Origin of the sequence: Microbacterium sp. NPDC056736, assembly GCF_042790415.1 — a bacterium.
GTDB lineage: Bacteria > Actinomycetota > Actinomycetes > Actinomycetales > Microbacteriaceae > Microbacterium.
Genome location: NZ_JBHTZE010000002.1, coordinates 1 through 57236, shown reverse-complemented (window position 1 = coordinate 57236; position 57236 = coordinate 1). Strand labels below are relative to the sequence as shown.

Sequence of the window (57236 nt, the reverse complement as noted above, 5' to 3'; positions counted from 1 at the left end):
AAGCGTGGCGCCCGAGTAATTCGTGCTATACGCGTCCGTCTGAGCACGACCCTGCGCTAACCCCGACCACGTAACGAGAGCGAAGGTGACACCAGTGATCGCTTCAACAAGCGGATAGCGGGCCGAAATGGCCGCATTGCAGGTGGCGCATCTGCCTCGTAGCGCGATCCACCCGATGACTGGAACGTTGTGCCAGGGCTTGATGGGCGTCTCGCAGCGGGGGCAACGGCTTTCGCGCATCAGCGAAATTCCGGCTGGCACTCGGTAAGCCACGACATTCAAGAAGGACCCAATGACGAGGCCGACGATCCCCGCCAGAAGGACGAGGAAGATTTCGAACTGCGTCATCGGTTAGGGCACCGTCGCCGAAGGGGTCGGACTGGCAGAAGGTGTTGAGAAGGCTTGTTCAACCTGAGTGACTCGGTCCCCCAACCGCTGAGTGAGGACTGTTTCGAGCACAGCGTCTTCGCCTTCCCCCCGCACTTTGCACCCCAGTTTTTCGAATGCGGGCGCCCATTGCATCAGCGCACACGTATACGATGCCGACCCGATGAAGGTCACTCCGCTCGTGTTGTTCGAGTACAGCTGACCGCGAAAACTGGACTTGACGGTGCCGTTGAGCCCGCATGGCGTGTACACCATCAGTCTCGGCTGAATAGTTACCCCGTTGTCGATGCTGAGGGTATCGGGCTGATTGCCATTCCCACACGTTGGGTCGGTTTCCCCCCCAACGAGGTCTCGGCTTGGGTCCTCGTGAACGAAGACCATCTGGCGGTCGCCGGCGATAGAGCCTTTGATGTTGATGTCGAGAATCTTGGCCGGCGCGATCAGGAAAGCAACGTCCTTGGCCAGCGTCGTGGTCCCCGAAGGGAACGTCACGGCGGAGTGCGACGGCGTACAAGTCCGATAATCGAGGACGAGGGGGGCGCTCGTCCCCGTCGTCAGGAGGTCACGGAACTGCGCCGCAGTGAGGCTGCACGCGTTTATGGGTGTACTCCCCCACCCCGACGCGGAATCGAGGTCCATCCAAGCTGTCACCGAGCGAATGAATTCCAGACTGGGGTTGAATGCCGGCGGAGCCGTCGTCGGAGTCTTCGTGGCCGTAGCATCAACCACCCACTTAGCACCAACGTTGATCGCGCCACCGGCGATCATGTTGCCCCAGACGTGGCCGTCCGTCGAACCCGTGTCGGTGAGATCGATCGTGCCCGTCGCCTCGATCATCCCGCTGTCGGGATCCGCCGATGTGCCGATCATCGAGCCATTGGACGTGAACTTTACGTTGGCCGTGACCGTCGTGCCCGTGAGGTCCACACCACCCGCCTTCACGTTTCCATCGACCGTAACGCGCTGCGACGATGCGTCCACATCGCCGTACGACCACACGTCGCCGTGCACAGTGCAGTCCCGACTGAACGTGGCGGTCCCTCGCGTCACGTAGAGGTCGCCGACCAGGGTTCCGTCCGCGGCGCACGTGTAGGGTCCCGAGCGTACGACAATGTCGCCGGCGTAGGTTCCCCGGAGACTTACACCGTTCGCAAAGTATGCGAGGACCCCGCCGGCCTGCTGCTCCCATGTCACGATCCACGGGTACACGGCGTCGACGGTGGTCTGTGATCCATTCGGTCCTGTTCCCGTCGACGTGATCACGACAAATGCGGTCTCCTCGCCCGGGCAACCGGTCGCAACTCCGGAGTCGGTGCTCCTAGACGGTTGCCCGTACAGTACTACGTCAGCTTTCGAGATCACGCCGATGGTGGCAGAGTACTCGAGATCGCCATTGGAAGTAAGCGGGAAGAGCGCTGCGTCGCACGTCCCCGCGAGATGGGCGAGGGCCGCGTCGCGACCCGACTCGGCAGCAACGAAAGCTTGCGTGCGTGACTTGTTCGCGGTGTTCGCGCTCATCGTGAAGATGACGGATGCCGCCACAGTTAGGGCGATGACGACGCCGACGAGCATTACCACGAGGACCGTGATGAGGGCCATGCCCTCATCGTCGTCTCGCGTGCGACGCTTGGTTACCAGCATGGTGAGGAGACTCCTGTCGCATTGCGGGCGGAGGCGGTTCCAACGAATCGCACTGGCGCGGTGGCTGTGGCGATCTCAAAGGCGTAGTCCACAGTCTTACCCGTTTCCGTTTCCTCGAGGATCACCTCCCCAGGAATCGACGCGATATCAATATCCCAGCTGGGCCACTCGGCAGGTAGCGCTCCCGCGCTCATTGCCATCTTCGCTTCACCGGCAAGATCGAACCCCTGACAAGTCTGCCCCGCTCCAAGTGAAGTGTGGACCGTTAGCGTCGTACCGACCACCCGCAATGCGAGCGCATTCCGGACCGCTCGTTCAATGGTCGAGGAGACCAGTTGGCCTCTGTTGGTCGCCTGTGAGGCAGTCAAGACGTCTTCCTGCGTGCGCCACGAATTGAGCAACATGGTTGCGACTGCTATCAGAAGTAGCGAAACAACGACGACGTAGATGATGAGCTCGATCATCGTGACGCCAGCGTCCGAGTCCTCCCGGACAATGTCGGGGCTCATGGGATGTACACCCTTGCATCGACCTGGGCGAGTTCCACTCCGGAGGCATCCGTAGCGATGAGCGTCAGCGGCACGGCCACGCCTTTTGCACAGTCAGAGGGTGCGTAGACGCTGCTGATGTCGATATCGGCGCCCTTCCCGTCCGTAATCGAATCTGCCGCGGTCACTTCGGTGAGTTTTAGACACGTTGGCGTCGCACGTGCGTCCTCGATCAAGGAGTAGAGGTGCCGTGTCGCGGTCGCTGTCGCGGACTGACGGCCTGATGCCAGCAAGCCCTGCCACAAGGACGGCAACAATGCCACGGCGATCACCGCGAGCACCATCATCGCGATGACAACCTCGACGAGGCTCAGTCCACGATCATCGCCACAGCGATCGTTCATGCCGAGCGCACCTCCCCAGGTGGCATTCCCCAAGTCCCCATCATGCCACTAGGGCCGGGGATCCGTCCCCGGCCCTAGTGATAGCCCGAAGACTTACGGGCAGGTGTGAGTCGGGGCGGGCGCAACCGCGGTTTCGTCGATGGCCACGCCGGGACCAGCCGCCCAGGAGCTTCGAGTCCCTCCGGCCACCGTGGCGGTCACGCAGATGGTGTCAATGTCAGGCTTAGCGAACTTGGTCACCGTCACCTGGGTGACGTCGCCCTGCTCGAGATTGTCGATATCTGTGCCCGCCTGGTAGGCGGCATCGTCCGGATCCTGGGTGAGCGCGACGGCCGCCTGCGTGGCGCCGTTCGCCGCCGCGGACTGAGCCTGGCTGTCCCTGGCCTGCGCCTGGATGTTCAGGAAGATCGGCACCGCGACTGCGGCCAGGATGCCGATGATCACGACAACAATGATGAGCTCGATGAGCGAGAAGCCGCCCTCGTCGCCGCCTTCTTCACGACGCTGCTTCACAGCGTCCATGTAGTTCTTGATAGTTGCACGCATAGCGCGGTACTCCCCATTCATAGTTACAAGGTCGACTTCGACCGGCCGGCACGCCGAGCACCGGCCTTGATCATTTCCCCAAAACGAAAATCCCAGCTAGTCGAAGCTGGATGGGGAAACACACACATGCGTGAATCCCCTCCCCACGACTGAGCATGGTGGGTGCGCGCTTGTGCTGTCAACGCGCTGAAGGGCAAGGTTCGCTGAAGAATGGCTTAAGAGCGGGCGGGGCGCACTCAGGCGGTGATGGCGACGGTCACCAGGAACAGCACCACGCCCAGCCCAGCAGTGAGCACCACCGCGACCGCAAGCGCGACGATCGAAGTCGTCTTCTTGGTGGGGCGTTGCGCGGCGATGACCAGACCGCCGATCGCGAGGAAGATCGCCGTGAGGGCTAGCCCGAGGTTCACCAGGCTGACGGTCCCCGCGAGCATGGGATTGACGGGGAGGAACCAGCCGACCACCGCGGCCCCTCCGAGCAGGCTCAGCGCACTGAGCACGAAGGACGCGGTCGCGGCACCGTTCCTCGACGACTTCTCCGGCAACGAGTGCGTCAACTCGCCCACGTACGAGCTCGACACCGGGTGGTAGACGAGGGGGCGCGGCATCCGATCGTCGTCCGCCGCGACCCTTGGGCGCGCCACGATCTGATCGGGAAACTGCTCGGCCGGCCGATCGCTGTCGGGCGCGGACGCCCCGGCGACGGAGTCCGCGGTGGCGGCCTCGGTGCTGGGTTCCGGGGTGAACGTAGCGGCGTCGCGGACGAGCGAAGGCTCGATCGTCGGGCGTGGACCGGTACGGGTGCGCCGGAGAAGAGGCGGCTCCGACGAGGTCTCCGGCTCGACCGCTTCGGAAGCGGGCCGGGGTTGGTCGGGTGCGACGGTGTGTTCCGACGGTTCATCGCTCACCGTCGCGGCGGCTCCCCCAGCCGCGCTTCCTGCGAACGTCGGCGCCGCCGTACTCGACGGCGACGTCGCCGGGGCGTTCGGCAGGTCGGCCGCACTGTCGACATGCGCGGCGCGGCGCATCGCTTCGGGGGCTGCCGTAGTGTCGATGGGGCCCGACATCGTCGAGACCGGGGGCGGCCACGCGTGCACCACAGCCGCGGGAGCCGGCGCTGCCTGTTCGGGCGTCGAGACGGCTGCCTTCGCGGCTCCCGCCGTCGACGTAGCGAAGAACGCCGCGATGTCGTTGTCCCGGTCGGTCGCCTCGTCGTGCGACCGGCGCCGATGACGGCGTTGCGCTCGGCCCGTCGCCCACGACGCGCCGACGGGAGGCTCGGACGCGCCCGCGCCCGAGATCGCCGGCAGATCGGATGGCGGCGGGGCCGCGGCATCCGTCGTCGTGAATCGATAGTGCTGCGTCCAGGCAGCACCGTCCCACCACCTCAGGCGGGTGGCACCCGGTGATTCGGCGTACCAGCCCGGCGGCGGTCCCCCAGTAGACCGATCGGACATCATGCTCCCCAGCAGAATGATTCTCGCTCGAGGCCAACTTAGCGGGTCGCGGCGGTCATCCGCAGACATCCGTCATCCGCTGCAGGGACATGGGAGGTCCCGATGATCGGAGCACTCGCGCGCGCCGAAGGCGCTCGATGAGCGGCGATGCGCGCGCAGACGGCGAGGGGAAGCCGTCGGGGCTCGCCCGGCTTCCCGACAGCGCCGACGCGCGCCTGCTCGCCGCGGGCACTCCGACGTGCGCCCTCCCCTCCGGGCGGTGTCGGTCGTGCCCGAAGAGCTCGCGGCGTTGCACGAGAAGATCCGCGTGTACCGCAACACCACCGTGGCGCACTCGCGGTCCGAGCTGGTGCGTCCGGCGCCGATCGCGTATCTCGATCAGGCCGGTCGCATCCGCCGCGTGGGCGATGCGGTCATCAGCCAGCACCTGCCGGGGCAGATCGCGAGGCAGTTCGCCGGTCTGATCGGCGTGGTGCAGAACACGGTCGAGGAGTGGGCCGACGACATCCGCGCGCGCCCGGAAGAGAGGTACGCAGAAGCCGAACCGCACGTCATCGCGAGCTGGCCGACGCCCGCGTTCGAGGCGCAGCCCGCCCGCGACTTCTCGGCAGACTCCAGACGGCGGCCGGGGTCGGTCTTCACCCACTACCTGAGCGTCGAGCCCGTGGAGGAGTGAAGCGGATGCCTCCGCCCCGGGCTTACCCCATCGGCGGGGTGTCGCGCGCCTACGATCGACGCATGACGCAATCGCATCTCATCCTCGTGGCGAACGCCGGTGACGGCAGCATCAGCACGTTCCAGCTGACGGACGGCGCTCTCGAGCGGATCGCCGTGACGGAAGGACTGGACGGATGCTCCACCTTCGCCGTCGACGCCGCCCGCGACCTCGTCTATGCCGGGGTGAAGGGTGCGCCCGCCGCGATCGTGACGTTGCGCCTGGACCGCAGCTCAGGGCGCCTGTCGGAGGTGTCGCGTCGCGACCTGCCCGACGGCGGCATGAACTACCTCGCTCTCACCCGCGACGGCGGGGGGCTCCTCGGCGCGTCATATGGCGGAGGATATGGAATCAGCGCCGCAATCACCGACGGAGTGGTCGGCGAGCCGGTGTCGCGGGTGGAGTTCCCGAACCTGCACTCGGTGCTGCCCAGCGCAGACGGCCGCTTCGCGTACTTCGTGTCGCTCGGCGCCGACCTCGTCGCGCAGTACGCCCTCGACGATGACCTGCGCCTCGTCGCGTTGACGCCCGAGACCGTCGCGGCGCCGAAGGGCAGCGGCCCGCGGCACCTCGTGCTGAACGACGCGCAGGACGCCGTATACGTGCTGACGGAGTTCTCGGCCGAGGTGCTGCACTTCGCCCGCGACACCTCGAACGGAACGCTCGAGCCGGTGGGTGCAGCATCCGCTTTCGATCCGTCCAAGGGCCTCGAGCACAGCCGGTTCGGTGCCGACCCGAGGGCCGAGCACCTCATCTGGGGCGCCGACCTGCACTTCGGTGCGCAGGGCCGGTGGCTGTGGGCCTCGGAGCGCACCGAGAGCACGCTCGGTGCGGTATCCGTCGCGGACGACGGGTCGCTGTCTGCCCCCACCGGGTTCACGGTCACCGAGGAGCAGCCCCGTGGCTTCGCGCTCAGTCCGGACGGCGCGTATCTCGTCGCGGCGGGCGAGCGCTCGACGTCCGTGGCGCTCTACGCGGTCGACGCGGACCGGCTCGAGCTGCGGCAGCGTGCCGAGACCGGCGGCGGGGCGAACTGGGTGCGCTTCGTCTGAACCGGCGTGATTCGGTCGGCGGCACAGCTGAGCAAAGTAGGCGTTTCTCGAATATAGGTGCGAATGTCGGAGGTTGCTTCTACGATTCAGTTATGGAGATTTCATCGGATGCCGCGGCGCCGCTGCCGGCCTGGATCGATGACGACCCCTGGTTCCAGCTCGGCCCATGGGAGGCGCCCGAGTTCGAAGACTTCGTTCCCGACGTCGACCTCGACGCGCTGCAGGCGAGCGGTGAGATGCACTCGGTCGGGCTCAAGGCCATCGAGTACGCGACGGTGCGCAGCCGCATCCTTCTCGCCGAGCAGTACGCGGGCATCGCGTCCGTGCTTCGGGACGCCGCGGACTGCCCAGACCCGTGGACCGGCCCCGATCCGACCCTCGACCCCGCATGGCGTGATCCGCAGGGCCGCTCGGTCGGTGCCGTGCGCGCGGAGCGCCGCGACATCGCGGTGCGCTCGGCCGCGACAGACGTGGCGGTGCGGCTCGGGCTGTCCGAGGCGATCGTGCGCACGCGCGCCTTCCACGTCGACACGCTTCGCGAACGATGCCCCCTCGTGTGGGCGGCCTTCGCGTCCGGGGACGTCTCTGAGCAGAACGCGAACACCGCGGCGCAGCACGCCGCTTCGCTCCCCCGTTCTGCGTCCGAGGCGTGGGCGCAGTTCGACGCGCAGGTGATCGAGGGAGCACGGCGGATGCCGCCCGGCAAGTTCCGTCTTCGCGCCCGCGTCGTCCGGGAGCGAGTGCACCCTGAGTCCATCGACGATCGGCACCGTCGGGCCGCCGAAGACCGCCGGATCTGGACCACCGCCGAGCCCGACGGCATGGCCACACTGAGCATCTTCGGTCCCGCCGCCGAGGTGCAGGCCGCCCAGCGCCGGGCGGACGCCCATGCGCGACACCTGCGCGACCAGCCGGGTGAAGAGCGCACCCTCGCGCAGATCCGCAGCGACGTGCTTCTCGACCTCCTCGCGCACGGCGAGACTCCGCAGACCGGACCCGCGCCCGCGCGCGCCGCGGTCGCCATCACCGTCCCGGTGATGACGCTCCTCGGCCACGACGACGAGCCGGCGACGCTCGACGGCTACGGCCCGATCGACGCCGACACCGCCCGTCGCCTCGCCGGCGAGGCCACCAGCTGGGTGCGCATCCTCACGCACCCCATCACCGGCACGGTGCTCGACGTCGATCGCCGCACCTATCGGGTTCCCACAGCGCTTCGCCGCTGGCTCGGCGTGCGCGACCCGGTCTGCATCGGCCCCGGCTGCACCCGCCCCGCCCGCGACTGCGACATCGACCACCGCCTCGACTGGCAGCACGGCGGCACCACGACCGACACGAATCTCGCTCCGCTCTGTGAACGGCATCACGTGCTCAAGACGAAGAGCGCATGGAAGCTCTATCGGGACGAGATCACCGGCGTCACCTGGTGGGTCACACCGACCGCCCGCATCGTCGACCCCGAGCCGCCACCGTGGTGATCCGGCCCGTCAGCCGTCCAGCACTTCGAGCCGCACCGTCACCGGACCCCCGTCGGCGAGCCCCTCGGCATCGCGCACGGCCTTCTTCAGCGGCAGCACGTACGACCCCGACCCGGAGTCCGGGAAGATCGACGTCGCCCACTCCGTGCCGCCCACCCGCGCCCGCACGCGCACCGACCCGAAACCGCGAGACGGCCGCGGAATCTCGCGGATGTCCGCGCTCAGCTCGGGCGGCACCGACGTGAAGAACCACGACGCATCGTCACGGGCATCCCAGCGCCACACCTCGCCGTCGAACTCGATGATCACGAGCTGAAGACTAGCGAGCGGGTCGGACGTCCGGTCAGAGGTGCTCCCCCGGCGGACCGCCGTGCCGGTCGACGAGCCGCTGCAGGCAGCTCGACCAGCCGTCCACGTGCTGCGTCCGCTCGTCGGCGGTCGCGAACCCGGAATGCCGCACGATCACACGGGTCGTGGCATCCGCCGCCTCTTCCAGCTCGATCCCGACGTCGGTGGTGTGCTCCTCCCCCGCCCACCGCCACGCCAGCCGCAGGCGGTGCGGCGCCTCGAAGCCCAGCACCGTCGCCTCGACCGCGATGCCGGCCACCTCGGAGCGCACCTGCCATGGCCCCAGCTCGTGCACCTCGACGAGCGCGGTCGTCTCGAACCGCGGCGGCCAGAACCAGCTGACGAGCAGGTCGGCGAGCGTGAACTCCGCCCAGACCACGTCGACGGATGCCGCGACCAGCGCCTCTTCGGTGAGCTCATGCATCTCAACACCGTACGCCCGAGCAGCCGCAGCCGACCGCTTCCGTCGCGCACGTCGGAGGGCGGGTCTACGCTCCCGCCATGAGCGCACTCCGCTTCGTCCCCGCGAACGAGGCGTCGTGGGACGACCTTCAGGCGATCCTCACCGGCGCCGCCGGACGCTGCCAATGCCAGCGGCAGCGACTCGGCGACCACGACTGGTGGTACATGCCCGAGAGCGAGCGGGCCGCGATCCTCGAGGCCGAGACGCACTGCGGCGATCCGCGCGCCACCGAGACCATCGGCATCGTCGGTTACGACGACGCCGAGCCCGTCGCGTGGGCGGCGGTCGACCGCCGCGGGGTGTACGGACGGGTGCGCGGATCACCCGTCCCCTGGCAGGGACGCACCGAAGACCCCGACGACGACTCCGTCTGGGCGATCCCGTGCCTGGTGGTCCGCAAGGGCCATCGCGGCCAGGGCCTCACCTACCCGCTCGTCGCGGCCGCCGCCGAGCACGCACGCGCTCGCGGAGCCGCGGCCGTCGAGGGCTATCCGCTTCTCGCACAGGGCAAGAAGGTCATCTGGGACGAGATGAGCGTCGGCGCCGTCGGGCCGTTCCTCGCGGCCGGATTCCGCGAGATCACGCACCCCACCAAGCGCCGTCTCGTGATGCGACGCGACTTCTGAGCGAGCAAGCGCTGTCCGAAAACAATCCTTGAGAACGCTCCCACGATTGGTTACAGTCCGGTAAGCAACATCGCTTCCCACCCTCGACGGAGAGGTTCCCCATGCCCGCACCTGTTCCCCGCCTCGGTGTCGCTCCGGCGCGCTCCGGGCGCCCTGCCCGCACGGCGCGCCTCCTGGCCGTCGCCACCGGCGCGGCCCTCGTCGCCGGCGCGCTGTTCGCCGCCCCCGCCACCGCCGCGCCACCGCGGACGGTCGACCCGTTCGACCCCGACTTCGGGCCGAACGTCACGATCTACAGCCCCGACACCCCCGTCTCGCAGATCCAGACCGAGCTCGATGCGCTGCACGCGCAGCAGGTCGACGCCGAGATGGGTTCGGAGCGCCGGTCGGTGTTCTTCCTGCCCGGCCAGTACGGCTCGGCCGCCGAGCCGCTGCAGGCGAAGGTCGGCTACTACACCGAGATCGCGGGCCTCGGCGCCTCACCCGAGGACGTCACCATCCACGGCGCCGTCGAGGTGTACAACCGGTGCCTCGAGAACGGCGGCACGAGCAACTGCCTCGCCCTCGTGAACTTCTGGCGCACCATCTCGAACCTGTCGATCGACATCGACAAGACCGGGCAGGACGGATGCCGCGCGAGCGCGGAGTTCTGGGCGGTGTCGCAGGCGGTCTCGATGCGACGGCTCGACATCTCGGGCGCGAACCTCTCGCTCATGGACTACTGCACCGCCGGCCCCCAGTACGCCAGCGGCGGCTTCATCGCCGACTCGCGGCTGCCGTTCGTGATCAACGGGTCGCAGCAGCAGTGGCTGATCCGCAACAGCGAGGTCGCCGGCTGGTCGAACGGCGTGTGGAACCAGGTCTTCTCGGGCGTCGTCGGCGCCCCCGACGACGCGACCTTCCCGGACCCGCCGTACACGACCCTCGACGAGACGCCGCTCAGCCGCGAGAAGCCGTACCTCTACGTCGACGACGACGGCCGCTACAACGTGCGGGTGCCGGCTGCCGCCGAGGACACGCGCGGGATCACCTGGGCCGACGGCGAGACCGCGGGGCGCAGCATCCCGATCACGGACTTCTTCATCGCGACGCCCGCGGACTCGGTCAAGGACATCAACAACGCGCTCGCCCGCGGACAGCACCTGATCCTCACGCCCGGCGTCTACGACATCGACCGCACGATCGAGGTCAAGCGCGCGGGCACCGTCGTGCTCGGCCTCGGGCACGCGACCCTCACCGCCGTGGGCGGCGCGGTCCCGATGCAGGTCAAGGATGCCGACGGCATCGTGATCGCCGGCGTCACGATCGACGCGGGCACCGAGCTCTCGCCCGCGCTGCTGCGCGTCGGCGAGCCCGACAGCGACAAGGTGCTCGACGCGGCGAACCCGATCACCCTCAGCGACGTGTACTTCCGCGTCGGCGGACCGCACATCGGCAAGGTCACGACCGCGCTCGAGGTCCACTCCGACGACGTGCTCATCGACCACACCTGGGTGTGGCGCGGCGATCACGGCATCGAGGGCTTCACCGAAGGCGTGAACGGCGACACCGACCGGTGGAACACCAACACCGGCACGAACGGCGTCATCGTCGAGGGCGACCGCGTGACGGCGACCGGCCTCTTCGTGGAGCACTTCCAGCAGTTCAACACGCAGTGGAACGGCGAGGACGGCCACGTGGTCCTGTACCAGAACGAGCTGCCGTACGACCCGCCCACCCAGGCGGACTGGACGCAGCCCGACGGCACGCTCGGCTACCCCGGCTACAAGGTCGCCGACGACGTCACGACCCACCGCCTCGACGGCGCCGGCGTGTACGTGTTCAACCAGAACAACCCGTCGATCCTCACCGAGAACGGGTTCGAAGCGCCCGAGACGCCGGGCGTGCAACTGCACCACATCATGACGGTGAACCTCTCTGCCGGCACGATCCAGCACGTCGTGAACGGCATCGGCGGTCAGGCCGACACGACCAAGATCGGCGTGCCGCAGTACGTCGTGGACTACCCCGCGCCGTAAGGCCGGATGACGGATGCCTCGGCCCGGCGGATCACGCCGGGCCGAGGCATCCGCGTGTCGCGCGTGCTCACCAGAGCGGGTGGATGGACGCCCGCAGATCCCGGTCGTAGACGTCGCGGACGACCCGGTCGAACGCGGCGACGTCGAAGCCCTCGTCGAGGAGCGCACCGGCGGCGGCGTTCGCCTCGGCCTGCTCCACGTTGCGCGCGCCGGGGATGACGCTCGTCACGCCGTCCTGGGCGGCGATCCACGCGAGCGTCGCCGCGGGAAGCGACACGCCGTCCGGAAGAGCGGCGGCCAGCTCGTCGGCGGCCGCGACGCCGGTCTCGAAGTCGACGCCCGAGAACGTCTCGCCGCGATCGAACGCCTCGCCGTGCCGGTTGTAGGTGCGGTGATCGTCGGCGGCGAACGTCGTCTGGGCGGTGTACTTGCCCGACAGCAGGCCCGACGCGAGGGGCACGCGCGCGAAGATCGCGACGCCGGCTGCCTGCGCCGCGGGCAGCACCTCATCGAGCGGCTTCAGCCGGAACGGGTTGAAGATGATCTGCACGTTCGTCACGTTCGGGCGGGCGATCGCGGCGAGCGCCTGCGCGCACGTCTCGACCGACACGCCGTACGCCGCGATCGCGCCGTCCGCGACGAGCGCGTCGAGGGCGTCGTACGTCGTGTCGCTCTCGATCACCGCGGTGGGCGGGCAGTGCAGCTGCACCAGGTCGAGCGTGTCGACGCCGAGGTTGCGGCGCGACCGGTCGGTCCACGCGCGGAAGTTCTCGGGCGTGTAGTTCTCGGGCTCCTGCGCCGCCCGCCTGCCCATCTTGGTCGCGACGGTGATGCCGTGGTCGCCCCGCCCGGCGAGGAAGCGCCCGATGATCGACTCGCTCCGCCCGTCGCCGTAGACGTCGGCGGTGTCGAAGAGCGTGACGCCGTGATCCGCGGATGCCACGAGCACGGCCGTCGCGTCCTCCTCGCTGACATCGCCCCAGTCGGCGCCGAGCTGCCAGGTGCCGAGACCGATCGCCGACACCGAGCGTCCGGTGCGGGCGAGTGCGCGCTGCTGCATGGGGATCCTCCGCGATCGAGATGAGCGGGTTCCAGCATCCCACCTCCTGCACCCTGTGGCGCGGAGACTAGGTTGGGGCCAGCGACCGATGGGAGGGACGTCGTCATGGACGAACGCGCCGAACCGCTGAGGCGGGCCGTGTCGTACACCGCGCGACTTGCTCAGCAGCCGCGCCTGCTGCTGGCGATCAAGACATCGCTCGCGGCGGTGATCGCGTGGTACCTCGCCCCGCTGATCCCGTTCGCCGAGGACCAGTACACCTACTACGCGCCACTGGGGGCGCTCGTCACCATGCACCCGACGATCGCCCGGTCGGCTGCGGTCGGCATGCAGGTGCTCCTCGGCCTGACGGTCGGCATCGGTCTCGGCATGTGCGGAGTCGCGGGGCTGCGGCTGGGGCTGCCGGGCGGCCTGGTGCTCGGCGTCGTCATCGGCGTCGGCGTGCTGCTGGGCGGTCTCCGGCTCCTGGGCGCCGGCGGAGACTGGGCGGCGCTCGCGGCGCTCTTCGTGCTGCTGACCGGCGGCTCCGACCCCGAGGGCTTCTCCATCTCGTACCTCGGCACGGTGGCGTTCGGTGTCATCGTCGGCATCGCGGTCAACCTCATCGTGGTGCCGCCGCTGTACCTCCGGCAGGCGGGCGAGCGGCTGTCCGCGTTCCGCGACACGGTCACCGGCCTGCTCACGGATGCCGCCGATGCCGTCGCCGAGGACCGCATCGAGCCCGACCGCTTCACGTCCGCGCTCGAGTCGCTCGACGAGGCGCGCGCGGCCGTCACGGTGGAGGTCGACGAGGCCGACGAGAGCGCCCGCGCCAACCCGCGCCGCCGAGGCCACGGCGACGAACGGGAGCAGAACGCGCTGCGCATGGCGGCGCTCGACCGGACGGCGTTCCTCACCCGCGACCTCATCGACCTGCTGCTGGAGCTGCAGGCCTCCGACGACGCCGCCGTCACCGACGAGGTGCGCGCCGAGCTCGCCCAGGCCATCCGCTCCGCCGCCGCGCTCACCGCCACGCCCCTGGGCGACGAGGCCGCGCCCCGCCGTTTCCGCGAGGCGAACGAAGCGCTCACCGCCTACCAGCGGGCGCTCGGCACCCCGCACCCGTCGCACCGCACCGGCATCGCCACCGGCGCCGCCGTCGAGTTGTGCGTCCGGCGCATCATCGACGTCTCGCGCCCCTTCGTCTGAGTCACGCGCCCCCGTGCTCGTGCGCGTGCCGCGTCGGCGGGGCGCGGCATCCGTCCGGCGGTTAGCCTGAGCGGATGGCGGAACGCAGCGACCAGGACGGCACGCCGGCGGACCTCGAGCAGATCCGGACGCTCGGCATCATCGGCGCGGGGCGGGTCGGCCGGGTGCTCGCGCGGCTCGCCCGCGAGGCCGGATACCGCGTCCTCGTCGCCGGCTCGGGAGACCCCGGCCGCATCGCCGTGCCGATCGAGGCCGTGGCTCCGGGGGCGACCGCGGCCGAGGCATCCGTCGTCGCCCGCGACGCCGACGCCGTCGTGCTCGCGCTGCCGCTCCCCCGCTACCGGGAGCTTCCCGTCGAGGAGCTGCGCGGCAGGCTCGTGATCGACGCCATGAACTACTGGTGGGAGGTCGACGGGCTGCGCTCGGACCTCGCCGACCTGCGCACGACGACGAGCGAGACGGTGCAGCGGTTCCTCCCGCAGTCGCGCGTCGTGAAGGCCTTCAACCACATGGGCTACCGCGACCTCGACGAAGAGGCCAGGCCCGCGGGCGCCCCCGGGCGCAAGGCGATCGCCGTGGCGGGTGACGACGCCGCCGCCGTGGGCGCGGTGATGCGGATCGTCGACGCCCTCGGATTCGACCCGGTGCTCGCCGGTCCGCTGCGCGAGGGCATCAAGCTCGAGCCCGGGGCGGAGGCGTTCGGCGCCGACGTCGACGCCGCCGAGCTGCAGGCGATGCTCGACCGGTTCGAGACGTCGCAGCGCGGCATCGTGGTCGCCCGGGCGCGCCGCGATGCGGGGACGGATGCCGCGCCCTGACCGGCGCGGCTCGGGTGAGGTCTCACCTCAGTCTGGCGCAGCCGGCGAGGTCAGCCGGCTGCGCCAGGCCGTTTCAGACGCCGGTGCGGCGCGGCTCCAGGAAGAAGTCGTACGACACCGATCCGTCAGGCCGGGTGTCCGCGTGGTGGACGAATTCGAGCCCGCGCTCGTCGAACGCCCTGAGCCACTCCTCCCAGCTCACCGGCCGCAGCTCTACGAGCTCCGGCCCGAAATCGAAGTCGAACCGCAGGTCGCCGATGGCGTCGCCGGTGTCACCTACCGTCGCCGGCGTCGCATGACGGTCCTCCGCCCACCGGCGGATCTCGTCGTGATCGGTCGTGGCGGTCGTCACCTCACTGCGCGACGTGTCGTACTCGCCCTCGCCCACGGCGTCGATGCTGCGTTCGGCGTCACGCATGCCGGGGTCGACGGCACCCATGTCGTCTGCATTCCTGTTCATGGCAGACCTCCTCTGCATCGACTCCAGCCTGAGCGGATCGCAGGCGCGCGGCGAGGGGGTTGTCAGCACCGGACGAGCACGCTAGCCGAGCGCCGGTTGCCGGCCCATCCACAAGATCGGAGGTCTTCGCCGACACGCCGCGTGGGGGCATCCGTTCCGCGCGTGTCGGCGAGAACCTCCGACGCTGTGCGCGCCCGCGCTCCGCCGCCCCCGCGGCACGCAAGATAGGGCATTTGCCCGATGCGGCACCAGGTCCTTCGCGGTTGGGTGCACACAGTACGAGCATTCTGCGTGCAGAGGAGAGCTGCGATGAAGCTGCGAACCACCCGCCTGATCGTCGCGATCACCGTCGCCGCGCTCTTCGCCCCTCTCGCGGCCTCGCCGGCCGCGGCCGACACGACAGAGCCAGACGACCCGATCACGTCGTTCACCGTCCCGATCGTCGCGGAAGGGTCGCTGGAGCTCGTCATCAGCTCGAACGGCTCGCTCACGACCATCGGCGACCAGTCGACCGTGCGGTCGCAGTGCATCGACAGCGGCTCGGGCTCCATCTGCATCGGCACGCAGGGCACCGGCGACCCGTTCGCGGGCGACCTGAACGTCGGCGGCTCGGTATCGGGCTACACCCTCGGCGACGAAGGCGGCGCGGCGGAGGCGCTCGGATGGATCATCGGTGAGGGCGTCGACGTCATCACCGCCATGTACGACATCCCGGCCGACGGCCGCGTGCAGCGCCTGGCCGGCGACCAGCTCCGCGCCTACGTCATGATGCGGATCCTCGACATCCTCGATCGCTCGCTCTACGGCGTCGAGCTCACGGCCAACGAGCAGACGACCCTCGACTACGTCAACCGCCAGCTGCTCGGCACCGACCGCAAGATCGCCCAGTACGCCGTCGAGGAGCACGCGGCGTTCAAGGCCTTGGAGTGCGGGTACACGCCGCCGGCGGCGCCCGCGTTCATCACGAATCCCGTGCCGCTGCCCAAGGAGGTCGTCGACTGGTGTGCGCGCAGGCACACGGTGCTCGAGAGCGCCTTCGTGTTCGCCCCGCCGCAGCCGTCGGCCGATGCCTTCCAGGCGTGGGGGATGTACCGCAACGCCGCGGAGCTCGGGCTGGACCGGCTTTCGACGTCGGGCTACGCCGACGAGATCGCCGACGTGCAGCGGGCGTATGGCGCACTGGCGGGCGCCGCGATCGCGGGAGGGGCCGCTGCCGCGGCCGCCGCCGCTGCGGGCAGCGCGGCCTTGGCGGCCGGCACCGCCGGAGCCGGGACCGCTCTGGGGACCGTGTTCGCAGGCGTGTTCCCGCACGCCGCATGGGGAGGCGCGCTCGTCCCCGCCACGGCGGCCGGCGCGGCGGCGACCGTCGTGGGGATCGTCATCCTCGCGATCGTCGTCACCGTGGTGGCGTCGATCCAGCTCGCCGAGCACGAGCAGGTCGGCATCAAGCTCGCCGAGCGCCTGAAGAACGCCAAGGACGCCACGGACCCCTTCTTCCTCGACGATCTGCGCGACGACTACGCCGGACTCGAGCTGCGCGAGGGCATGACAGCCGAGAACCAGCCGGCGTACCGCGACGACCCAGCGGTGGCGAGGATCCTCGATCTCATCCTCGTCAAGACGTCGAACACGATCGACGGCGCCTTCATCCCCGACGTCGATGCGCTGTGGACCCCCAACGAGACGACCGAGCAGGACTACCGCTTCCTCGTCATGGACGGCACCACCACCCCGCGCGTCGAAGACTCCATCACGGTGCCGATGGGCGACAGCGACACCACCGTCCGCTTCAGCCGCGACTGGATGATCGTCGACGAGGGCGACGGTGAGAAGCCGGCCCTGGAGTTCCGGTACACCGACAACGCCGGGCGCGAGACGACGGCCAGCCGTGTGCCGCCCGCCGAAGGAGCGGCAGCCCCCGACGGTGGCTTCAGCGTGTCCCGCCTGGACGGCGACGGCATGCTCGTGGCCCAGCGGGCATCGACGATCCACTACATCGACCGCGAGGGCCGCTCGGTCTCGGTCGCGCTCGTCGCACCGGACGTGCCGAGCGTCGGCGGCGTCCGGCCGAGCGCGGTCGGGCCGCTCACGCCGGGCCGGACCGTGATCCTGCGCCCGAACCCCGTCGCGGCCGACGGCACGTTCGACGGTCTCCACGAGACCGGGTACAGCTACACGTGGACCGTCAAGCGGGTCGATCCGATCACCGGCGCGTGGATCGACGTCGTCCCCGAGGTCACCAGCTACGACACCAGGTTCAAGCCGACGGAGGTGGGCGACTACCGTGCCGCCGTCCGCGCGCACGACACCGATCCGGCGGACGGCACCGTGCCCGACGCGTGGGGCTCGGTCGACTTCCGCATCGTCCCGCCGCAGACCGAGATCGCGGAGCTCACGTTCCACGACGACGGCACATCCGGCGTCCGTGTCTCGGCGCAGCTCGGGGCGGCGGTGCCATCGAACGACTTCACCATCGACGTCACGTGGCCCGGCTCGGTCACCGGTGAACCGGGCGAGCACTCGCGCGTGGACCTCACCTGCCACACGATCGACCCGATGAGCTGCTCCAGCGTGAGGACGGACCTCTTCCCCGAGCTGAAGGCCGCGCTCTCGCACACGCTCGCCGGCGATGCGGACCTCACCCAGGGCGTCGAGGTGACGATCACCGACCGGTTCGGCACCGCCACCACGCAGTCCTTCGCGATCGACGACCCGGCGCGTCCGGTGCTCACGGCGCCCCGCACCGCTCCCGGTCCGGACCAGCCCGGCTTGGTCGTGTTCGACCCCGTCCACTCGTCCGTCGAGGTCCCCGTGCAGGTCACGGCGAACCCGAACTACGAGCTCGCGCGGATCGTTCCCGGCACCGGCGGGACGCCCACGTCGTTCGGGGTCGTCGATCCCGCCGACGACACGCCGAAGTCGATCGTGCAGTTCCTCGACGGCGCCGTGACCCTGTCGACGGGCTACGACACCGCGAACGGCGAATGGGTGCTCGACCTCCGGGTGACCGCCGGACTCGACGATCTGGGGACGACCACCATCCCCGTCGTCGTGCAGCAGGTCACCGGCGCCCGCACCATGATGCCGCTCACGATCGACCTCGTCCCGGCGTCCGGCGACCGCTTCCGCGCCGCCGTCGCGAACGAGATCGACCCGCTCGCCATGTCGGTCGACACCGTTCCCGAGCTCGTGCCGTACGTCATGGGCGGACGTGAGGAGTGGGGCGACTACACGGGCGACCTGTGCGTCAGCCTGCTGTACACGGAGATACCGGCGAGCCCCGTCGAGCGCTGCGGAACCGTCGCGAGCCTGCTGGACGCCGACGGACGCCTTTCGGCGATCTCGTTCCCCGAGTTCGACCCCGACGGGCTCGAGACCGGCCGGTACGAGGTGACGGCGCGGATCCCCGGCGACGAGCACTCCGACGACACCCCGTTCACCGTGTCGTTCCGCCTCCTCAGCGGTCCCCCGACGATCGACTCGTTCGCCTGGGACAAGGCGAAGAACGCCGTCCGGTTCAGCACCACCCCGTTCGGTCCCGATGCGCCGATCACCGGCTACGCCTGCCGCCTCGACGGCGAGCCCGTCGACTGCGCCGACGCCGCCTCGGGATCCTGGACGGCTCCCCCGCTGGCGCAGGGCACGCACACGTTCGACCTGATGGTGACGGATGCCGCCGGCAACTACACCGCGGACTCCTTCGAGTTCACCCTCAAGAAGGACACGAAGGTGAAGACCCCGAAGCCCCCGAAGCCCTGACGACGACTGCCGCGGGGGGCTACCGCGCGGTCACCAGCCCGTGGCGATGCGCGTACGCGGTCGCCTCGGCACGGCCGCGGACATCGAGCTTCCGGTAGATCGCGACCGAGTGATGCATGACCGTCTTGACCGACAGGAGCAGCTCGTCGGCGATCTCGCGATTGGTGAGCCCGTTCGCGAGGAGCGCGAGCACCTCGAGCTCGCGCGGCGTGAGGCTGCCGGACGACGCCTGCGGGGACGCCGGCGACGGCACATCGCGCTGGAGCCACGCGAGCGCGAGCGCTGCGCCCCCGGCCGCGGACTCGACGCTGCCGGCTGCCACCAGCGCCGCGTAACGCTCGCCGCCGAGGTGCGCCCGCAGGTGCGGGGCCAGCGCCTCGTACGCCTCGCGTCGCCGCGGCGGCAGGAGCCGGACGATGCGCTCCTCGTCGGCGGCCACCGCCCCCAGCAGGCGCGCCGCGAAGGCCGCATCGCCCGACCGCGCGGCGATGAGCGCCGCGTGCACCACCGAGAGGCCGGCCGCGCTCGTCCAGCCGCGCCGTGCGGTGTCCTCGAGCCGGAGGCGGCACCAGTGAGCAGCCTCCGGGATCCTGCCGGCATCCAGCTCGCGCCCGGCGAGCGCCGCCAGGATCATCGACTCGATGTAGGCATCGCCCGACGTGCGTCCGAGCTCGAGGGCGGACTCCAGCGACGGCACGGCGAGCGGATGGTCGGCGGGCTCGGGGCGTGCGGTCCGAAGCAGCACCGTCGCGGCGGCGACGGCCTTGGCGTCGGCGACGCGGGTCGCGCGCCGCAGGGCCGTCAGGGCGAGGTCGATCGCGTCGTCGAGGCGCCCGCTCGTCTGCATCAGCACGGCCGACCACACCTCGAAGCGCGCGAGCCATGCGGCGTGGCCGATCGACGCCGCGAGGGCGCGGCCCTGCTGGATCGACGAGACGAAGCGGGCGACGTCGCCGGTGGCCGGGTGGATGGCCACCGCGACGGAGTGGCAGAGGAGGACGAGCAGGGAATCGCCCAGCTCGTCCGCGAGGTCGCGCGAGCGCTGCCACCGCGCGCCGATCTCGGCCGCGCTCCCCTGCGCGTCCGGCGTCTCGGCCATCAGCGCCGACGACCACAGCCACACCCGCGCGGCGAGCGCCGGCTCGAGCCCGTCGACGGCGCCGGTCGCGATGACCCGCCCGAGCACGGCCTCCACAGCGGCCCGCTCCGGGAGTCCCTCGAGCACGCCGGCGGCGTCCACAGCGAGGCGCGCCGCCGTCACGGGGTCGGCGGCCAGGTCGTCGAGCACCGAGACGACGTCCCGCCGAAGCACGCGGATCCGCTCGATGTCGATCGACGGCCGGCAGTCCGCGGCCGCCCGGGCTGCGGCATCCGCGGTCCTGCAGACATAGGCGCGACGCAGGTCGCCCGCCCGTCCGCTGTCGGCCCATTCCGCCCCACGCACGTACGTGCGCACGATGGGGAGCAGGTCGAACGCCGGCTCCTGCTCTCCGACGGCGATCGGCTCGACCAGACGGCTGTCCACGAGCGCACCGAGATCGTCGAGCACCTCACCGAGCGGGCGGCCGTCGAGCGACACGAGGGCGTCGACAGGGAACGTGCCCTCGAACCCGGCGGCGCACACCAGCAGCGCGCGCTGACCGCCCGTCAGCGCGGCGGTCGTGGAGTCCAGCGCGTCGCGGAGGCTGAGCCGTCGCCCCGTCCCGTCCCCCAGACCCGACGTGAGCAGGTCGGGATCGCTCCCGTCCGCGGCGAGGCGTGCCGCGAGCTCGGCGGGCGGAAGCAGTCGCACGCGAGCCGCCGCGAGCTCGATCGCCAGCGGCAGACCGCCGACCAGGCGGCAGACCCGGGCGACATCGTCTGCGGTGCCGGGATCGAGGTGGAAGTGCGCGTCGACCTCCTGCGCGCGCTGGACGAACAGTCGCACGCTCGGCGACTCCGCGACCGTCTCGAGATCGGCGCCCGGCAGCGGGACGGGGAGCGGCTGGAGCCTCACGTGGCGCTCTTCGGGCAGCCCGAGCGGAGCACGGGAAGCGACGACAACGGCGAGCGTCGGGCACCGGTCGAGGAGCCTCGGAAGCCCCGCACGGAGCGACTCGGCGTCGGCGTGGTCGATGGCGAGGGCGATCGGCCTCCGGGCGACGACCTCGGTGATCCGCGCCTCGGCGTCCTCGCCGCCGTCCAGGCCGATGCCCAGCCGCCGCGCCACCGTCACCCAGATCGGCGCCTCGCGTTCGGCGTCGGCGAGGTCGACCGACCACGCGGCGGCCGAGGTCGCCGCGGCGTCCAAGACCGCACTCGTGCCCGACCCGGCCGGTCCGTGGATCGTGACGATCCGCGCCCCCGGGTCGGCGAGATGACCTCTGACCAGCGCGAGGTCCCGCTCGCGCCCGATGAGCGTCACGCCGGCGCCCCTTCCCCAGAACCCTGCGATCTCGGAGCCTCGTCGCCCCGTGACCACAGCATATTGGCACGCGCCGGCACCCGCGCCAGTGCACAGGATCGGAGGTCGTGCGCGACACGCCGGGGCGCGGCATCCGTTCCCCGGCGTGTCAGCCAGAACCGCCGATTCCGTGCGCGGCGCACGACCCCGACACCGGGGCGCCGCACGGTTCAGGCGGCCGCGGCCTCCGGATTCTGCGCCCATAGGTCGGGGCCGAACACCTCGTAGTGGATCCGCTCGCCGGGGATCCCGCGCCCGACGAGGGTGGCGCGCGCAGCGCGCATGAAGGGCAGCGGTCCGCACATGAAGACCGTCGCGCCCTCCGGCAGCTCGACGTCGCTGAGGTCCATGTACCCCGGACGCGCCGGGTGGAGCGTGGGTGCGCGCTCGGCATCGGTCTCGTACCAGTTCTGCGCCTTCGCGTCCTCCATCGCCACGACCTGGCGCCGCAGCGACGAGTACAGGGCGTGGGTGTCGTGGGCGCGGTCGGCGTGGAAGAGCCGCACCGTGCGGTGAGGCTGGCGCCGCGACAGGTCCTCGAGAATCGCGGCGATCGGAGTGATGCCGATGCCCGCCGAGACGAGCACGAGCGGCCGCTCGGACTCGTCGAGCACCACATCCCCCGCCGGCTGCGAGACGTCCAGCACGGTGCCCGGCTGCGCGTTCTCGTGCAGCCACGTCGACACCTGACCGTCGGGCGCGCCGTCCACCCCGCGGACGCGCTTGATCGTCACGCGCAGCGAGTCGCCGCGAGGGCCGGAAGAGATCGTGTACTGGCGGGGCTGGCGCGACCCGTCGGGGAGGTCGACGGCGATCGCGACATACTGCCCGGTGCGATGCGACGGCACCTCGCCGTCGACCGGCGCGAGCAGGAGCGAGAACACCTCGTCGGACTCCTCGAACCGCTCGACCACCCGGTGCGGCCGCCACGGCTGCTCCGGGTCGGTGCCGCCGAGGGCGTACAGCTTGGCCTCCTCGGCGATGAGCGAGCACCCGAAGAGCCAGTACACCTCGTCCCACGCGGCACGCACCTCGGGGGTGACGGCGTCGCCGAGCACGGTTCCGACCGCGTCGAGCAGGTGGTGTCCGACGATCGTGTACTGGCGGGCCTGGATGCCGAGCGACACGTGCTTGTGGGCGATCCGGCGCATCACCGGCGTGAAGTCGGGGGCATCGGGGTCGATGAGGTGCACGGCGAACGCCACGACGGACGCGGCGAGCGCCTTCGGCTGCTCCCCCACCGCCTGATTGGCGCGGTTGAACACCCGCAGCAGCTCGGGGTGGGCGGCGAACATCGCCGGGTAGAAGACCTTGGTGATCTCCTCGGCGTGCGCGGCGACGACACCCGCGGTGGCTCGGACGACGGCTTCTGACTCCGGTGAGAGCTTCATGCGTTCCCTTTCTCGCTCCGGTCGCAACGCCTTCGAGCCTCGTCTGCCCGCCGCGGGAGCGCTGGGCGTTCCACCGGTTTTATCCGGCGCTCTCCCCAGCACCGTGGGAGGCTGCCCGGCTACGGTCGAGGGATGCCACGCCGCGCACACGACTTCCGTGGGCTGACCCAGCCGCGCCGCCTCCAGCTGCTGCGCGCCGTCCAGCGGGTGCCCGGACGCCGCGCCGGCGAGCTGGCGTCGGAGTGCGGCATCCCGCTCAACACCGTCCGCGACCACCTGCGGGTGCTCGAGGACGAGGGCCTGATCCGCAGCGAGGCCCTGCAGGTCGGCGTGCGCGGTCGCCCGCCCGTCGTGTTCCATCCGGTACGCGAATCGGCCCCGAGCGCCGCGGCGAGCGCACGTGTCGTGGGGGCCGAGAAGCGGGGACGGATGCTGCGCGCCGTGACCGGCGCCGAGCCTCCGGTGCTCGACGCCGACGCCGCCCGCCAGCTCGACGTGCTGTACGAGCACCTCGACGACGCCGGTCTCGACCCGGCCGTCGACGAGCGGACCCTGTCGTTCGACCTCGCGCCCTGCCGCTACCACGACATGATCGACGAGGACCGCGCGCTCGTCTGCGGCGTGCACGCCCGGCTGGTGCAGGACGTGCTGCTGCACACCGACGGACCGCTCGCGATGGAGCGTCTCGAGCCCTTCGTCACGGCGCACCGGTGCCGCCTGCTCCTCACGCACGCCGAGGGCGCCGTCGGCTCGGCGTGAACGCGGATTCGCGACCCGGTCGCCCGCTCGATAGCGTCGGGAGCGCGCGTCGGTGCGCGAAGGGGTGGGATCGACGATGGAGCACTTCGACACGATCGTGGTCGGCGCAGGCGCCGCCGGACTGACCGCGGCACGGCTGCTCGCGAGGGCCGGGCGCCGCGTCGTCGTGCTCGAGGCCCGCGACCGGGTGGGCGGGCGCATCTCGACCGATCGCCGGTACGGGCTCACGACCGACATGGGCGCGTCGTGGATCCACGGGATCACCGGCTCCCCCGTCGCCGCGGCGGCGGAGGCCTTCGGCATGCCCATGGTCGAGTTCACCGTCGGCGGGTATCAGCCAGACAGTCGCCCGATCGCCTACTACGGGCCCGACGGCGTGCGATTGACGGATGCCGCGACCCGGGCGTACATCGCCGACATCCACACCGTCGACCGGGCGCTGATCGATGTGGTCGCGGCATCCGCTCCCGATGCGTCGTATCGCGACGTCACCGAGGCCGCGCTCGACGCGCAGGGCTGGGACGCCGAGCGCACGCAGCGCGTCCGCGAATACCTCGAGCACCGCACCGAGGAGCAGTACGGCGCATGGATCGAGGACCTCGCCGCGCACGGCCTCGACGACGATGTCATCGACGGCGACGAGGTGGTCTTCCCCGACGGCTACGACCGGCTGCCGCGGCGGCTGGCCGAGGGCCTCGACATCCGGCTCATCCACGTGGTGTCGCGGGTGCAGTGGTCAGCGGAGGGCGTCCTCGTCACGACCGACCACGGGCTGTTCGCGGCGGACAGCGCGATCGTGACCGTGCCGGTCGGCGTGCTGCAGTCCGGCGACCTCGAGATCGAGCCCGCCCTCCCCGAGCCGGTCGCGGGAGCTCTCGGAAGACTGCGGATGAACGCGTTCGAGAAGGTGTTCCTGCGCTTCCCGACGAAGTTCTGGGACGACGGCGTGTACGCGATCCGGCAGCAGGGGGACGAGGGCCGCTGGTGGCACTCGTGGTACGACCTGACCGCGCTGCACGGCACCCCGACGCTGCTCACGTTCGCCGCCGGTCCCGCGGCGGTGGAGACGCGGGACTGGACCGAGGAGGAGATCGTCGACTCGATCCTCGCTCAGCTGCGACGGCTCTACGGCGAGCGCGTCGACGAGCCCACCGTCGTTCACGTGACCGACTGGCAGGACGACCCCTGGTCCTACGGCTCCTACGCCTACATGACCGTCGGCTCGACGACCTCGGACCACGACGACCTCGCCACACCGATCGGCGGCGTGCTGCACCTCGCCGGCGAGGCGACGTGGACCGACGACCCCGCGACGGTCTCGGCCGCCATGCTCTCGGGGCACCGTGCGGCGCAGCAGGTGCTCGGACGGGATGTCGCGATCGAGGATGCCTGGGCGCACTGACGCCCGACACGGCGGCGTTTATGGATCTGAACGCGCCGTTGCCTCTGCGTTCAGGTATTTGAACGCTCCGGGCGTAGTCACACCCATACACGGCTCATATGTTCGGGGAGTACCCGAAATCGCGCTCCCGCCGGCGCTCCATCCGAAGGACACGCCATGGATTCGTCACGCCTGCTCGCGGCCCGCAACGACGCGTCAGCATCGCCGCCGCGGAAGCGCCGGACCCTCTGGGCGGTGATCGCGGCCGTGCTGGCCCTCGTGATCGCCGGGCTCGGCGCGCCGGCCGCGTTCGCAGCGAGCGTGACCACCGCGGTCTTCGCCGGTCAGACCGGCGTCTTCGCGGTCGTAGGCGGAACGCTGTACGCCAAGAGCAGTGCGACACTGTCCCTGGCTGTGAGCACGTCATCCGACACCAGGTGTGTCGATGTCACCGGCGCACTCACCGCGGGCGATCGCTCGCCGAGCGACAAGTCGCAGTGGATGTTCTCGTCCTTGGCCGCGGGAGCAATCGAGGGCGTGCGCACGGTCACGGTGGCCGCCTCCCCGGGGGTCAACCCGCAGAACCAATGCACCGGCCAGACGCGGACGCTCGACGCCTCCTACGTGGTGGACAACACCGGGCCGACGCTCACGGCAACGGTTTCGCCTGCGCCGAACGCTGCCGGCTGGAACAACGCGAACGCGACGGTCACCTGGGCGGCCTCTGACGGCCTGAACGGGTCAGGCGTCGCAACCGGCCCGTCTCCCGCTTCGGCAACCGTTTCAGGCAACGGGATCTCGACCCCCACCTCGACCGCGACCGACCGCCTCGGCAACGTCGGGAACGGCGCGGTCACGGTCCGCGTGGACAAGACGGCCCCCACCATCACCGCATCGCAGGTGGAGAACGTCGACGGCACGACGACCATCACCTTCATCTGCTCCGACACGACGTCGGGCGTCGCCTCCTGCCTGGCCGAGGGCTTGACCACCAACTCGCGGACCGTCGGGCCGAACACCACCGTCACAGGCACCGCGACCGACGCCGCCGGCAACACGGCGACGGCCTCCGCGACGTCACCTGCCGGTGACGTCACCGGGCCGGTGCTCACCGGTCTGGCGACCACGCAGCCCAACAGCGCCGGCTGGTACAACGGCGACGTCGTCATCGACTGGACCGCGAGCGACCCGGAGTCGGGCATCCCGAACCAGCCCTCCGACACGACGATCACCGGCGAGGGCACGGCTCTGACGAGCACGCAGTCCGTCACCAACGGCGCCGGACTGTCGACGACCGCTACGAGCCCGGCGGTGAACATCGACCGGACCGCGCCGACCACAGGCATCTCCGGCGCTTCGAACAGCTGGGTCAACGGGGCCGTCACGGTCGTCCTCTCGCCCGGCGACAACCTCTCGGGCGTCGCCCGGACCGAGTACACCGTCGACGGCGGCGCCGTGCAGCAGGGCACGACGTTCTCGCTCAGCACCGAGGGCGCGCACACGATCACCTACCGCAGCGTGGACGCCGCGGGCAATGAGGAGGACTTCCACACCGCGACGGTCAACATCGACAAGACGGCGCCCACTATCGGCCACGTCTTCGACCCCGACACCTATACCGGCGCCGGCTGGATCAACACCGCCGTCACTGTTTCGTTCACGTGCGAGGACCAGGGCGGTTCGGGCCTTGCCGACTGCACCGCCGATGTGATCGTCGCGGATGAGGGCGAGCAGAACGTGATGGGCACCGCGACCGACAATGCGGGCAACGCCGCGAATGACACCGCCACGGTCCGCGTCGACAAGACCGCCCCCACCATCGCCGCGACCGTCGGAGGAACGAAGAACGACGCCGGCTGGTACAACGAGGACGTCACCGTCAGCTTCTCGGCGGAAGACGCCCTGTCGGGGATCGCGAGCCTCTCGCCGGCCGCTGTGCTGAGCGACGGTGCGGGTCAGACCGCGTCGGGGACGGCGACGGATGCCGCGGGCAACAGCGCCTCGACCACCGTGACCGGCATCAACGTCGATACGACGCCTCCCGTGCTCACCGCCGAGTACTCCACGGCATGGAGCGCCGGCGACGTCACCGTGGCGTGGACGTGCACCGACGAAGGCGGATCGGGCGTCGCGGACGCGCCGGGCACGAGGGTGGTCGATGGCGAGGGTGCTAACCTGTCCGACACCGCGAGCTGCATCGATGTCGCGGGCAACACCGCCACTGAGACCGCGTCCGGCATCCGGATCGACCGCACCGCCCCGGTCACGACCGCTTCCCTCGCCGATGCGGGTGACGACGGCTGGCACAGTGCGGCGGTGGAGGTGACCCTCACCGGCAACGACAACCTCTCGGGCGTGGCATCCAGCTTCTACACCGTCGACGGCGGCGCAGCGCAGGAGTACTCCGGCGCGTTCTCGATCACAGCGGACGGCGTGCACACCATCACCTACTGGAGCAAGGACACCGCCGGCAACGTCGAGCAGGCCGGCCCGTCGATCGAGGTGAAGGTCGACACCACCGCGCCGACGACGACGGTGATCAACCCGATCTCGCCGGCGACCGGCTGGTTCGTGACGAGCGGCATCCCGTTCGCCTTCGACGCCTCCGACACGCACTCCGGAGTGGCGGCGACGTACTACACGATCGACGGCGGTGACCCGCAGCTCTACGGCGAGGAATTCACCGAGAACCTGTCGACGGGCACGCACGAGGTGACGTACTGGAGCGTCGACATCGCCGGCAACATCGAGGCGGTGCAGAGCCTCACGGTCAACGTGGACACGGTGCTCCCGACCATCACCGGTCAGGCGATCCCTGCGGCCAACGCCTTCGGCTGGAACAACGACGACGTGACGGTGGAGTTCACCTGCTCCGACGCCGAGTCCGGCATCGCGGGCTGCTCCGACGACGTGCTCCTCACGAACCAGGGAGCCGGCCAGACCGCTCATGGAGAGGCACTGGACAAGGCCGGGAACCTGAACGGCACCACCGTCGGGCCGGTGAACATCGACAAGGCGAAGCCGACGCTGACGGGCGTGCTGCCGACGGCGAACGGCGCTGGGTGGTACCGGGACGACGTGACGGTGCAGTGGCAGGGCGACGACGCACTCTCGGGAATCGACCCGGCATCGCAGCCCGACGACAGCATCATCACCGGCGAAGGCGACGACCTCGGAGCGGGGCCGGTCACCATCGACGACAAGGCAGGCAACACGAGCGATCCCGCCTCGGTCACCGGTGTGAAGATCGACCGCACCGCGCCCGAGATCAAGGGCACGCCTTCCTCCGCGCCCAACGACGCCGGCTGGTACAACTCCGCGGTGACCGTCGACTTCACCTGCACCGACAACCTGTCGGGCGTGGCGCAGTGCCCCACGAGCAAGGTCCTCTCGGGCGACGGCGCGAACAAGAGCGCCATCAGCGGCAGCGCCGGGGACGAGGCGGGCAACGAGGCTGCAGGCATCACCGTCGAAGGCATCAACATCGACGGCACCGCCCCGACGACCCTCAGTGACAACACGTGCACGAAGGTCAACGGCTGGTGCACGGGCGCCACCGCAGGTGTCGTCCTGACCGCCACCGACCAGGCCGGTCTCTCCGGGGTCAAGGAGATCTGGTACGCGGTGAACGGAGGTGCGCCGCAGCGCGCGGCGGGTGCGAGCGCGACGGCCACGGTCCCCCTGACGGGAACCGGCAGCGGGACCGTCAGCTACTACGCGGTCGACCACGCCGGAAACGCCGAGTCGCCCAACACCGTGTCGCTCAAGTGGGACAACATCGCCCCGACCGTGAAGCACACCCTCTCGCCGGCGCCGAACGCCGACGAGTGGAACAAGGCTGACGTGACCGTCTCCTTCACCGCGAAGGACGAAGACGCGGGCTCGGGGGTGAGCGTCGTCAGCGAACCCGTCCTCGTATCCGAGGAGACCGCCGGCCAGGTCGTCACCGGAACCGCCACCGATACCGCCGGCAACGTCGGCACCGACAGCGTGACGGTGAAGCTCGACAAGACAGCGCCGACGATCACCACCGCGATCACGGCAGGACAGCTCGGCGCCAACGGCTGGTACACCGGCCCGGTCACCGTGACCTTCACCTGCGCCGATGCACTGTCAGGTGTGGCGACCTGCCCTGATCCCCAGGTCCTCACCTCCAACGGCCTGAACACGGCGGCAGGAGCAGTGACGGACAAGGCCGGAAACACGGCCTCGGCCCTGCTGGGAGGCATCCGGATCGATCAGGAGAAGCCGACGCTCACAGCAGCAGGCGTGAACGTGGCCGGCGGGATCTACGTGCTCGGATCCGCGCCCGCGGCCACCTGCACGGCTACCGACAACGTCTCCGGCCTCGCGTCGTGCGTGGTCTCGGTCACCGGCGGCACCGCGAACGGCGTGGGCACGTTCTCCTACACCGCGACCGCCACCGACAACGCAGGCAACCAGACGATCCTCACTGGCACGTACACGGTGACCTACCGGTTCGACGGGTTCCTGCAGCCGATCAACGACACGGCCCACCAGGTCGGCGTTTCGACGAGCATCTTCAAGGCCGGCAGCACCGTGCCCGTGAAGCTCCAGCTCAAGGACGCCGCCGGCAAGGTCGTGCAGTCGGCGGCCGCACCGGTCTGGCTGACGCCGGTCAAGGGCAGTGCGACGTCGGCACCCGTGGACGAGACGAGCTACCCGGCGACGGCGGACAGCGGCACCGCGTACCGCTACGACGCCACCGCGCAGCAGTACATCTACAACTGGAAGACGGGCAACGGAGGCGGCAACTACTGGCGCATCGGTCTGAAGCTCGACGACGGGCAGACGTACTACGTCAACATCGGTTTGCGCTGACGCGCGGACCGAAGACCGGACCTCCTCCTCGTGGGAACGGAGGAGGTCTGCGGGGCTCCTCGCTTGGGGACGAGGAGCCCCGCCCTCGTGGCTCACGGCGACCCGACAAGGAGCACTCATGACTCCGGACGAGATGGACGTCGACCGGGCCGCCTCGGTCGGGGAACGCACCTGCCCGGCGTGGTGCCGCACCCGTCACGGCGCCGCCGCGGGCGAGGACGACTGGCTCCACGTCAGCGAGCCGCTCGTCCTGGCCGACGACGTGATCGCCCGGCTGTGCATGTCGGTCGACCCGCGAACCGACGAGGCCGACGGACCGTACGTGATCGTCGGCACGCGCGAGTACTCGCTCGCAGAGGCCGCCGAGCTCGGGGCATCCCTCATCCAGCTCGCGGAAGTCGGCGCTATCCCTCGTTCAGCAGCCTGAACGCACTGGCGCGATCCTTCACCTGCAGCTTGCGCAGCACCGTCGAGACGTGGACGCGGATCGTCGTCGGCGACAGGTACAGCTGCTTGCCGGCCTCCTCGGTCGACAGCCCCTGCGCGAGCAGCTCCATGACCTCCCTCTCGCGTGGACTCAGCTTCGAAACCGCCGACGAACGCGCGAACGGGCGTCGTGTGGGCCGACGGAACTCGTTCAGGATGCGCGTCACCAGAGCGGCCGGCATGGCCGCCTCGCCCGCGAGCACACCGCGAAGGGCGTCGGGAAGCGACGCGGGGTCGGCACTCTTGAGCAGATAGCCGGATGCCCCGGCCCGGAGCGAGTCGAAGAGGTCATCGTCGTCGGCGGACTGGGTCAGCATGACGATCGCGGCATCCGGGAGCTGACGGCTGATCTGCTGGGCGGCGGTGATCCCGTTGCCGGGCATGTGGATGTCGAGCAGCACCACGTCGGGCCGGTGTGCGAGGGCGAGTTCGACCGCCTCCTCGGCGCTGGCGCCCTCTGCGGCGACGACGCAGCCGCCGGCCTCGAGCGCGGCGCGCACCTGGGCGCGGACGCGCGCGTGATCGTCGGCCAGCACCACCTCGATCGGACGTTCCCCTACCATGCGACCGTCACCACGCTCCCCTTGCCCCGATGCGATTCCATGCTCAGCACGCCGGGCAGCCCCTGGGCCCGGTCGCGCATGCTGATGAGGCCGTAGCCCGAGCCGGCCGCGATCGTCGCGTCGACGTCGAACCCGGTCCCGTCGTCCTCGACCGTCAGCCGCCGCGCGCCGCCGTCGCGACTCAGCCTCACCCAGATCCGCTCGGCCTTGCCGTGGCGGACGGCGTTCGACACCGCCTCGCGAGCGATCCGCATGAGCGCATGACGCTGGTCGGAATCGGCCGTGATGGAGTCGTCGACATCGACCTCGAGGTTGACCCGATAGCGCTCGGAGAGCTCGCGCACCGCGCGGTGGAGCGTGAAGCCGAAGGGCTCCTCCTCGACGGTGCGGCCCAGCGCGTTGACCGCCGAGCGCGCCTCGTCGAGCCCTCTGTCGCACGCTGCGATGATGCGGAGCGCGTTCGGCGAGCCCGTCGGCAGCGCATGGCTCTCGGCGCGGATGTAGCCGAGCTCCTGTACGACGCCGTCGTGCAGCTCGCGTGCGAGGCGACGACGATCGTCGAGCACGGCGGCCCGCGCCTGAGCGGTCCAGTAGGACTTCATCTCGCGCATCGCGCCGATGAGCAGCAGCAGGTAGCACCCTGTGCGCAGGAAGTCGCCCGTGTAGAGCCAGTCGGTGTAGAGCGAAGGGAACAGCGCGTAGTTGAGTCGCGCGAACCCGCCGAGGGCGCAGGCCGGACCGAGCCACCGGAGCAGCTCGTCGTCCCGCTCGGTCGCCTGAACGGTGAAGGACGCGGACGCGATGAAGAAGGATGCCGCCGCGACGCCCTGGCCCGCGATCAGAAGCGGGTGCGCTCCGGCGAACGGCGGGTCGGTGGACGTCGGGATGTACGCGGGGTCGAGCGCGAGCGGCAGCTCCAGCCGCACCGACCACAGGGCGAGCGCGCACAGCACGACCGCGAAGGCGACCGCGCCGAACACAGTCGTCGCCGGTCGGTGGGGCACCAGCTGTCGGGCAGACCTGTCACGGACGAGCGCCGCCGCGACGATCAGCAGCCCGCCGAGCACGCGGACGCCGATCGGCAGCCACACCTCGAACCGGCCGGTGGGCTCGGTGAGGAGCGCGCCCGCCACCGCGGTCAGCCCGAGGCCGGCCACCGCGAGGAGAACGAGCCCCACGCACAGGAGCAGATCCTGCAGCCGCCCCGCGCGGCTGTACCTCCCGTAGACCAGGTACGCCACGAGGAGGGCGACGCAGGCGTCGACGGTGTCGAGCACCAGATGCAGCGACGGATTCCTGTAGCCGAATGAGACGATCGGGCTCCACAGCACGAGCGCAGTGACGGCGATGCCGACCGCGCACCCTGCGGCCGTCAGACTCCTGTCAGTCACGTGGCAGTCGCCTTTTCAGGCGACGCCGAACAGCGGTGATCCGCTTCCCCCATGAAGACACCCCGGATGATTCCCCGAGCGGCCACCCCCCTGGAGCCGCTCCCGTTCCGCGATTGTATCCCCACGCAAGTGTCGTGGGAATCGTCGGATCCGAGAACGAAAGGGACCCGCTGATGCCGATCCCTTTTTCCTGTCGGGATGACAGGATTCGGACCTGCGACCCCGCATGACCACTGCCCTGACATCCCGACCGACGGACTCGTCGGATGCACCACCGATCGAGAAGCGCTGGATGAGTGTGGTCGTTCTCCAGGGCGAAGCGGCCACCACCGTGCTCAACATGATCGACAAGGACGGGCCGGCGCCGGCGATCCACCATCTGTCCCAGTGCGACTTCAGCGACGATACGCTTTGCAGGGCCTACGCAGCGACCTCAAGGTCGAGCCGGGCGCCCCTGAACCTGCGACGCAGCATGCGATCATGCGTAACCAGCACGATTGCGCCGTCATAGGAGTCGAGCGCGGACTCCAGTTCGTCGACCAGTTCCGGGTCAAGGTGGTTCGTCGGCTCGTCGAGCAGCAGCAGGTCATGCGATCCGCTCAAGAGCAGCGCAAGCTCGAGTCGCCTCCGTTGGCCGTACGACAGCGCGGCGACCGGTAGCGCCAAGTCCTCCGGACGGAAGAGTCCGAGGCGCAGCATTCGCTCTTGTGCGGTGTCGACGTCTTCACGGATGCCGCGAGCGAACGCTTCGCGCACGCTTCGCGGGCTCGCCACGATCGTTGAGTGCTGGCGGAAGTACCCCACCCGGCCGCCCACCCGCACCGCGCCTCGAGTCGGAGCCAGCTCGCCGGAGATCACCCGCAGCAGGGTGGTCTTGCCCACGCCGTTCGGCCCGGTGACCAGCACGCGATCGCCCGCACCCAGCCGCAGGGCGCCCACGGCGGTTGCAGCCACACGAACATCCTCGAGCTCGAGGATCGGCATGGATGTTGGATCCAGCACCGCCGACGCGTTGCGCGGGACATCCGGTACGGCTTCCATTGCCTTCCGCGACAACCGCGGCGCGAAGACGAGCGGTTCCGGCGGGGCTAGGACCGGCTGCTCGGCAAGGCGGACGAGCCGTTCTTTGGCATTGCGGATACGGCCCATTGCGCCGTGATCGCGCCCGCGGGCCCGGAATGCTCCCGCGCCCATGCCGGCCTTGTCGAGCTTGCGTGGGATCGCGTCGAGACGCCCGGCGTTCGCCGCCACCAGCGCGCCGTGCCGTGCGACCTCCTCCTTCCACGTCTCGTGCGCGAGGCGGTGACGTTCGCGCGCCGTTGCCCGTGCGACGAGGTAGCCGCGATACCCGTCGCCAGAGCGAGCGACTGTGCCGTCGCGGACCGTCAGGATCACATCGGTGTACTCCTCGAGGAACGCGCGGTCGTGCGTGACCGCGATGACCGTGCCCCGATGTGCACGCAGGGTGGCGAGCAGCCAGTCCCAGGCATCGTCGTCGAGGTCGTTCGTCGGCTCGTCGAGCAGCAGCAGTTCTGCGTTGCCCGCGATCGTCGCCGCGAGCGCAACGCGTGATCGTTCGCCTCCCGACAGCGACGCCCACGGACGGTCGTGTTCGATGCCGGCCACGCCGAGCGCGTGCAGCGCGAGATCCAACCGCGCGGACGCCGCGTACCCGTCCCGTGCCTCGTACCGGTCGACGAGCGCGGCGTACCGCGTGAGAGCGACTTCGAGCGCGGCATCGGTGGTCGCGATCAGCGCTGCCGCCGCGGTCTCGATGGCCCGCTCGAGCGCTCGTAGCTCTCGCCAGCAGGTATCGATCGCGTCGCGCGCGGTCGCGTGCTCGGGCAGATCGAGCGACTGAGGGAGCACACTCATGCCGCCGGGCGCGGCGATGGTCAGTTCACCGGAATCCGGCTGCAGCTCACCTGCGATCAGTCGGAGCAGCGTGGACTTGCCGGCACCGTTGTCGCCGATGATGCCGACACGCTCGCCGGAGCGGATGGACATGTCGATGCGATCGAGTACGACCCGGTCGGCGAAACGCTTCGTCACGGAGTGCAGGGACAACTGAGATGGGAACATGTAGGTCTCGATTTCCCGACCCACGCTGCTTCATGAGTCCACTCGCCTCGAAAGGTCGGTGGCGGACACGGCGAATGGCTCACGCGAATGCGCACGCGGGTCGTGATCAGGTGGTGGATCGCGCACAGCACATGCGCTCGGACTTCCGTGGAGCAGAGCTCGACACAGAACCACCTAGGAGAAGATCAGCGTACCCACCCGCGAGAAGCTATCAGCCGGGCCGCAGCTGGTCAACACCGTTCCGCGGATCGCCGCTGTGTGAGCGGCGACCGTGCAGCGTTCAGCCTTGTTCTTGATCTCCACCGAGGCCGGAACTTTTCCGCTGGAGTCCGATCGCCGAGCGTGAGTCGGGGGCGGCGGTTGAGTTCATCTTCGACTCGGGCGAGGTCACGCGGCGTGTGAATGGCGAGGTGCGTAGGACATCGCCCCACCGTTCGGAAGCAACCGGAAGGAAGTCGAGCCACTCGAGCGGCTGCGTCGAGATACGGCGCTGAAGCGGTCAAAAAGATGGCATTGCGATGACGTGGTCAAGTTTCACCAACTAGAAAGTCCCGGGAACCCTTAGGTTCCCGGGACTTTTCGGTCGGGATGACAGGATTTGAACCTGCGACCCCTTGACCCCCAGTCAAGTGCGCTACCAAGCTGCGCCACATCCCGATGCCCCCGCTCTCGCGCGGACAACTCCCCCATCCTACCCGCTCCGCGGAGGCGTCGCGAACCGGCGTGCGCCCGGGCGTGGCATCCGTCGTCCGCTTGCCGGTGTCGGCGGGCGGCGTTAGTTTCGCGGCATGGCGAACATCACGATCGAGCCGGCCACCGCGGACCGCTTCGACGACGCGCAGCACGCCCTCACCGGCGGAGGCGACGGCCGCAGCTGCCAGTGCCAGTGGTGGACCATCACCAACGCGGAGTTCCAGAGAACCCCGATCGAGCAGCGCCAGGCGATGCTCCGCGACGAGATGCAGGTCGCGCCCCCTCCCGCGCTGATCGCATACGTCGACGGCGAGGCGGCGGGCTGGGTGCGGGTAGGGCCGCGGACGCGGCAGATCCGTCTCGGACGCACTCGGAACTTCACCGCGCACTCCGAGGAGCCGTGGGACGACGACTCGGTGTGGGCCGTGAGCTGCTTCGTCGTCCGCAAGGAGTTCCGCCGGCAGGGACTGAACGCGCGGCTGCTCGACGCGGCGGTCGATTTCGCCCGGGCGGGCGGCGCGCGCGTCATCGAGGCGTACCCCATGGATCCCGATGCCGGTAAGAAGATCCCCGTCAACGACCTCTACCACGGCGTCCTGTCGACGTTCGAGCAGGCCGGCTTCCGCGAGATCGCACGCCCCAAGCCGTATCTGGCGCTCGTCGCGCTCGATCTCGCCGCCTGACGATCACGGGGCGAGAAAGCGGCAGCACCCTTTGGCAAGCGTGCGACGATGGACGGCGTCCCTGCGTATCGAGGAGGATCATGCACCGGCTCTGGGTCTGCTTCGCGCCCTACGTCGTGGTGTCGATCGTCCACGTGATCGCGCTCGCGGCCGGCGTTGACGGCGTCGCGGCGCCGACGAAGCTCGCGCTCATGCCGCTGCTCGCCCTCGCTGTCGTGTGGGGAGCGCGCGGCCGCGGCTGGACGAGCTCTCACAGCCTTCTCATCGCAGCGCTCGCGCTGTCGTGGCTCGGCGACGGAGCCGGCACGTTCGTGCCGTTCCTGCCGACGGTGCCGATGATGCTGCTCTTCTTCGGCCTGGCCCACCTCTGCTACATCTGGCTGTTCTGGCGCCGGATGGCGGTGCGCCGCGTCCCGCTGTGGGCCGCTGTCTACGGCGCGTGGTGGGTCCTGCTCCTCGCCGTCCTGTGGCCGCACCTCGGCGGCCTGGCCGTGGCCGTCGCCGCCTACGGACTGGTGCTCGGAGGGACCGCGGTCGCGGCATCCCGCTGTCATCCGCTCATCGTGTGGGGCAGCGTCTTCTTCCTGACGTCGGACTCCGTGCTGGCCTTCCGCCTGTTCCTCCCCGATGCCATGCCCGACTGGACCAGCCCGCTCGTCATGCTGACGTACTGCCTCGGTCAGGGCCTCATCGCGGCGGGCGTACTGGTCGGCGTCTCGGCACGGCGCGATGCCGCGACGACCGCGGCGGTGGCGACGTGACGGATGCCTCCGCCTCGGCCAAAACGGTCCGCGTCGATGCCTGGCTGTGGGCGGTGCGCATCTACAAGACGCGCTCGGCCGCGACGACGGCATGCCGCGCCGGGCATGTCCGGGTCAACGGCGAGCGCGCGAAGGCGGCACAGCCCGTGCGGCCGGGCGACGAGCTGCGGGTGCGGGTGAGCGGCTTCGACCGCATCCTGGTCGTGAAGCAGCCGATCTCCAAGCGGGTCGGCGCTGCGCCCGCGGCCGAGGCCATGGACGACCGCACGCCGCCACGCGACCCCACCCCCGTCATCGCGCAGCGGGATCGCGGCGCGGGGCGCCCGACCAAGCGCGAGCGTCGGGAGATCGATCGCCTGCGGGGGCGAGAGTGACCCGTTCGAGGGCGTCCGTAACGGTGATCGCCGGCACGCGGTGCCCCACCTCGCTTCGCGTTGCCGCGCGGCGCTGCGCGACGCACAGCACCAGCATGATGGCGCACGACACGACGTAGAACGTGTGCAGCGCCCAGATCGGACCGACCGGCAGCGTGAACACGTAGAGCGAGTAGACCGCATTGGCCGCATTGATCATCCCGAGGCTCACGAGGCTGTACGACGAGACGTCGCGGGTGCGCAGCGCCTTGGTGAGCATGGGCAGGTTGCTGATCGCGAAGACGACGGTCGCCACCGTGCCTGCGATCAGCGGGATGTCCATATCGCCACGGTAGGTGCAGGGTGCCGCGCACCGCGTCGGGCGAAGAGCCCATCTTGGGCGGGCGCCGCGAATGGGTCATTGTGTGTAGGCCCGGCTGCCCGGCGGGCGATTGGTCAGACCAGCCCGTTCTCGTACGCGTACGCGGTCGCCGCAGCCCGGCTCGAGATGCCGAGCTTGCCGAAGATGTTGGCCACGTGCCGGGCGACCGTCTTCTCGCTCAGCGACAGCCTCGCGCCGATCCCGCGGTTCGTGAGACCCGTCGACACGAGCCGCAGCACCTCGAGCTCGCGCGGGGTGAGGGCGCCGACGCGCCGATCGCCCGTCAGCGCGGCGAGGTCGGCGAGGGCGGGCTCCGCGCCGAGGTCGAGGAACACCGCGCGCGCGGCCTCGACGTCCGCCCTCGCGTCCTCGGCGTGGCCGAGCGAGCGGAGGGCGAGCCCCGCCAGCACCCGGCTGCGGGCGGCCTCGTACCGCGCCCCCACCGCATCCCACGCGTGCGCGGCGACTCGCGCCGCCTCGAGCGCGTCCGCCGCGCGTCCCTCCGCGAGCAGCACCCTTGCGTCCGCCGTGGCGACGGCGGCGTCGCGCATCGGGCTGGTCGTGTCGAGGCTCGCGCCGCGAAACTCCTCCAGCGCGCGACGCGCGGCCACGGGATCGCCCGCCGCGACCTCAATCTCGATGAGCGCGGGCAGCAGGAACCGACGGGTGACCGGGTCGGCGCCGGCCGCGCTCCGGCGGATCTCCTCCTGCGCCCGCGCCGTGCGCCCCAGCGCGAGGTGGAGAAGCGAGAGGCCGGGCTGCGCCTCCCACCCGGACTCGGCCGCGCGGCGGTACGACTCCTCGGCGGAGTGGAACGCTCCGCGCAGCCGTGCGAGCTCTCCCAGCTGGTAGGGCGCGCCCCAGATCGCCCGGTAGTCCCCCGCCCGGAAGCGCGACAGGGCGAGATCGACGGCCGTCGACGCCTCGGCCCACGCGCCCCGGACGAGCAGGAGCGCCGCCTCCAGCGCGTGGCACTGTCCGCTGAAGGCGATCAGCTGCGGCTGCTCGCCGCACCACCGCTTGAGCACGGCCGTCCACGCGTCCGCACGCTCCAGGTCGAAGGCCAGCAGGGCGTCCGAGATCGAGGCGCAGGCGATCACGCCGCTCGGCAGGGGCGGGACGTCGCCGGCCGCGACGGCGGCCATCGCCTGGTCGAGGCAGGCGAAGCCGTCGGCCGGAGACCCGTCCTCGATCAGCGATTTGCCGAGGCCGAGTCTCGTGATCGCGGCGACCTCGCGATCGCCCTCCCGCTCGGCGACGTCGAGGATCTCCTCGAACGAATGGATCGCCTCGGCGGCGTTCCCGCTGCCGAGCTGCCCGACGGCCGGCGCCAGCCGGACGAAGCCCGCCAGCGCGCCGGGCTCGGCCATCGCGTGCACGATCCGCATCGCCCGCGCGGCCCACAGCACGCTGTTGGTGAAGTCGCCCTGCTCGATGAAGTTCAGCGCCAGCCAGCCTGCCGAGCGCGCCGCGCCCGCGGTGTCCTGCACGCCGAGGTGCGCCGAGTAGGCCCGCGACAGCGCGTCGAGGGAGGCGCGCGGCTCACCGCGGAGCAGGGCGGCCGTCGCGAGGACCTCCAGATCGGATGCCGCGAGCCCGGCGCGCGCATCGACGCGGGCGAGCAGCTCGAGCGCGTCCGCCCAGCGCCGGTCCGCCGCGGCCGTTCGGCCGGCGTCCAGGTCGCTGGAGATGATCATGTCGCTCCCCCGTCGGTCCCGTGCCGGCCTCGGGTCGGCGCCGGCTCCCCTCGGATCCTGCGCGAAACGTACCGCCGCCGAGACGGCCCCACAAGGCGCGCCGCGTCGGCAGGCCTTCCGCCCGGCAGGGCCAGTGAACCCACGGCCCCGTCAGGCGTCGAGCAGCTCCAGCACCCAGCGGGCGCCGCGGACGGCGGCTCCGGCATCCGTCACCCGCTCCGCCAGGCCGCGATCGCTCGTGACGACGGTCACCGTGCGCCCCGCGGCGACGGCGCGCTCGGCGGCGGCGAGGATCGCGTCGTCGCCGGATGCCTCGGCTCGGACGACCTCGACACCCGCAGCGCCGGCGGCACTGCGAGCCTGACCCTCGACGACGGCCGTCCACTCCGGATACCAGGTGTGCTCGGGGAGGTCGAGGGCGGATGCCGCGACGCCCCGCGCCGCCAGCTCGGCGAGACGCGCGAGCAAGCGACCGGCGGCGCCGGATCGGTCGCGCCACCACCCATCGGGCACCGACCCCATGACGTTCGCGATGTCGACGACCACCGCTGGGCGCACGTCGAGCAGCTGCCGCAGCCGCCCCCAGGATTCGGCGAACCCGGGGTGCAGCGGGTACCGGGTGACCTCGTCGACCGGGACCCACGCGAGCTCGCGGCTCTCGGGGTCGCTGATGACGGGCTCGAAGGGCACGACGACATCCCCGACGACCGTCGTATAGGTCCAGTAGCCGAGATCGAGCACGCTCAGCACGCGCGGCCGCACCGCGGCATCCGGCACGCCCGCCTCTTCGGCCGACTCGCGCAGGGCGCCGTCGCAGGCGGTCTCGCCCTCGTGCCGCGCCCCGCCGGGCAGCGCCCAGGTGTCGCCGAAGTGGCTCCACGAGACGCGATGCTGCAGCAGCACGCCGCGTCCGGGATCGACGGCGAGGAGCCCGGCGGCCCCGAACCGGCCCCAGTACCGCTCCCCCGTCGGCGCGACCACCCAGGCGTCACCGGCGTCGCGAGGCCCGTGCGGACGCCGCGGCTCACCGGGGGCGGGCGGCTCGATCGTCACCCTGCCAGCCTGTCACACCACCGGGCCACAGGGTCTCGGGCGGCCCGCCCGCCGTCCCGCGACGGCTCGCCACAATGGACCCCGTGGACTACGACCTCGACGACGACCCCGCCCGGATCCAGCGCGACGTGGTGTGGGACTTCCTGTCCACCCGGGCGTACTGGGGGCGCTGGCGCACACGGGACCAGCTCGAGACGCAGATCGACGGCGCCTGGCGGGTCGTGGGCGCCTACCGGCGCGACACCGGGGAGCAGGTCGCATTCGCCCGCGCGGTGTCCGACGGCATCGGATTCGCCTATCTCGCCGACGTCTTCGTGCTCGACGATCACCGCGGGCAGAGCCTCGGCAAGCGCCTGCTGCGCCTCATGATCGACGACGGACCCGGTGCCGACATGCGCTGGACGCTGTTCACCGGCGACGCCCACGGCCTCTACCGTCAGTTCGGGTTCCACGAGCCGGACGTGACCGCGATGGTGCGCCCGGCCCGCCAGGGCACCTGAGTCCGGTCAGCGCTGGCGACGCTCCCGCACCCGCATGTTGATCACGATCGGCGTCCCCTCGAAGCCGTACAGCTCGCGCAGGCGCCGCTGGATGAAGCGGCGGTAGCCCGGGTCGAGGAAGCCGGTCGTGAACAGCACGAAGGTGGGCGGACGCGTCGACGCCTGCGTGCCGAAGAGGATCCGCGGCTGCTTTCCGCCGCGCACCGGGTGCGGGTGCTCGGCGATGAGCTCGGTGAGGAAGGCGTTGAACTTGCCGGTGGGGATGCGCTGATCCCACGACTCCAGCGCCGTCTCCAGGGCCGGCACGAGCTTGTCGAGGTGGCGTCCGGTGCGCGCGGAGATGTTGACGCGCGGCGCCCACGTGACATGCGCCAAGTCCTGCTCGATCTCGCGCTCGAGGTAGCGGCGACGGTCCTGGCCGTCCATGTCGTCGTCGTTGAGGCGGTCCCACTTGTTGTAGGCGATCACCAGCGCGCGCCCCGACTCCAGCACGAGGTCGATGATGTTGAGGTCCTGCACACTCACCGGCTGCGTCACGTCGATCACGACGATCGCGACCTCGGCCTTCTCGAGCGCGGCCGACGTGCGCAGCGACGCGTAGAAGTCGGCGCCCTGCTGAAGGTGCACGCGGCGGCGGATGCCGGCGGTGTCGACGAAGCGCCACAGCCTGCCGCCGAGCTCGACGATCTCGTCGACGGGGTCGCGCGTCGTGCCGGCGAGCTCGTTCACGACGACGCGCTCCTCGCCGGCGGCCTTGTTGAGCAGTGACGACTTGCCGACGTTGGGGCGGCCCAGGATGGCGACGCGGCGCGGGCCGCCGATCTCGGCCTTCGCCACCGCCGACACGTCCGGCATCACCTTGACGACCTCGTCGAGGAGGTCGGCGACGCCGCGGCCGTGGATGGCCGAGACGGGGTGGGGCTCGCCCAGGCCCAGGTTCCACAGCGCGGCGGCCTCGGGCTCCTGACGGGCGTCGTCCACCTTGTTGGCGACGAGGAAGACGGGCTTGTTCGCCTTGCGCAGCAGTCGCACGACGTGCTCGTCCGTGGAGGTGGCGCCGACCATCGCGTCGACGACGAACAGCACGACGTCCGACAGGTCGATGGCGACCTCCGCCTGCGCGGCGACCGAGCGGTCGATCCCGCGGGCGTCGGGCTCCCAGCCGCCGGTGTCGACGAGGGTGAAGCGGCGGTCCATCCACTCGGCCTTGTACGTCACCCGGTCGCGCGTGACCCCCGGCGTGTCCTCGACCACGGCTTCGCGACGGCCCAGAATGCGGTTGACGAGGGCCGACTTGCCCACGTTCGGTCGGCCGACGATCGCCACGACCGGCAGCGCCGGCAGGAACTCGACGCCGTCCTCGCCGCGGACGAGCCCCTCCAGCAGGGCCGCGTCCTCGGCGTCGAGGGCGTAGTCCTCGAGGCCGGCGCGCAGGGCGGCCGCGCGCTGTTCGGCGAGGTCGTCGTCGAGCTCGGCGAGGTTCTCGGCGAGGTGGTCCTCGCCGGCCTCGAACTCGTCGAAGTCGGGGGTGGTGTCAGCGGCCATCTCAGGCTCCCGTCCGGGTGTGAGTCGTGGTGCCGCGCGAGGACGCCGACGGCGTCTCGCCTGCGGCGGAGTCGACCGCGCGGATGACGGCCAGCACGGCGTCCACGGTCTGATCGAAGTCGAGGTCGGTCGAGTCGACGACCTCGACGCCCGGCGCGGCGGTGAGGAAGTCGACCACGGCCGAGTCCTTCGCGTCGCGCTGGTGGAGCGCCGCGGCGACCGCCGCGGCGTCGTGCGTCGTCAGTTCGGCGCTGCGCCGCGCGGCGCGCACCTCCGGCGCCGCCGTGAGGAGGATGCGCACCGGGGCATCGGGGGCGACGACGGTCGTGATGTCGCGGCCCTCGACCACCACGCCCGGGCGCCCCGAGCGCGCGACGAGCGAGCGGAACAGCGCGTTCACCGACTCGCGCACCGCCGGCACCCGGGCCACGCCGCTCACGGCGTCGGTCACGCGGGGCTCGCGGATGGCGTCGGTCACGTCCGCCTCGCCCACGCGCACCCAGTACGCGTCGGGATCGAGCGAGATGGCGTAGTCGAAGTCGCCGGTCGCATCGAGGACGGATGCCGCATCCGAGGTGTCGAAGCCGCGCTCGAGGGCGTGCCACGCCAGGGCGCGGTAGGCCGCGCCGGTGTCGAGGTAGCCGAAGCCGAGACGGCGCGCGACCTGCTTCGAAACGCTGGACTTGCCGCTGCCGGCGGGGCCGTCGATCGCGACGACCGTCGGGGCCGGCGTGTCTGCCGGCGGCCGGGTCAGGGACTCAGTCATTGGTGGTGCTCGCAATCTTCCAGCCGCGCGACTCGAGGCCGTCGACGGCCCGGCGCACGGCGCTGGGGACGACGCTGATCTCGGCGAGGCCGAACTGGGCGCCGGGCGAGTGCTCCAGGCGCAGGTCTTCCACGTTCACGCCGAGCTCTCCCAGCTCGCCGAAGAGCCGTCCGAGCTGACCGGGAGTGTCGTCGACCATCACCACGACCTGCTCGAAGCGGCGGTTCTGGCCGTGCTTGCCGGGGAGGCGCTCGACGCCGTCGTTGCCGCGCCGGATGGTGTCGGCGACGGCACGCCGAGCGCCGGGGGCGTCCGGCCGGCGCAGCGCGTCCGCGACCGCCGACAGGTCGGTCGCGAGCTGATCGAGCACGTCGACGACCGGCTCCGCGTTGGCGCCGAGGATCTGCACCCACAGCTCGGGGGCGGACGCCGCGATCCGCGTCGTGTCGCGCACGCCCTGGCCGGCCAGGCGCAGCGACCCGTCGGGGGCGTCGACGAAGCGTCCCGCGAGCAGGCTCGCGACGAGCTGCGGCACGTGCGAGACCAGGGCGACAGCGCGGTCGTGATCTTCGGGAGTCATCTCGATGGGCGTGGCACCGAGGTCGAGCGCGAGCCCCTCGACCAGCGCGAGGTCGGACGACGACGTCTCCTCGTCGCGGCAGACCACCCACGGGCGCCCGACGAAGATGTCGGCGCGCGCCGAGATCGCTCCCCCGCGCTCGCGTCCGGCGAGCGGATGGGAGCCGATGTAATGGGTCAGATCGACGCCGCGCTCACGCAGCTCGCGCAGCGGCTCGAGCTTGACGCTCGCGACATCCGTCACCACCGCCTGCGGGAAGCGGGCCAGCTCGCGCTCGATGACGTGGGCGGTCACATCCGGCGGCACCGCCACGACGACCAGGACCGGCTCGTCGCGATCGTCCGCGGCGCGGCCGGCGCCGTAGTCGATGGCGAGGCGCAGCTGGGACGGGGACGTGTCGTCGAGCGCGACGTCGACGCCGCGCGCCCGGAGGGCGTGTCCGATGCTGGCGCCGAGCAGGCCGGCGCCGACGATCCGCACCGTTCCCTGCACGCGCGCAGCGAGGAGGGTCTCGGTCACTTAGTCCTCCTGTGGAGCGGCCCGGCGCGCGAGGGTCAGCAGAGCGCCGCGCTCCACTTTAGTCAACTCGCGGGTGCGCCCGGCTGGCAGGGTTCCCAGGTGGAGCGGGCCGAACTGGCGCCTGACGAGTTCGACGACCGGATGCCCCACCTCGGCCATCATCCGCCGCACGATGCGGTTGCGCCCCGAGTGCAGCGTCAGCTCGACCAGCGATCCGCCGCCCTCCGCCGACGTGGACAGGAGCCGCGCCTTGTCTGCGGCGATCGGGCCGTCCTCGAGCTCGACCCCGCGCACCAGCCGCTGGATCGTCTGGGCCGTCACGGTGCCTTCGACCTTGGCGATGTAGACCTTGGTGACGCCGAACGACGGGTGGGCGAGCACGTGCGCGAGCTCGCCGTCGTTGGTGAGCACGAGGAGGCCGCTGGTGTCGGCATCCAATCGCCCCACGTTGTACAGCCGCTCGTCCCACTCCTCGGTGTAGCGCCGCAGGTCGGGGCGACCGCGGTCGTCCTTCATCGAGCTGACGACGCCCGTCGGCTTGTTGAGCATGACGTAGCGCTTGGACTGATCCAGCTGGACGGCCGTGCCGTCGACGTCGACGAGGTCGTTCTCGGGGTCCACGCGCGAGCCCAGCTCGGTGACGACCCGGCCGTTCACGCGCACGCGGCCCTCGACGATCATGTTCTCGGCGACGCGCCGCGAAGCCACGCCCGCGTTCGCGAGCACCTTCTGCAGGCGCTGCCCTGAGCCTGTCGAAGGGCGCTGTCCTGAGTCTGTCGAAGGGCGCTCGCCCTCCGCTTCCGCGCCCGTCATCGACGCACCCCCTCTTCCATGCCGTCGCCGACTTCGTCCGCGCCGTCCAGCAGCGGCGAGATGTGCGGCAGCTCGTCCAGCGAGTTGATGCCGAGGTGAACCAGCAGCGCGTCCGTCGTGCCGTAGTTGATGGCGCCGGTCTCGGCATCCGCGAACAGCTCGGTGATCAGTCCGCGCGCCAGCAGCGTCCGCACCACCGAGTCCACGTTCACGGCGCGGATCGACGCCACCTGGCTGCGGGTCACCGGCTGCTTGTAGGCGATGACGGCGAGGGTCTCCAGCGCGGCCTGCGACAGTCGCGACGGCGCCTGTCCGCCCACGAACTCGCTCACCAGGTCGTCGAGCTCCTCGCGCACGTACAGGCGCCAGCCGCCGCCGACCTCGCGCAGCTCGAAGCCGCGCACCGGCCCGCCGCTGCGCCCGTCGTAGTCGTCGACGAGCGCCGCGATCGCCTGGCGGACGGCGGGCACCGGCGCGCCGACGGCGGCCGCCAGGCTCACGAGGCTCTGCGGCTCCTCGACGATCAGGAGGATCGCCTCGAGGCGCCGCGCGACGTCGGAGGCGTCCACAACGGGCGGGTCGGGCGTCGTGTCAGTGGTCATAGTCGGCTCCCAGGGTGGCGAGATTCTCGTCGCTCCAGCGCTGCGCGCTCCAGCGGAGCGTCAGCTCGCCGAGCGGCTCGAGCTGTTCGAAGGACAGGGCGGCGTGGCGGTAGAGCTCGAGCACCGAGAGGAAGCGCGCCACCACGACTCCCGGCTGCGAGACGCCGGCGATCAGCTCGCGGAAGCTCAGCGAGTCGGCATCCCGCAGCAGCGTCACCACGATGGCCGCCTGCTCGCGGATGCTCACCAGCGGCGCATGCAGGTGGTCGAGGCCGACCCGCGGGATCTCCTTCGGCGTCATGGCGAGCATGGCGAGCGCCGCGAAGTCCTCGGCACTGAGCGACCACACCAGCTCGGGCACCGCCTGCCGGTACTTCTCGTCCAGCCGCACCGACCGGGTGTGACGCCCGCTCTCGCGACGCAGGCACCGCTCGAACCAGGCCGAGACCTCCTTGAACGCGCGGTACTGCAGCAGGCGCGCGAACAGCAGGTCGCGCGCCTCGAGGAGCGCGACGGACTCGGCGTCCACGAGCTCCCCCTGCGGCAGGAGCCCCGCGACCTTCATGTCGAGCAGAGTCGCTGCCACCACGAGGAACTCCGACGCCTCCTCGAGCTCCTCCTCGGGTCCGAGCTCGCGCAGGTAGGCGATGAACTCGTTGGTCACGAGCGACAGCGACACCTCGGTGATGTCGAGCTCGTGCTTGGAGATGAGGCTGAGCAGGAGGTCGAACGGACCGTCGAAGTTCGACAGGGCGACGCGGAACCCGTCGCCGGCGGCCGCCGGGCCTTCGCCCGCGGGCGCTGAGCCTGTCGGAGCGTCAGGCGACGGCACCACGGGCGACCAGCTCCCGCGCCAGTCGCAGGTAGGCCTGCGCCGCGGCGTGCTCGGGCGCGAACTCGGTGATCGGCATGCCCGACACCGAGGCGTCCGGGAACTTGACGGTGCGGCCGATGACGGTCTCGAGCACGTCGTCGCCGAAGGCGTCCACCACGCGCTCGAGCACCTCGCGCGAGTGCAGCGTGCGGGCGTCGTACATGGTGGCCAGGACGCCGTCGAGGCGGATGGTCGGGTTGAGGCGGTCGCGCACCTTGTCGATCGTCTCGATGAGCATCGCGACACCGCGGAGGGCGAAGAACTCGCACTCCAGCGGGATGATGACGCCGTGGCTCGCGGTCAGCGCGTTCACCGTGAGCAGGCCGAGGGACGGCTGGCAGTCGATGAGGATCGCGTCGTACTCGCCGGCCACCTTGCGCAGCACGCGCGAGAGCGTCTGCTCGCGCGCGACCTCGTTGACGAGGTGCACCTCGGCCGCCGACAGATCGATGTTGGCGGGGAGGACGTCGAGGTTCTCGACGCGCGTCTGCACGATGACGTCCTGCGGGTCGCGCTTGCCGTCCAGCAGCAGATCGTAGATCGTCGGGATCTCGTGCGTCTGGATGCCGAGGCCGGCCGACAGCGCGCCCTGCGGATCGAAGTCGACCGCGAGCACGCGGCGTCCGTAGCTTGCGAGCGCGGCTGCGAGGTTGATCGAGGTGGTCGTCTTGCCGACGCCGCCCTTCTGGTTGCACAGGGCGATGATGCGGGCGGGACCGTGCCCGTTCAGCTTCGGCGGCGTCGGGAAGCCCTGGTACGGACGCCCGGTAGGCCCGATGGGGACCTCGGACTTCGAGGCCTTCCCCGATCTGGTCTTCGCCGTGCTGTCAGCCACCGTGCTCCCGCTTCCTCGTGCTCGCTCGATCCTAGTCGGCTCTAGGAGAATCCTTCGATGAAGCGCCGTGCCACAGCACATAGCGCGCCACCGCGGCGCCCGGCCGGCGGGCGACCCAGCGGCTCAGTCTGTCGGATCGAGCCGCTCGCGCGCCAGTCGTCAGCGCGCCCGCGGGTGCGACGTCGCGTAGACGTCGCGCAGCGCGTCGACCGACACGTACGTGTAGATCTGCGTGGTCGCCACCGACGCGTGCCCGAGAAGCTCCTGCACCACCCGCACGTCGGCCCCGCCCTGCAGCAGGTGGGTCGCGAACGAGTGCCGCAGGGTGTGCGGCGAGACGTGCGCCGTGAGGTGGGCGCGCTCGGCGGCGGAATGGATCACGAGCCAAGCGCTCTGCCGCGACAGCGGCGCGCCGCGCGCGCCGAGGAAGAGCCGCGGCGTGGCGCGCCCGCGACGCGACAGCTCGGGCCGCGACCGGGTCAGGTAGGCGTCGACGGCGGCCCGCGCGTACGAGCCGACCGGGACGATCCGCTCCTTCGACCCCTTGCCGCGCACGCGCAGCACGTCGCCGTGCGCCATGTCGTCGACGTCGAGCTGCACGATCTCCGACACGCGGGCGCCGGTGGCGTAGAGCAGCTCCAGCAGCGCGCGGTCGCGCAGCCCCACCAGGTCGCCGGTCGCCCCGCCCGCGGCGCCGGTCGCATCGGGGCCGGAGCCGGTCGCGGGAGGCGGACCCGCGGCATCCAGCAGCTTCTCCACCTGCTCGATCGTGAGCGCCTTCGGGAGTCGTTTCGGCTGCTTGGGCGGGCGCAGGTTCGCGGAAGGGTCCGCGGTCTCGATGCCCTCCCGCGCCAGGAAGCGGTGCAGCCCGCGCACCGACGACTGCAGCCGCGCCAGCGACGACGCGGCCATCGGCGGCTGAGCGGCGGCGCGGTCGGCGACGAAGCTGCCGAGCATGACCGGGGTCACCTCGCCGGTCTCCTCGACGCCCTGCTCGCGAAGCCAGCCGGCGTAGCCGGCGAGGTCGCGGCGATACGCGGCCACCGTGTTCTCGGACAGCCCGCGCTCGACCGCGATGTGCCGCAGGTACCCGTCCACCGCACGATCGATCCGCATGTCCGTCCGCCCTCGTCCCGGGGCGACCCGTGCCCTGCCCTGCACCATCGGCAGATCAGGGCGTCGGAGCCCCCTGTGCCGCGCGCAGCCGCTCGGCCGCGGCGAGCACCCCCACGGTCATGATGCCATTGCGAAGGCGTCCGGCGAAGATGCCGGCGACGACGTCGGTCAGCGGCACCCACTCCAGGCGGATGTCGGCCTCCTCGTCCTCGCGCGCGTGCACCTCGCCGGCGGGCGAGAGCCCGCGCGCCAGGAACAGGTGCACGACCTCGTCGTTCCCGCCCGGCGTGGTGAAGATGCTCAGCAGCGGCTCCCACGAGTCGGCGACCAGGTCGGCCTCTTCGGCGAGCTCCCGACGGGCGGTCTCGAGCGGCGTCTCACCCGCCACGTCGAGCAGGCCGGCGGGCACCTCCCAGTCGCGCAGGCGGATCGGATGCCGGTACTGCTGGATCAGCAGCACGCGGCTCTCATCGTCGACCGCCACGACCGCCGCGGCGCCGGGGTGATCGACGTACTGGCGCACGATCCTCCCGTCGCCGTAGGCGACCGTGTCGCTGCGCACATCCCACACGCGGCCCTCGTAGACGCGCTCGCTCTCGAGGACGGTCGCGTCGACGGGCTCGTCGGCCAGGAGCGCCCCGGTCGTCTCGGAGGCGCCGGGCTGCGGCATCCGTCCGCCGGTCACGCGACCGGTTCCTGAACCTCTTCGAAGGGCTCCACCTCGAACAGCTCGCTCGAACGGTGACGCTCCAGCGCCGCGCCCACGAGGCCGCGGAACAGCGGGTTCGCGTTCGTGGGGCGCGAGCGCAGCTCGGGGTGCGCCTGCGTCGCGATGTAGTACGGGTGCACGTCGCGCGGCAGCTCGACGTACTCGACGAGGTCGAGGTCGGGGTTGATCCCGGAGAACACCAGTCCCGCCTCGGCGATCTGCTCGCGGTAGCGGTTGTTGACCTCGTAGCGGTGCCGGTGGCGCTCCGAGACGCGCCGGGCGCCGTACACCTCGGCGGCGATGGAGCCCTCGGCGAGCTCGGCGGGATACAGCCCCAGGCGCATGGTGCCGCCCATGTCGCCACGGTCGAGGATGTCGACCTGCTCCTCCATGGTCGCGATGACCGGGTGCTCGGTGTCGGGGTCGAACTCGCTCGACGAGGCGTCCTCGATGCCGGCGACGTGCCGGGCGTACTCGATGACGATGCACTGCAGGCCCAGGCAGATGCCGAGCGTCGGGATGCCCTGCTCGCGCGCGAACTTCAGCGCGCCGATCTTGCCCTCGATGCCGCGGATGCCGAAGCCGCCGGGGATCACGATGCCGTCGAGGGTGCCCAGCGCCTTGGCGGCGCCCTCCGGTGTCTCGCACTCGTCGGACGGGATCCAGCGGATGCTGACGTGGGTCTCCTGGGCGAACCCGCCGGCCTTGAGGGCCTCGGTGACCGAGAGGTAGGCGTCCGGCAGGTCGATGTACTTGCCGACCAGGCCGATGGTCACCTCGTGCTTGGGGTTGTGCACGGCGTTGAGCACCCGCTGCCAGCGCGACCAGTCGACGTCGCCGGCACGCGACAGTCCGAGCGCGCGCACGATGTACTCGTCCAGGCCCTGCTCGTTGAGCATCGACGGGATGTCGTAGATGCTCGGCACGTCGACGGCGTTCACGACGGCGCCCTCGTCGACGTCGCACATGAGCGCGATCTTGCGCTTGTTCGACTCGGTGACCGGCCGGTCGCTGCGCAGCACGAGGGCGTCGGGCTGGATGCCGATCGAGCGGAGCGCCGCGACGGAGTGCTGCGTCGGCTTGGTCTTCTGCTCGCCCGATGCGCCCATGAACGGCACCAGCGAGACGTGAACGAAGAACACGTTGTTGCGGCCGAGCTCGTGGCGGATCTGGCGGGCGGACTCGATGAAGGGCTGCGACTCGATGTCGCCGACCGTGCCGCCGATCTCGGTGATGATGACGTCGGGGCGGGGCTCCTCGGTCGCCTGCAGGCGCATGCGCCGCTTGATCTCGTCGGTGATGTGCGGGATCACCTGCACCGTGTCGCCGAGGTACTCGCCGCGACGCTCCTTGGCGATCACCTGCGAGTAGATCTGGCCGGTGGTGACGTTGGCGGCCTGGCTCAGCTCGATGTCGAGGAAGCGCTCGTAGTGGCCGATGTCGAGGTCGGTCTCGGCGCCGTCGTCGGTCACGAAGACCTCGCCGTGCTGGAACGGGTTCATCGTGCCCGGGTCGACGTTCAGGTACGGGTCGAGCTTCTGCATCACGACGCGCAGCCCCCGCGCGGTCAGCAGGTTCCCGAGGCTGGCGGCGGTGAGGCCCTTGCCCAGAGAGGAAACGACACCACCGGTCACGAAGATGTGCTTGGTGGTGTCGCTCTGGGAGTCGCCGTGGGAAGAATCAGAAGTCTGCATCACGGGCTTTTATCCTATCAGGCGGTGTTTCGTTGAGCTTCGCGGGAGCGGAGGACACGCGGGCGCCGGGGCGCTCACCCGTTCGCATCCGAGCGAAGGCTGAGCAACTCGCGGGCGTGGGTGAGCGCGGCGTCGGAATCGGGCATGCCCGACAGCAGCCGCGCCATCTCGGCCTCGCGATCGGCGCCGTCCAGGCGACGGACATCGGATGCCGTGACCGAGCCGTCGTTCGCCTTCACGACGGTGAGGTGGTTCGCCGCGAACGCCGCGACCTGCGCGAGGTGGGTGACGGCGATCACCTGCGACGACTGGGCGAGCCGCGCGAGCCGGCGGCCGACCTCGATCGCGGCGGCGCCGCCGATGCCGGCATCGACCTCGTCGAACACGAACGTCGGCACGGGGTCGACCGCGGCGATCACCACCTCGATCGCGAGCATGACGCGGCTGAGCTCGCCGCCCGACGCCCCGCGCGAGACCGGGCGGGGCTCCGCTCCCGGGTGCGGCGCGAGGAGGATCGCGACGTCGTCCCGGCCGTGGGTCGAGTCGGCGCCGGGCGTCACGGCGACCTCGAGCCGCGCATCGGGCATCGCCAGCGCGCGCAGCTCGTCGGTCACAGCGGCGCCCAGGCGCGCGGCGGCGTCGGTGCGGGCGGCGGTGAGGACGGCCGCCGCGTCGTCGAGGACGGATGCCGCAGCCTCCCGCTCCTCGGTCAGCCGCTGGATGCGCTCGCCGTCGTCGTCGAGCTCGGCCAGGCGCGCCGAGCCGGTGTCGAGGAGGTCGATCGCGGCGTCGAGGGTGCCGTGCGTGCGCACGAGGCCCGCGAGCACGGCGCGGCGCTCCTCCACGGCCGCGAGCTCGTGCGGGCCGGACTCGTCGAGATCGGCGAGGTACCCGGCCAGGGCCGCGGCGATGTCGGCCACGCGGTAGCCCACGTCGGCCAGCTGCCCCGCGAGCTCCTCGAGCACGGGGTCGTGGACGCGCTCGAGCGCGCGCCGGGCCTCGGCCAGGAGGGACCCGGCGTCGGGGACGTCGCCGTCGCCCGAGAGGCCGTCATGCGCGGACGCTGCGGCGAGCCGCAGCTCCTCGGCGTTGGCGAGGCGCTCGGCGCGGGTCGCGAGGTCGGCGTCCTCCCCCGCCATGGGCGCCGCCTGCTCGATCTCGGCGAGCTGCGCCCGCAGCTCGTCCGCCTCGCGCGCCCGGGCGTCGCGGTCGTCGGTGAGCTGCGACAGTTCGCGGTCCACCGCACGCCAGTGCTCGTAGGCGCGCCGGTACGCGTCGCGGGCGGTGTGGACGGCCTCGCCGCCGAACCGGTCCAGCGCGTCGCGCTGCGCCGCCGCGGAGCGCAGCCGCAGCTGCTCGGACTGCCCGTGCACGACGACGAGCTGCTCGGCGAGGTCGGCCAGCACGCCCGCCGGCGCGGCGCGACCGCCGACGGATGCCCGGCCGCGGCCCTCGCTCGAGATGGACCGCCCGACGTACAACTCGGCCCGCCCGCCGCCGATGGGCTCGACGTCGCCGCCGGCTTCGCGCACGCGCGAGGCGACCGGGCCGTCCTCGGGCACGATCCACACGCCGTCGACGGTGGCCTGCGACGCTCCGGCGCGCACCGCGCCGGAGTCCGCCCGCTGGCCGAGCAGCAGTCCGAGGCCGGTCACGACCATCGTCTTGCCCGCGCCGGTCTCACCCGTGATGGCGGTGAAGCCCGGCCCGATCGGCAGTGTCGCCTCTGCGATGACGCCCAGGTCGCGCAGCCGCATCTCTTCGATCACAGCGGCGCCTCCGCGCCGGCGGCGGGCGCGGCATCCGTCTCCGTCGCCGTGCGCACCGGCAGCACACCCGTGATCGCGGCGGGACCGCGCCACCCCTCCACCGGGAGCCGGAACTTGCGCACCAGGCGATCGGTGAACTGGGAGGGGTGCAGGCGCGCGAGGCGCACCGGGCGATCGGACCGCCGGACCACGACGCGCGCGCCGGGGGGCAGATCGTGCGAGCGGCGCCCGTCGCACCAGAGGATGCCGGTGCCGTTCGTGCGCTCGAGCACCTCGATGGCGACCGCGTGCTCGGGCCCGACGACGAGCGGCTTGGCGAAGAGCGCGTGGGCCGACAGCGGAACGACCGAGATCGCCTCGACGGTCGGCCAGATCACCGGTCCGCCGGCGGAGAAGTTGTAGGCCGTCGAGCCGGTCGGCGTCGAGACGACCATGCCGTCGCAGCCGAAGGTCGACAGCGGGCGGCCGTCGATCTCGACCACGACCTCGAGCATGCGCTCACGGCTGGCCTTCTCGACCGTCGCCTCGTTGAGCGCCCAGGTCTCGTAGATGACGGAGTCGCCGGTGTCCTTGACGCGCACCTGGAGCGCCATGCGCTCCTCGACCTCGTACTCGCGGGCGATCACCCGCCGCACCGCCTCATCCATGTCGTCGCGTTCGATCTCGGCGAGGAAGCCCACGTGGCCCATGTTGATGCCGAGCACGGGCGCGCTGCCGTCTCGGACGAGCTCGGCCGCCCGCAGGATCGTGCCGTCTCCGCCGAGCACGATCGCCAGCTCGATGTGCGGGACGGGCACGTCGACGCCGAGGACCGAGACATCGCCCAGCGGCGAGCCGGCGTCGACGAGCTCCTGCTTGTCGTCGGGGGCGAGCACGGGCGTCGCCCCGGCGGTGCGGAGGGCGGCCACGACGCGCTCGGCGGAGGCCACCGTGTCGGCGCGATGCGCGTGCGCCACCACCAGGATGCTGCGCTCGGCGCGTGCGTCGGCGTTGTTCATCGGCTCCCCGCCAGTCGGTTCACAGTGCTCAACCATTCTGTCGGATTGCTCCCCCGGCCCGGCGCGAGGTGGGCGATGTACTCCGAATTCCCGTGCGTGCCCGCGATCGGGGAGGAGACCAGGCCGCACGTGCCGAGCCCGGCGTCCCACGCCGCCCACAGCACGCGTGCGACCGCGTCGGCGCGCAGCACGGGGTTGGTGACGAGTCCGCCCTTCACGGCCGTGCGTCCGACCTCGAACTGCGGCTTGATCAGCAGCACGAGGTCGGCATCGGAGGCAGCCACCGCGCGGGCGGCGCGCAGCACGTGGCCCAGCGAGATGAACGACAGGTCGCCGGTGATCACGGACGGCGCATGGGCGATCCCGCTCGCCTCGGCGAGGGACGCCGCGGTCATGTACCGCACGTTGAAGCCCTCGATCGATCTCACGGCAGGGTCTGCCGCGACGGATGCCGCGAGCTGACCGTGCCCGACGTCCACGGCGATCACCGGCTCGGCGCCGCGCTCGCGGAGCACCTGCGTGAAGCCGCCGGTCGAGGCGCCCATGTCGAGCGCCAGCCGGCCCCGCACGTCGACCTCGAAGGCGTCGAGCCCGGCGATGAGCTTGTGGGCGGCACGGCTCACGTAGTGGTCGGCGGCGGCGACCTCGATCACGCTGTCGTCGGCCACGGGCGTCGAGGCCTTCACCACGGGGCGTCCGTCGACGGTCACGACTCCCTCGGCGATGAGCGTCGCAGCGTGCGTCCGCGAGCGCGCGAGACCTCGAGCGGCCAGAGCGGCGTCGAGGCGGCTCGTCATGACCCGGTGCCGGGACTCGCCTCGAGGCGACGGGCGAGGGTGTCGTGCAGCGTGTCGTACGCCGCGGCGCGCGTGGCCAGCGGCTGCGCCTCGATCACCTCGAGTGTCGACAGCAGGTCGCCGGTCTCGTCCTCACGCTCTCGGGGCTGATCCATGGTCCCCAGGATACGTCGGTGCCGCGACGGTGCCGCGAAGCGCCTCGCGCTCACGCACGCGCTGATCGGAGGCGAGCAGCGGTCAGGGGCGGTGGAACGGATCGGCGTAGAGCTCTTCTGGCACGCGGAACCCGAAGATCGCACGCCCGGTCGACCAGATCGCCGCCGCGCCCGCGCGCACGAGGTCGATCGGCCGGTCGCCGGCGCTCAGGATGCGGATGTCGGCCCCGTCGATCGCGACGCGCGCATCGCGCACCTTCGCGACGCCGTCCTTCACGTGCACCTCCGGGTACGGCTCGTGGAGTTCGCGCAGGTCGCCCAGGATGTACGTCGGACGCGAGCCCTCCGGCGCCGCCAGCACGTGCTTCGGCCGGTCGATGCCCGTCAGCACGAGGGCGGATTCGATGCCCGCGCGGTTGGCTCCCAGGATGTCGGTGTCGAGCCGGTCGCCGAGGAAGAGCGGATGCCGCGCCCCGAAGCGCGCCACCGCCTCGTGGAAGATCGGCGCCTCGGGTTTGCCCGCGACGGTCGCGAGCCGGCCGACGGCGGTGTGCACCGCCGACACCAGCGTGCCGTTGCCCGGCGCGACGCCCCGCGACTGCGGGATCGTCCAGTCGGTGTTGGTCGCCACCCAGGGGATGCCGCCCTCCTCCTCGGGAGTCTTGAGCGCGAAGGCCGCCTCGGCGAGCTGCAGCCACCCGACCTCCGGGGCGAAGCCCTGCACGACCGCAGCAGGGGCGTCGTCCGCGCTGCGCGTGACGACGAAACCCGCCTTCTCCACCTCCACCACGAGACCGTCGCCGCCGACCACGAGCACGGTCGCGCCGGGCTCGATCTTGTCGGCGAGCAGTCGCATCGCGGCCTGCGGACTGGTCACCACGTCACGCGGCGCCGTGGCGAGGCCGAGTTCGCTGAGATGCCCGGCGACCGAGGCATCCGTCCGCGACGCGTTGTTGGTGATGTACGCGAGCACGCGGCCGTCGCGGGCGCGGTTCAGGCTCTCGACGGCATACGGCAGTGCCCCGGCGCCGGCGTACACCACGCCGTCGAGGTCGGCCAGCACGACGTCGACCCCGTCGAGCGGGGCGCGCGTCACCGCGCGGCGCCCGAACAGCGCCATCAGCGGTCGGCCTCGTCCGCCGCCGGCTCGTCGACGCCGGCCTCGATGAGGATCTCGCTCACCTCGTCGGCGACGGATGCCTCAGCACCGGCGGGTTCGTCGGCGCCGGCGTCGGCGTCGTCGGGGAGGGACTCGGCGTCGCCGGCGTCGTCCCGGCCGGCGTCGACCTCGAGGGATTCCTCTTCCAGGACCTCCTCGACGAAGACGGTCTCGAGATCGCCGAGGCCCGATGCCGCATCCAGCGCCTCTCCGGCGACCACGGCGCGGCGGTGCCACTGAGCCGCTTCGTCCGCACGGCCGAGCTCCTCGAGCACCGCGGCGCGCGCGGCGAACAGTCCCGGGCTCCATTCGAAGGCGCGGTCGGGATCCAGCTCGGGGATGTCGAGCTCCTGCAGCGCGCGCTCCGGTTCGCCCAGATCGAGCCGGGCGCCGGACATGGCGATCGCCAGTTCGACGCGGACGGCGGTGTCGAGGGTGGAGCGGTCGACCGACCGACCCACCTCGAGCGCACGGTCGGGGCGTCCCACACCGCGCTCGCTGTCGACGATGAGCGCGATCTGGTCGTCCTTGCCCGAGATGCGGCGGTACGTGCGCAACTCGCGCAGCGCCAGAGCGAAGTCGCCCGTCGCGTACGCCGTGATCGCGAGCGTCTCGCGCACCACTGCGATCCGGCCCGCGCGACGCGACGCCGACAGGGCATGCTGGTGCGCGAGCACGGGATCCTCGTCGATCAGCTGCGCCGCCATGGCGAGATGACGCGCGACCTGCTCGGCGTTCTCCTTGCTCAGGGTCTTCAGTTCGTTGCGCGCCGACGGCGGCAGATCCTGCGGCGTGACGTCATCGGAGATGACCGGGTCGTCGTGACGCGGACGGACCGGACGGATCTCGCCCTCGCGGACGGCGCGGTCAGGCCGGTCCGCCCCGCCGCGCGTCGGCCGCGCGCTGCGCTCGTACGGCTTGCGGTCGCCGTCGCGCTTCTCGTACTGCTTGCGGTCGCCGTCGCGCTTGGTGTACGGGCGGTCGCCGTCGCGCTTCTCGTACGGCTTGCGGTCACCGTCACGCTTCTCGTACGGCTTGCGGTCACCGTCACGCTTCTCGTACGGCTTGCGGTCACCGTCACGCTTGGCGTACGGGCGGTCACCGTCACGCTTGGCGTACGGGCGGTCGCCGTCGCGCATGGCGTACGGGCGGTCACCGTCACGCTTGGCGTAGGGACGGTCGCCGTCACGCTTGGCGTACGGGCGGTCACCGTCGCGCTTCTCGTACGGCTTGCGGTCACCGTCGCGCTTCTCGTACGGCTTCCGGTCACCGTCGCGCTTCGCGTAGGGACGGTCGCCGTCGCGCTTCGCGTAGGGACGGTCGCCGTCGCGCTTCTCGTACGGCTTCCGATCACCATCACGCTTCGCGTACGGGCGGTCGCCGTCGCGCTTCTCGTACGGCTTCCGATCGCCGTCACGCTTCGCGTACGGCTTACGGTCGCCGTCGCGCTTGGCGTACGGCTTCCGATCGCCGTCGCGCTTGCCGTACGGCTTGCGGTCCGAACTCGGCGACGAGGGCCTCCCGCTGCTGGGTCGATCGCGCGGCGCGCGTCGATCGTCGCGCGGCTCCTGCTCTGCCATTCTTCGATCCTCCCGGATGCGTTCTGCGTCGGCAATCCACCGTGTTAACGCGGAATGGCCACCCTGCGTTGGGTGGCCATTCCGTGTAATGGGTGTCCGGCGGTGTCCTACTCTCCCACAGGGTCCCCCCTGCAGTACCATCGGCGCTGAGAGGCTTAGCTTCCGGGTTCGGAATGTGACCGGGCGTTTCCCTCTCGCTATGGCCGCCGAAACTCTTTCGATGTTTCAGTCAACGACAAGCACAATATGTTGTTGTCAGATTCCCGACCGTACATCGGGAACCACTCAGTGGACGCAAGCACCATGGAACGGTGTGTTATCAAGTCATCGGCTTATTAGTACCAGTCAGCTGCACGC

50 protein-coding genes, 1 tRNA gene, 1 rRNA gene and 1 pseudogene (1 of these 53 running past the window's edge) are annotated in these 57236 nt (G+C 70.9%); 16 read left to right on the top strand and 37 right to left on the bottom strand.

The window, feature by feature from the left end; all coding sequences use genetic code 11:
* The 7 genes and pseudogenes from ACFRAL_RS04770 to ACFRAL_RS04740 form a co-directional block, all read right to left on the bottom strand.
* On the bottom strand, positions 1-348 hold the start of the coding sequence (locus tag ACFRAL_RS04770) for a prepilin peptidase (RefSeq protein ID WP_378880384.1). 507 nt of this gene lie to the left of the window's left edge; 348 of the gene's 855 nt are visible here — the first part of the coding sequence; it begins with the start codon at positions 346-348; its stop codon lies beyond the left edge, outside the window.
* A gap of 3 nt (positions 349-351) precedes the next feature.
* On the bottom strand, positions 352-1986 hold the full coding sequence (locus ACFRAL_RS04765) for a hypothetical protein (protein ID WP_378880381.1): 1635 nt from the start codon (positions 1984-1986) through the stop codon (positions 352-354).
* Between the two features lie 32 nt (positions 1987-2018).
* On the bottom strand, positions 2019-2537 hold the full coding sequence (locus tag ACFRAL_RS04760) for a hypothetical protein (protein WP_378880378.1): 519 nt from the start codon (positions 2535-2537) through the stop codon (positions 2019-2021).
* Positions 2534-2953, bottom strand: a complete 420-nt coding sequence (locus tag ACFRAL_RS04755) for a prepilin-type N-terminal cleavage/methylation domain-containing protein (protein ID WP_378880375.1) — start codon at positions 2951-2953, stop codon at positions 2534-2536. Before ACFRAL_RS04755 ends, ACFRAL_RS04760 begins: the two co-directional genes overlap by 4 nt.
* Before the next feature lie 60 nt (positions 2954-3013).
* A complete protein-coding gene (locus ACFRAL_RS04750; protein ID WP_378880373.1) occupies positions 3014-3442 on the bottom strand; it encodes a prepilin-type N-terminal cleavage/methylation domain-containing protein in 429 nt (142 codons plus the stop codon).
* A 260-nt stretch (positions 3443-3702) separates the two neighbouring features.
* Positions 3703-4533 (bottom strand): hypothetical protein, encoded by an 831-nt coding sequence (locus ACFRAL_RS04745; RefSeq protein ID WP_378881317.1) that lies wholly within the window; start codon positions 4531-4533, stop codon positions 3703-3705.
* Positions 4534-4803: 270 nt separating this feature from the next.
* Positions 4804-4923: pseudogene (locus ACFRAL_RS04740) on the bottom strand (DUF2510 domain-containing protein); the annotation flags it as partial.
* Between the two features lie 259 nt (positions 4924-5182).
* Between ACFRAL_RS04740 and ACFRAL_RS04735 the strand changes: the two are divergent.
* The 3 genes from ACFRAL_RS04735 to ACFRAL_RS04725 all read left to right on the top strand — a co-directional run bounded on the left by ACFRAL_RS04735 (position 5183) and on the right by ACFRAL_RS04725 (position 8168).
* Complete coding sequence (locus ACFRAL_RS04735; RefSeq protein ID WP_378880371.1) at positions 5183-5599, top strand: hypothetical protein; 417 nt, start codon at positions 5183-5185, stop codon at positions 5597-5599.
* 62 nt (positions 5600-5661) lie between these two features.
* On the top strand, positions 5662-6690 hold the full coding sequence (locus ACFRAL_RS04730; RefSeq protein ID WP_378880368.1) for a lactonase family protein: 1029 nt from the start codon (positions 5662-5664) through the stop codon (positions 6688-6690).
* A gap of 92 nt (positions 6691-6782) precedes the next feature.
* Positions 6783-8168: a DUF222 domain-containing protein gene (locus ACFRAL_RS04725; protein WP_378880365.1), complete on the top strand. Its 1386-nt coding sequence runs from the start codon at positions 6783-6785 to the stop codon at positions 8166-8168.
* A gap of 9 nt (positions 8169-8177) precedes the next feature.
* Here the strand turns inward: ACFRAL_RS04725 and ACFRAL_RS04720 are convergent, their stop codons facing one another.
* Positions 8178-8477 (bottom strand): DUF1905 domain-containing protein, encoded by a 300-nt coding sequence (locus tag ACFRAL_RS04720; protein WP_336397737.1) that lies wholly within the window; start codon positions 8475-8477, stop codon positions 8178-8180.
* Between the two features lie 34 nt (positions 8478-8511).
* Positions 8512-8940 carry an SRPBCC domain-containing protein gene (locus ACFRAL_RS04715; RefSeq protein ID WP_336397736.1) on the bottom strand — a complete coding sequence of 143 codons (429 nt, stop codon included), beginning with the start codon at positions 8938-8940 and terminating at the stop codon, positions 8512-8514.
* 77 nt (positions 8941-9017) lie between these two features.
* Here ACFRAL_RS04715 and ACFRAL_RS04710 point away from each other — a divergent pair, with 77 nt between their 5' ends.
* Both ACFRAL_RS04710 and ACFRAL_RS04705 read left to right on the top strand, forming a co-directional pair.
* Positions 9018-9605 (top strand): GNAT family N-acetyltransferase, encoded by a 588-nt coding sequence (locus ACFRAL_RS04710; RefSeq protein WP_336397735.1) that lies wholly within the window; start codon positions 9018-9020, stop codon positions 9603-9605.
* A gap of 101 nt (positions 9606-9706) precedes the next feature.
* Positions 9707-11623, top strand: a complete 1917-nt coding sequence (locus ACFRAL_RS04705; RefSeq protein WP_378880361.1) for an adenylyl cyclase — start codon at positions 9707-9709, stop codon at positions 11621-11623.
* 67 nt (positions 11624-11690) lie between these two features.
* On the opposite strand, the gene ACFRAL_RS04700 is transcribed toward ACFRAL_RS04705, so the two are convergent.
* Positions 11691-12683 (bottom strand): aldo/keto reductase, encoded by a 993-nt coding sequence (locus ACFRAL_RS04700; RefSeq protein WP_378880358.1) that lies wholly within the window; start codon positions 12681-12683, stop codon positions 11691-11693.
* 105 nt (positions 12684-12788) lie between these two features.
* Between ACFRAL_RS04700 and ACFRAL_RS04695 the strand changes: the two genes are divergently transcribed.
* Positions 12789-13871, top strand: coding sequence for an FUSC family protein (locus ACFRAL_RS04695; protein WP_378880355.1), 1083 nt, complete (start codon positions 12789-12791; stop codon positions 13869-13871).
* Between the two features lie 74 nt (positions 13872-13945).
* Positions 13946-14689 carry an NADPH-dependent F420 reductase gene (locus ACFRAL_RS04690; RefSeq protein ID WP_378880352.1) on the top strand — a complete coding sequence of 248 codons (744 nt, stop codon included), beginning with the start codon at positions 13946-13948 and terminating at the stop codon, positions 14687-14689.
* 73 nt (positions 14690-14762) lie between these two features.
* Here the strand turns inward: ACFRAL_RS04690 and ACFRAL_RS04685 are convergent, their stop codons facing one another.
* Entirely contained in the window at positions 14763-15149 is a 387-nt protein-coding gene (locus tag ACFRAL_RS04685) for a hypothetical protein (RefSeq protein ID WP_378880349.1), read from the bottom strand.
* Positions 15150-15458: 309 nt separating this feature from the next.
* On the opposite strand from ACFRAL_RS04685, the gene ACFRAL_RS04680 reads away from it, so the two are divergent.
* Positions 15459-18908, top strand: a complete 3450-nt coding sequence (locus ACFRAL_RS04680) for a hypothetical protein (RefSeq protein WP_378880346.1) — start codon at positions 15459-15461, stop codon at positions 18906-18908.
* A gap of 19 nt (positions 18909-18927) precedes the next feature.
* Here ACFRAL_RS04680 and ACFRAL_RS04675 read toward each other — a convergent pair whose 3' ends face one another.
* A complete protein-coding gene (locus tag ACFRAL_RS04675; protein WP_378880343.1) occupies positions 18928-21312 on the bottom strand; it encodes a LuxR C-terminal-related transcriptional regulator in 2385 nt (794 codons plus the stop codon).
* A 209-nt stretch (positions 21313-21521) separates the two neighbouring features.
* On the bottom strand, positions 21522-22742 hold the full coding sequence (locus ACFRAL_RS04670) for a globin domain-containing protein (RefSeq protein WP_378880340.1): 1221 nt from the start codon (positions 22740-22742) through the stop codon (positions 21522-21524).
* 132 nt (positions 22743-22874) lie between these two features.
* Between ACFRAL_RS04670 and ACFRAL_RS04665 the strand changes: the two genes are divergently transcribed.
* The 4 genes from ACFRAL_RS04665 to ACFRAL_RS04650 all read left to right on the top strand — a co-directional run bounded on the left by ACFRAL_RS04665 (position 22875) and on the right by ACFRAL_RS04650 (position 30151).
* Positions 22875-23501, top strand: coding sequence for a helix-turn-helix domain-containing protein (locus ACFRAL_RS04665; RefSeq protein ID WP_378880337.1), 627 nt, complete (start codon positions 22875-22877; stop codon positions 23499-23501).
* Positions 23502-23577: 76 nt separating this feature from the next.
* Positions 23578-24903: a flavin monoamine oxidase family protein gene (locus ACFRAL_RS04660; protein ID WP_378880334.1), complete on the top strand. Its 1326-nt coding sequence runs from the start codon at positions 23578-23580 to the stop codon at positions 24901-24903.
* A gap of 156 nt (positions 24904-25059) precedes the next feature.
* Entirely contained in the window at positions 25060-29724 is a 4665-nt protein-coding gene (locus ACFRAL_RS04655) for an OmpL47-type beta-barrel domain-containing protein (protein WP_378880331.1), read from the top strand.
* Positions 29725-29842: 118 nt separating this feature from the next.
* Entirely contained in the window at positions 29843-30151 is a 309-nt protein-coding gene (locus ACFRAL_RS04650; RefSeq protein WP_336397722.1) for a DUF6907 domain-containing protein, read from the top strand.
* On the opposite strand, the gene ACFRAL_RS04645 is transcribed toward ACFRAL_RS04650, so the two are convergent.
* From ACFRAL_RS04645 to ACFRAL_RS04630, 4 genes are all read right to left on the bottom strand, one after another.
* Positions 30129-30773, bottom strand: coding sequence for a response regulator (locus ACFRAL_RS04645; RefSeq protein ID WP_378880326.1), 645 nt, complete (start codon positions 30771-30773; stop codon positions 30129-30131). The two genes, ACFRAL_RS04650 and ACFRAL_RS04645, sit on opposite strands and share 23 nt — an antisense overlap.
* Entirely contained in the window at positions 30767-32164 is a 1398-nt protein-coding gene (locus tag ACFRAL_RS04640) for a sensor histidine kinase (protein ID WP_378880323.1), read from the bottom strand. The genes ACFRAL_RS04645 and ACFRAL_RS04640 overlap by 7 nt, the downstream gene beginning before the upstream one ends.
* A gap of 420 nt (positions 32165-32584) precedes the next feature.
* Positions 32585-34246, bottom strand: coding sequence for a ribosomal protection-like ABC-F family protein (gene abc-f / locus ACFRAL_RS04635; protein ID WP_378881276.1), 1662 nt, complete (start codon positions 34244-34246; stop codon positions 32585-32587).
* Between the two features lie 583 nt (positions 34247-34829).
* Positions 34830-34903 (bottom strand) — tRNA-Pro (locus ACFRAL_RS04630).
* A 131-nt stretch (positions 34904-35034) separates the two neighbouring features.
* Between ACFRAL_RS04630 and ACFRAL_RS04625 the strand changes: the two genes are divergently transcribed.
* From ACFRAL_RS04625 to ACFRAL_RS04615, 3 genes are all read left to right on the top strand, one after another.
* Positions 35035-35622 carry a GNAT family N-acetyltransferase gene (locus ACFRAL_RS04625; protein ID WP_336397708.1) on the top strand — a complete coding sequence of 196 codons (588 nt, stop codon included), beginning with the start codon at positions 35035-35037 and terminating at the stop codon, positions 35620-35622.
* An 80-nt stretch (positions 35623-35702) separates the two neighbouring features.
* The gene (locus tag ACFRAL_RS04620; RefSeq protein WP_378880319.1) at positions 35703-36383 is read left to right on the top strand and encodes a lysoplasmalogenase; all 681 of its coding nucleotides are present in this window, start codon (positions 35703-35705) and stop codon (positions 36381-36383) included.
* Positions 36380-36757 (top strand): RNA-binding S4 domain-containing protein, encoded by a 378-nt coding sequence (locus tag ACFRAL_RS04615; protein ID WP_378880316.1) that lies wholly within the window; start codon positions 36380-36382, stop codon positions 36755-36757. Before ACFRAL_RS04620 ends, ACFRAL_RS04615 begins: the two co-directional genes overlap by 4 nt.
* Here the strand turns inward: ACFRAL_RS04615 and ACFRAL_RS04610 are convergent.
* The 3 genes from ACFRAL_RS04610 to ACFRAL_RS04600 all read right to left on the bottom strand — a co-directional run bounded on the left by ACFRAL_RS04610 (position 36675) and on the right by ACFRAL_RS04600 (position 39868).
* Positions 36675-37079, bottom strand: coding sequence for a hypothetical protein (locus ACFRAL_RS04610; protein ID WP_378880313.1), 405 nt, complete (start codon positions 37077-37079; stop codon positions 36675-36677). The genes ACFRAL_RS04615 and ACFRAL_RS04610 overlap by 83 nt on opposite strands.
* A 113-nt stretch (positions 37080-37192) precedes the next feature.
* A complete protein-coding gene (locus tag ACFRAL_RS04605) occupies positions 37193-38815 on the bottom strand; it encodes a LuxR C-terminal-related transcriptional regulator (RefSeq protein WP_378880310.1) in 1623 nt (540 codons plus the stop codon).
* A gap of 150 nt (positions 38816-38965) precedes the next feature.
* The gene (locus ACFRAL_RS04600; protein ID WP_378880307.1) at positions 38966-39868 is read right to left on the bottom strand and encodes an NUDIX domain-containing protein; all 903 of its coding nucleotides are present in this window, start codon (positions 39866-39868) and stop codon (positions 38966-38968) included.
* A gap of 74 nt (positions 39869-39942) precedes the next feature.
* Here ACFRAL_RS04600 and ACFRAL_RS04595 point away from each other — a divergent pair, with 74 nt between their 5' ends.
* Complete coding sequence (locus ACFRAL_RS04595) at positions 39943-40368, top strand: GNAT family N-acetyltransferase (protein ID WP_336397702.1); 426 nt, start codon at positions 39943-39945, stop codon at positions 40366-40368.
* 6 nt (positions 40369-40374) lie between these two features.
* Here ACFRAL_RS04595 and der read toward each other — a convergent pair whose 3' ends face one another.
* The 17 genes from der to rrf all read right to left on the bottom strand — a co-directional run bounded on the left by der (position 40375) and on the right by rrf (position 57090).
* On the bottom strand, positions 40375-41913 hold the full coding sequence (gene der, locus ACFRAL_RS04590; protein WP_336397701.1) for a ribosome biogenesis GTPase Der: 1539 nt from the start codon (positions 41911-41913) through the stop codon (positions 40375-40377).
* A 1-nt stretch (position 41914) separates the two neighbouring features.
* Positions 41915-42679 carry a (d)CMP kinase gene (gene cmk, locus ACFRAL_RS04585; protein ID WP_378880303.1) on the bottom strand — a complete coding sequence of 255 codons (765 nt, stop codon included), beginning with the start codon at positions 42677-42679 and terminating at the stop codon, positions 41915-41917.
* Complete coding sequence (locus ACFRAL_RS04580; RefSeq protein ID WP_378880301.1) at positions 42672-43778, bottom strand: prephenate dehydrogenase; 1107 nt, start codon at positions 43776-43778, stop codon at positions 42672-42674. The genes cmk and ACFRAL_RS04580 overlap by 8 nt, the downstream gene beginning before the upstream one ends.
* Positions 43779-44591, bottom strand: coding sequence for a pseudouridine synthase (locus ACFRAL_RS04575; RefSeq protein ID WP_378880298.1), 813 nt, complete (start codon positions 44589-44591; stop codon positions 43779-43781).
* Positions 44588-45193 (bottom strand): SMC-Scp complex subunit ScpB, encoded by a 606-nt coding sequence (scpB, locus tag ACFRAL_RS04570; RefSeq protein WP_336397697.1) that lies wholly within the window; start codon positions 45191-45193, stop codon positions 44588-44590. Before scpB ends, ACFRAL_RS04575 begins: the two co-directional genes overlap by 4 nt.
* On the bottom strand, positions 45183-46028 hold the full coding sequence (locus tag ACFRAL_RS04565; RefSeq protein WP_378880294.1) for a segregation and condensation protein A: 846 nt from the start codon (positions 46026-46028) through the stop codon (positions 45183-45185). The genes scpB and ACFRAL_RS04565 overlap by 11 nt, the downstream gene beginning before the upstream one ends.
* Positions 46012-46902: a ParA family protein gene (locus ACFRAL_RS04560; protein ID WP_336397696.1), complete on the bottom strand. Its 891-nt coding sequence runs from the start codon at positions 46900-46902 to the stop codon at positions 46012-46014. Before ACFRAL_RS04560 ends, ACFRAL_RS04565 begins: the two co-directional genes overlap by 17 nt.
* Before the next feature lie 159 nt (positions 46903-47061).
* Positions 47062-48018 carry a site-specific tyrosine recombinase XerD gene (gene xerD / locus ACFRAL_RS04555; RefSeq protein ID WP_378880290.1) on the bottom strand — a complete coding sequence of 319 codons (957 nt, stop codon included), beginning with the start codon at positions 48016-48018 and terminating at the stop codon, positions 47062-47064.
* A gap of 55 nt (positions 48019-48073) precedes the next feature.
* Complete coding sequence (locus ACFRAL_RS04550) at positions 48074-48703, bottom strand: NUDIX hydrolase (protein ID WP_336397694.1); 630 nt, start codon at positions 48701-48703, stop codon at positions 48074-48076.
* Positions 48700-50421 carry a CTP synthase gene (locus tag ACFRAL_RS04545; RefSeq protein WP_336398045.1) on the bottom strand — a complete coding sequence of 574 codons (1722 nt, stop codon included), beginning with the start codon at positions 50419-50421 and terminating at the stop codon, positions 48700-48702. Before ACFRAL_RS04545 ends, ACFRAL_RS04550 begins: the two co-directional genes overlap by 4 nt.
* Before the next feature lie 74 nt (positions 50422-50495).
* On the bottom strand, positions 50496-52190 hold the full coding sequence (gene recN / locus ACFRAL_RS04540) for a DNA repair protein RecN (RefSeq protein ID WP_378880286.1): 1695 nt from the start codon (positions 52188-52190) through the stop codon (positions 50496-50498).
* Positions 52187-53188 carry an NAD kinase gene (locus tag ACFRAL_RS04535; RefSeq protein ID WP_378880283.1) on the bottom strand — a complete coding sequence of 334 codons (1002 nt, stop codon included), beginning with the start codon at positions 53186-53188 and terminating at the stop codon, positions 52187-52189. The genes recN and ACFRAL_RS04535 overlap by 4 nt, the downstream gene beginning before the upstream one ends.
* A complete protein-coding gene (locus ACFRAL_RS04530; protein ID WP_378880280.1) occupies positions 53185-53985 on the bottom strand; it encodes a TlyA family RNA methyltransferase in 801 nt (266 codons plus the stop codon). The genes ACFRAL_RS04535 and ACFRAL_RS04530 overlap by 4 nt, the downstream gene beginning before the upstream one ends.
* A complete protein-coding gene (locus tag ACFRAL_RS04525; RefSeq protein ID WP_336397690.1) occupies positions 53982-54140 on the bottom strand; it encodes a hypothetical protein in 159 nt (52 codons plus the stop codon). Before ACFRAL_RS04525 ends, ACFRAL_RS04530 begins: the two co-directional genes overlap by 4 nt.
* A gap of 82 nt (positions 54141-54222) precedes the next feature.
* On the bottom strand, positions 54223-55260 hold the full coding sequence (locus ACFRAL_RS04520) for an HAD-IIA family hydrolase (RefSeq protein ID WP_336397689.1): 1038 nt from the start codon (positions 55258-55260) through the stop codon (positions 54223-54225).
* Positions 55260-56879, bottom strand: a complete 1620-nt coding sequence (locus ACFRAL_RS04515) for a primosomal protein (RefSeq protein ID WP_378880276.1) — start codon at positions 56877-56879, stop codon at positions 55260-55262. The genes ACFRAL_RS04520 and ACFRAL_RS04515 overlap by 1 nt, the downstream gene beginning before the upstream one ends.
* A gap of 94 nt (positions 56880-56973) precedes the next feature.
* A 5S ribosomal RNA gene (gene rrf, locus ACFRAL_RS04510) occupies positions 56974-57090 on the bottom strand.
* Positions 57091-57236 lie beyond the last annotated feature (146 nt).

Excerpts from the sequence above, each read along its gene's own strand:
- ACFRAL_RS04765 (WP_378880381.1), bottom strand. The coding sequence starts at position 1,986 with ATGGCCCTCATCACGGTCCTCGTGGTAATGCTCGTCGGCGTCGTCATC.
- ACFRAL_RS04760 (WP_378880378.1), bottom strand. The coding sequence starts at position 2,537 with ATGAGCCCCGACATTGTCCGGGAGGACTCGGACGCTGGCGTCACGATG.
- ACFRAL_RS04750 (WP_378880373.1), bottom strand. The coding sequence starts at position 3,442 with ATGGACGCTGTGAAGCAGCGTCGTGAAGAAGGCGGCGACGAGGGCGGC.
- ACFRAL_RS04745 (WP_378881317.1), bottom strand. The coding sequence starts at position 4,533 with ATGTCGGGCCCCATCGACACTACGGCAGCCCCCGAAGCGATGCGCCGC.
- ACFRAL_RS04730 (WP_378880368.1), top strand. The coding sequence starts at position 5,662 with ATGACGCAATCGCATCTCATCCTCGTGGCGAACGCCGGTGACGGCAGC.
- ACFRAL_RS04725 (WP_378880365.1), top strand. The coding sequence starts at position 6,783 with ATGGAGATTTCATCGGATGCCGCGGCGCCGCTGCCGGCCTGGATCGAT.
- ACFRAL_RS04715 (WP_336397736.1), bottom strand. The coding sequence starts at position 8,940 with ATGCATGAGCTCACCGAAGAGGCGCTGGTCGCGGCATCCGTCGACGTG.
- ACFRAL_RS04710 (WP_336397735.1), top strand. The coding sequence starts at position 9,018 with ATGAGCGCACTCCGCTTCGTCCCCGCGAACGAGGCGTCGTGGGACGAC.
- ACFRAL_RS04705 (WP_378880361.1), top strand. The coding sequence starts at position 9,707 with ATGCCCGCACCTGTTCCCCGCCTCGGTGTCGCTCCGGCGCGCTCCGGG.
- ACFRAL_RS04700 (WP_378880358.1), bottom strand. The coding sequence starts at position 12,683 with ATGCAGCAGCGCGCACTCGCCCGCACCGGACGCTCGGTGTCGGCGATC.
- ACFRAL_RS04695 (WP_378880355.1), top strand. The coding sequence starts at position 12,789 with ATGGACGAACGCGCCGAACCGCTGAGGCGGGCCGTGTCGTACACCGCG.
- ACFRAL_RS04690 (WP_378880352.1), top strand. The coding sequence starts at position 13,946 with ATGGCGGAACGCAGCGACCAGGACGGCACGCCGGCGGACCTCGAGCAG.
- ACFRAL_RS04685 (WP_378880349.1), bottom strand. The coding sequence starts at position 15,149 with ATGAACAGGAATGCAGACGACATGGGTGCCGTCGACCCCGGCATGCGT.
- ACFRAL_RS04680 (WP_378880346.1), top strand. The coding sequence starts at position 15,459 with ATGAAGCTGCGAACCACCCGCCTGATCGTCGCGATCACCGTCGCCGCG.
- ACFRAL_RS04670 (WP_378880340.1), bottom strand. The coding sequence starts at position 22,742 with ATGAAGCTCTCACCGGAGTCAGAAGCCGTCGTCCGAGCCACCGCGGGT.
- ACFRAL_RS04665 (WP_378880337.1), top strand. The coding sequence starts at position 22,875 with ATGCCACGCCGCGCACACGACTTCCGTGGGCTGACCCAGCCGCGCCGC.
- ACFRAL_RS04660 (WP_378880334.1), top strand. The coding sequence starts at position 23,578 with ATGGAGCACTTCGACACGATCGTGGTCGGCGCAGGCGCCGCCGGACTG.
- ACFRAL_RS04655 (WP_378880331.1), top strand. The coding sequence starts at position 25,060 with ATGGATTCGTCACGCCTGCTCGCGGCCCGCAACGACGCGTCAGCATCG.
- ACFRAL_RS04650 (WP_336397722.1), top strand. The coding sequence starts at position 29,843 with ATGACTCCGGACGAGATGGACGTCGACCGGGCCGCCTCGGTCGGGGAA.
- ACFRAL_RS04645 (WP_378880326.1), bottom strand. The coding sequence starts at position 30,773 with ATGGTAGGGGAACGTCCGATCGAGGTGGTGCTGGCCGACGATCACGCG.
- abc-f (WP_378881276.1), bottom strand. The coding sequence starts at position 34,246 with ATGTTCCCATCTCAGTTGTCCCTGCACTCCGTGACGAAGCGTTTCGCC.
- ACFRAL_RS04625 (WP_336397708.1), top strand. The coding sequence starts at position 35,035 with ATGGCGAACATCACGATCGAGCCGGCCACCGCGGACCGCTTCGACGAC.
- ACFRAL_RS04620 (WP_378880319.1), top strand. The coding sequence starts at position 35,703 with ATGCACCGGCTCTGGGTCTGCTTCGCGCCCTACGTCGTGGTGTCGATC.
- ACFRAL_RS04610 (WP_378880313.1), bottom strand. The coding sequence starts at position 37,079 with ATGGACATCCCGCTGATCGCAGGCACGGTGGCGACCGTCGTCTTCGCG.
- ACFRAL_RS04605 (WP_378880310.1), bottom strand. The coding sequence starts at position 38,815 with ATGATCATCTCCAGCGACCTGGACGCCGGCCGAACGGCCGCGGCGGAC.
- ACFRAL_RS04595 (WP_336397702.1), top strand. The coding sequence starts at position 39,943 with ATGGACCCCGTGGACTACGACCTCGACGACGACCCCGCCCGGATCCAG.
- der (WP_336397701.1), bottom strand. The coding sequence starts at position 41,913 with ATGGCCGCTGACACCACCCCCGACTTCGACGAGTTCGAGGCCGGCGAG.
- cmk (WP_378880303.1), bottom strand. The coding sequence starts at position 42,679 with ATGACTGAGTCCCTGACCCGGCCGCCGGCAGACACGCCGGCCCCGACG.
- ACFRAL_RS04575 (WP_378880298.1), bottom strand. The coding sequence starts at position 44,591 with ATGACGGGCGCGGAAGCGGAGGGCGAGCGCCCTTCGACAGACTCAGGA.
- scpB (WP_336397697.1), bottom strand. The coding sequence starts at position 45,193 with ATGACCACTGACACGACGCCCGACCCGCCCGTTGTGGACGCCTCCGAC.
- xerD (WP_378880290.1), bottom strand. The coding sequence starts at position 48,018 with ATGCGGATCGATCGTGCGGTGGACGGGTACCTGCGGCACATCGCGGTC.
- ACFRAL_RS04545 (WP_336398045.1), bottom strand. The coding sequence starts at position 50,421 with ATGCAGACTTCTGATTCTTCCCACGGCGACTCCCAGAGCGACACCACC.
- ACFRAL_RS04535 (WP_378880283.1), bottom strand. The coding sequence starts at position 53,188 with ATGAACAACGCCGACGCACGCGCCGAGCGCAGCATCCTGGTGGTGGCG.
- ACFRAL_RS04530 (WP_378880280.1), bottom strand. The coding sequence starts at position 53,985 with ATGACGAGCCGCCTCGACGCCGCTCTGGCCGCTCGAGGTCTCGCGCGC.
- ACFRAL_RS04525 (WP_336397690.1), bottom strand. The coding sequence starts at position 54,140 with ATGGATCAGCCCCGAGAGCGTGAGGACGAGACCGGCGACCTGCTGTCG.
- ACFRAL_RS04520 (WP_336397689.1), bottom strand. The coding sequence starts at position 55,260 with ATGGCGCTGTTCGGGCGCCGCGCGGTGACGCGCGCCCCGCTCGACGGG.
- ACFRAL_RS04515 (WP_378880276.1), bottom strand. The coding sequence starts at position 56,879 with ATGGCAGAGCAGGAGCCGCGCGACGATCGACGCGCGCCGCGCGATCGA.